Raw genomic sequence first — 43,266 nt, forward strand, 5'->3', positions numbered from 1 at the left:
GAAGAACGCCCACATTCCGACGGCCATTCCGACGCCGTAGAGGCAGCCCCAGAAGACGGCGCCGCCCGCGACCGGCCCGCCCACGGCGAGCGCCAGCGCGCCCAGCAAGATTGTCTCGATCGGATAGACCACCAGCATCACGCGCAGCGCGGCTACCCGTCGAGCGGCTACACCGCCCACAAAATCGCTGACGCCGTACGTAACGGCCGACAGCTGGGCGTAAGCGGCCCCGATCAGTTCATGCCCTTGGCTCGGCGACCCAATTCACGGACCACTTCGCGCTGGGCATCGCGGCGGGCCATGTCCTGACGTTTGTCGTGCGCTCGCTTGCCGCGCGCTAACGCGAGCTCGACCTTGACCTTTCCTTCGGAGAAATACAGAGACATCGGCACGAGGGCGAGGTTACCATCTCGTATCTTTCCGACCAGGCGGTCAATTTGTGCCCTATGTAACAACAACTTTCGATTGCGACGGGGCTCATGGTTGGTCCAGCTACCGTGCTGATACTCCGGAATGTACAAGTTGCGCAACCACACTTCGCCGTCGTCGACGGTTGCGAACGCGTCGGCAAGGGAAGCATGGCCCTGGCGCAGGCTTTTCACCTCTGTACCCTGCAAAGCCACTCCGGCCTCGAACTCCTCGAGGATCGAATAGTTATGCCGCGCTTTGCGATTGGTGGCAATGATCTGTTTGCTGCCGCGCTTGCCGCCCGCCGCCTTGGCCCGGCCGGGATCTTTGGCCACAGCTACCGCCGGATGTAGAGGCGCAGCGTCGCGTAGGCGGTCAGGCCGGCCATCGACACGCCGAGCAGGAACAACCACGGTGAGATGTAGAGGATGTCGGCATAGTCGACCTTCGCGATCAAATGCGCTTGATAGAACTGGCTTAGCGCGTTGTCCAGGAACCACGCCCGCACCAGGACCAAGCCGACGACCGCGATGGCCACACCGATCGCCGCGGCCAGCATCGCCTCCACCAGGAACGGCAGCTGGGTGTACCAGCGGCTGGCGCCGACCAGCCGCATGATCCCGATCTCGGTGCGCCGCGTGTACGCGGCGACTTGGACCATGTTGGCAATCAGCAGGATTGCCCCGACGGCCTGCACCAGGGCGACGGCGAACGCGGCATTACGCAAACCGTCCAAAACGGCGAACAACCGGTCGATCAAATCCTTTTCATTGAGGATGCTGCGCACGCCGGGCTGACCCTGCATCGCCGCATCGAACTCCGAATGTTGTTCAGGGTTGTTCAGTTTGACGATGAACGACGCGGGAAACGATTCCTTGCCCGCCACGTCCTTGAACTCCGGGAACTTCTTGATCGCGTCGTTGTAGGCGTCCGGCCGGTTGACAAAGCGCACCGATTTGACGTCTTGTCGGGCATCGATCTTGTCCCGCAGCGCTTTACACGGTCCAGACGCGCACGTCGCGTCGTTGGCGGAGATGTCGTCGGTGAGAAACACCTGTGTCTCGACCCGGTCGAGATAGATCTCCCGCGAGTTGTCGGCCAACCGGACCACCAGCAGACCGCCCCCGAACAGGCCGATGGAGATCGCCGTCGTGAGGATCATGGCGGCCGTCATCGTGACGTTGCGACGCAGCCCGGTCAGGACCTCGTTGAATAGGAAGCCAAAGCGCACTTAGCGGTCCATCCCATAGATGCCGCGCTGCTCGTCGCGGACCAGGCGTCCCAGCGACAGCTCAACGACGCGCTGACGCATCGAGTCGACGATGTGGTGGTCGTGGGTCGCCATCAGCACCGTCGTCCCCGTGCGGTTGATCCGCTCCAACAAATCCATGATGTCCTTACTGGTATCCGGGTCGAGATTCCCGGTTGGCTCGTCGGCCAGCAGCACCAGGGGCCGGTTGACGTACGCGCGCGCGATTGCGACGCGTTGCTGCTCGCCACCGGACAGCTCGTGTGGCAGTCGGTTGGCTTTGCCGGACAAGCCGACGGTTTCCAGCACCTCGGGCACCACGCGGTTGATCGCGTCGGTCCGTTTGCCGATCACTTCCAGGGCGAAGGCGACGTTCTCGTAGACGGTCTTCTGCTGCAACAGGCGAAAGTCCTGGAAGACGGTTCCGATCACCTGACGCAGCTTCGGCACGTGACGACCGCGCAGCTTGTTGACGTGGAACTTCGACACCCGGATGTCGCCGGTGGTCGGGTTCTCCTCGCCGAGCAGCAGCCGCATGAACGTCGACTTGCCGGAGCCCGACGGGCCGATCAGGAAGACGAATTCACCCTTGTCGATTTTGACGTTGACGTCCTCCAACGCCGGACGCGCCGACGCTTTGTACTTCTTACTGACATGGTCCAGGGTGATCATCACGGCACGCCAGTGTAGCCGTGAATTTCGCTGGCAAGCCAAGTCAACTGGCCGGCAGCGGTGAACTAGGCGCCGGCCCGGGTCCGGGCTGCGGTAGCTGAGGCGGCGGTGTGGTGGCGCTCGTGCTGGGGGGACAGAAGGGCGGCGGCAGCAGGCAGGGCAGCTGCGGCAGCTGCACGGGCGGCGTCGTCGTGGTCGTCGTCACCGGCGGTGGGGGCGGTGGTGGCGGCGGCGTGCTCGTCGGCGTCGGCGTGTAGGTGGCGGTGGGCGGCGGCTGCTGCACGCGGCTGCGCGGCACCCAGGTGTAGTTGGGGTCGGGCACGAAACCCGGAGGTACCACTTGCTGCGCCGGCGGCTTGGGCGCCGGCTCCGGACGGTAGGTGTCGTAGACCCACCACACCACGAAGAAAGCGACGATCAACACCAAGGTCGACGTGCGAACTCGCCCGCCGAACATGTAGTGCGGCCAGCGACGGTCCGCATCCGAGTCCTCGCTGCGCTTCTCGAAGATGCTCAGGGTGAACTTCAACGCTTCTGCACCACACCTTGCACGTCATTGTCGATTCGCTCTTCGGCGGCCTGGGCGGCCGGGACCGACGGGTCTTCCACCAGGCCCACCGTCGCGTCCGCCGAGGTCACGATGCCCACACGGGCCAGCGCCCGAATGACCAGGACACGCAGTTGCCGGCCCGCTTCGAACTGCTTGCCGGGCAGGGTCCGGGCCACCAGCCGCAGGGTGACGGTGTCGACTTCGATGCTCTCCACGCCCATCACGGTGGGGGCGTCCAACAGCAATTCGCCCAACACCGGGTTATCCATGGCGCGATCGCATTCCTGGTGCAAGACCTCATTGACCCGGTTCAGGTCGGCGCTCGTGGACACCGGGATGTCCACCACCGCGCGCGCCCAATCCTTGGACAGGTTGACCACCTTGACGATCTGCCCGTTCGGGATGGTCAACACCTCGCCGTCCGGCGAGCGCAGCCGGGTCACCCGCAGCGTCACGTTCTCGACGGTGCCGCTGGCCTCCGTCGCGGAAACGACGGTAAGCGTGACCAGGTCTCCGAATCCGTACTGCCGTTCGGCCAGGATGAAGAAACCGGAGAGCAAGTCTCGCACCAGCTGCTGCGCGCCGAAACCCAGCGCGGCGCCGACCACGGTGGCCGGCGCGACCAGTCCGCCCACCGAGAACTGCAGCACGTCGGCGATCTGCATCATCACCCAGATGCCGATGAGCACCACCGACACCCAGGAGATCACCGACGCCATAGCCTGGCGGTGCTTCGAGGCTTCCGAGCGCACCAGCGCGTCGCTCTCGGCGAAGCCCAGGTTGAGCTGACGGGTCACCTGCTGCGCGACCCAGTTGACGAACCGGGCCGCCAGCACCGCCACGATCAGCACCATCACGATCCGCAGACCGCGGGTGATAATCCATTGCCCGACGTCACCGCGCCAGAAGTCGTGCCAGCCCAGCGCCTTTATCGAGGCGAGAAGAGTTGTGTTAGTCGTCATCTTTTCGGTTGCGCCACCGGATTCCCGCTTCCAGGAACCCGTCGATGTCTCCGTCCAGGACGGCCGCCGGATTGCCGACCTCGTACTCGGTCCGCAGGTCCTTGACCATCTGATAGGGGTGCAGGACGTAGGAGCGCATCTGGTTGCCCCATGAACTGCCGCCTTCGCCTTTCAACGCGTCCAGCTCCGCGCGTTCTTCGGAACGCTTGCGCTCCAACAACTTTGCCTGAAGCACGCGCATCGCCGAGATCTTGTTCTGCAGTTGCGATTTTTCGTTCTGGCAAGTCACGACGATACCCGTTGGGATGTGGGTTAAACGAACCGCCGAGTCGGTGGTGTTCACGGATTGGCCGCCGGGACCGCTGGAGCGGTAAACATCCACGCGCACATCGCCTTCCGGAATGTCGATGTGGTCGGTGGTATCCACCACCGGAAGAACCTCGACTTCGGCGAACGACGTTTGCCGTCGACTTTGGTTGTCAAACGGGCTGATCCGCACCAATCGGTGGGTGCCCTGCTCGACCGACAACGTGCCATACGCGAACGGGGCGTGCACCGCGAAGGTCGCACTCTTGATGCCCGCCTCCTCGGCATAAGAAGTGTCGAACACTTCGACGGGGTACTTGTGCTGCTCGGCCCACCGGATGTACATCCGCATCAGCATCTCGGCCCAGTCGGCGGCGTCCACCCCGCCGGCCCCCGATCGGATGGTGACCAGCGCCTCGCGCTCGTCGTACTCCCCCGAGAGCAGGGTGCGCACCTCGGTCGCCTCTATATCCGCCCGCAGCGCCTTGAGCTCCGCGTCCGCCTCGGCGAGCGCGTCCGCCGCACCCTCCTCGGTCGCCAGCTCGTAGAGCACCGGCAGGTCGTCGAGGCGTCCCCGCAACTCCTCGATCCGCCGCAGCTCCCCTTGGGCGTGTGACAACTCACTGGTCACCCGCTGCGCGCGGGCCTGGTCATCCCACAATTGAGGATCGGACGCCTCGTGTTCGAGCTTCTCGATGCGACTGCGCAGACCGTCCACATCGAGCACCCGCTCCACCGTGGTCAGGGTGGAGTCAAGGGCGGCGATATCGGCTTGACGGTCGGGTTCCACAGCGGACAACGTTACCGGGACCCGCCAAGCGCATCGGCTCCCGGCGAGTGCTCAGGCCACGACCAGCGGTCATGCGTTTAGCATCGAGTCACGATCATGTGCGCCCCGCGCTGCGCGCCGACAGCCCCCGCGCGCTAACCGGGCACGAATAGAAGGTCGAGTATGCGCCCATACCACGTTGCAATCGTCGGCTCCGGACCGTCGGGATTCTTCGCCGCGTCATCCTTGCTGAAGGCGGCCGATGCGTCCGAGGACATCGATGTGGCCGTCGACATGCTGGAAATGCTGCCCACCCCGTGGGGGCTGGTGCGCTCCGGCGTCGCACCCGACCATCCGAAGATCAAGTCGATCAGCAAGCAGTTCGAAAAGACCGCCGAAGATCCCCGCTTCCGGTTCTTCGGCAACGTGGTGGTCGGTGAGCACGTGCAGTCCAGTGAGCTGGCCGAACGCTACGACGCCGTCGTCTATGCCGTCGGTGCGCAGTCCGACCGCGCGCTCAACATCCCCGGGGAGGAGCTGCCGGGCAGTGTCGCCGCCGTCGACTTCGTCGGCTGGTACAACGCGCATCCCAGCTTCGAGGAGGCGACGCCCGACCTTTCGGGCGCCCGCGCCGTGGTGGTCGGCAACGGCAACGTTGCACTCGACGTGGCACGCATCCTGGTCACCGATCCCGACGTGCTGGGCGCCACCGACATCGCCGATCACGCGCTCGAGTCACTGCGGCCGTGCGGCGTCGAGGAAGTGGTGGTCCTCGGCCGGCGCGGACCCCTGCAAACCGCCTTCACCACCCTCGAACTGCGTGAGCTGGGAGACCTCGAAGGCGTCGACGTGATCGTCGATCCCGCCCAGCTGGAGGGCATCACCGACGAGGACGCCGCCGCGGCCGGCAAGACGGCCAAGCAGAACATCAACGTGCTCCGTGGCTATGCACAGCGCGAGCCGCGCCCCGGTCACCGCCGGATCGTGCTGCGTTTCATGACCTCGCCCATCGAGATCAAGGGCGAGGACAGGGTGGAGCGGATCGTGCTGGGCCGCAACGAACTGGTGACCGACGAGAACGGGCGGGTGTCGGCGAAGGACACGGGCGAGCGCGAGGAGTTGCCGGTTCAGCTGGTGGTGCGGTCGGTCGGCTACCGCGGTGTGCCGACACCGGGGCTGCCGTTCGACGAGAAGACGGCGACGATCCCCAACGCCGCGGGCCGGGTGGAGGGTAGCCGCAACGAATACGTCGTCGGTTGGATCAAGCGCGGGCCGACCGGTGTCATCGGCACCAATAAGAAGGACTCCCAGGACACGGTCGACACCCTGCTCGCCGACCTGGACCGCGCGAAAGAAGGCGGCATGGCCGAGTTCCCCGAGGACCACGCCGACAAGTTGGCCGAGTGGCTCGCCTCACGCCAGCCCAAGCTGGTGACCTCGGCGCACTGGGAGATCATCGACCGCCATGAGCGGGCGGCCGGCGAGCCGCACGGCCGCCCCCGCGTCAAGCTGCCCAACCTGGCCGAGCTGCTGCGGATCAGCCACGGCTGATCAGGGGGCGACGGTGGCGAGCAGTTCGGGCGCATCGAGTCCGGTCAGCCGGCGGTGCATGGCCCAGGCGATCCTGGCGGCCTGAACCTTCGCCCGGTCCGCGGCCGGTCCGCGGTACATGTCGTCGACCGTGTCGTGCCAGATGGTGAGCCACCGCAGGAAGTGACGGTTGGACAGCGGGGTGCGCCGGTGAATGTCCCGGTGCGCCTGCAGCGCGCTACCGCGGTAGCGGCCCGCGCGAAACAACACGGTCTCCCAGAAATCGCACATCGTCGGCACGTGCGCGTCCAACCCGACGGCGCGCAGTCCGGCGAACGGCTCGGCCAAAACCTCGTCATTCAGCGCCCGCCCATAAAAGCGGCGCAGCAACGCCTCCACGTCGGCGCGGTCGGTCAGATCCGCACTCGCTTCAGCCATCGCCACACCCCACCCTCATAAGTTGCTGCACCGGATCACCAGCACGGAATGCGCCGCGTTGCAGGCCTGCTCAGCGGCATGAGAGTCGGTGACCAGCAACTGGCCCGCTTCGGAGTGGGCGCGGATGTATTGCTCCACACTGCCCCGCACGATCGCGGACTCCACCCGGACGTCGGGATACAGCCGCGTCCACCGCCCAAGTCGTCGACTCAATTGCGCTTGCGCCGAACGCGTTCCATCGTGCGCGTCCTCGGGGCATACCCAGAGCGCGTGCAGTGTGGCTCCGCGCAGCCTGGCCTCGTCGAACGCGTGCCGCAGCACCATGCCGTTGTCGACGTCGACCACGACGCTGTCGACCTTCGGGGGTGTCGACCGTCTCGCAGGCTGATGGATCACGGCCAGCGGGCACCGGGCAGAGCGGGCCAAGGAGGTTGCTACGGAGGGTTCGCCATGGCAGGCATGGTTCAGCCCGATGGAACCGATACACATCATGGCCGCCGACCTCGACTCCTCGGTCAGCTTGGTCAGCGGCCTCCCGCAAACGATCTCGGTTTCGACCTGGACGGGAACGCCGGTGGCGTCGACGGACCGATGGGCTTCGGCAAGCGCCGTCCGTGCTGCGGCGAGGCGCGTCTCGCACGCGTGCGCGCTGGAGGCGTCCTGCGGATCGACGACGTAGATCAACCGCATTGGGATGTTCCGGCTGGCCGCCTCATCGAGGGCCCACAGTGCCGCCTGCGTCGCCGCCCTCGATCCGTCCACCCCTACGACGACCGCCGGACCTGGATGGCTATTGCTCATCGCGGTCTCCTCTGCTGAGCTGTACGCGGGGAACTTTCACGTCGCTCAGCCACGACGGTATGGCCGGGAACGTCTCTGCCCCAGGGGCATTGGTCCCGAAATCGAGGCCATTGGCCCCTGGGACCAGCGGCGGCGGGAATTGGCGTTCCCACCGCGATGACAAGCGAACACGCTTGAAGACGGGAGACCCGCAGATGGCCGCTCAACAGACCGCTCGACCGACTTCCTCGCAGCCGCTGGTCGGCAAAGGCTGGATTCAGGGCGTCGCCCTGGTGATGATCTTCGGCTTCCTGGTCATGGGCATCCTGGCCTACCGCACGTACTCGGCGTCGATGCCGATGCCGGACAAGGTCGTCAACGAGTCGGGCCAGCTGCTGTTCACCGGCGACGACATCACCCGGGGGCAGGAGCTCTACCAGACGCGCGGCCTCATGGAATACGGCTCGGTGCTGGGGCATGGCGCCTACCTGGGGCCCGACTACACCGCGGAGTACCTGCGAATGGCGACGCAGGACGTGGGCGATCAGCTACGGGCGCAGGGGGTCGCCGATCCGCGTGACCGGGTGGTCACCGAATTCCGCACCAACCGCTACAACGGCAACACCAAGACGTTGGTGTTCACCGACCGGCAGGCCGCGGCGTTCGAGCACATTCAGCGCCACTACGCCGCTTTCTTCGGCGAGAACTCGACGAAATACGGGCTACTGCCCCAGATGATCACCGACAAGGCGCAGATCCACGACCTGACGGCGTTCTTCGCATGGACGGCCTGGGCGGGGGCGGCCGAACGCCCCGGCCACAAGTACAGCTACACCAACAACTGGCCGGCCGAATCGCGCGTCGACAACGGGCCCACCGCGCCGGTGATCGTGTGGTCGGCGCTGTCGCTGATCGCGCTGCTGGGTGGCATCGGCGTCATGTTCGCGGTCTACGGGCGCTGGAGCCAGAAGGTCGGCTGGCACGGGGCGGAGTCGTCCACGCTGTCCTTCCGCCAGCCCGGCGAAGTGAGCCTGACGCCCGCGCAGCGGGCCACGATCTGGTTCTTCGCGATCGTGTCGGTGTTGTTCCTGGCGCAGACGCTGTTGGGCGCGGCGGCCGAGCATTACCGGGCCGACCTGTCGAACTTTTTCGGGCTGGATCTGGCCCGCGTGCTGCCCTACAACCTCGCCCGCACCTGGCATGTGCAACTGTCGCTGTTCTGGACCGCGGCGGCTTTCCTGGCCGGTGGCATTTTCCTGGTGCCGTTCATCGCCCGCCGCGAACCGCGCCGTCAGGGCTTGCTGGCCTACGTGTTGCTGGGCGCGGTCGCGGTAGTGGTGTTCGGATCGCTGATCTGCGAGGCACTCTCGATCTACGGAGTGATCCCGCACGGGCTGCTGTCCCAGCAGTGGGAGTATCTCGACCTGCCGCGGCTGTTTCAGATCCTGCTGATCATCGGCATGTTCGTGTGGATTGCGATCATCTTCCGGGGCATGCGCGCGCGCCTCAAAGGCGAATCGAAGATGAACATGCCGTGGTTGTTCTTCTTCTCCGGGCTGGCGATCCCGGCGTTCTACACCGTCGGGCTATTGGCCAGCAGCGGCACGCATTACACCGTCGCCGAATTCTGGCGGTTCTGGGTGGTGCACCTGTGGGTCGAGGACTTCCTCGAGCTGTTCACCACGGTGATGGTGGCCTACATGTTCGTGTTGCTCGGCGTGGTGCGCGAACGGATCGCGCTGGGCGTGATCTTTCTCGACGTAATCCTGTATTCCGCGGGCGGGGTCATCGGCACCATGCACCACCTGTACTTCTCCGGCACCCCGGTGGAACACATGGCGCTTGGCGCGTTCTTCTCGGCGGCAGAGGTCATTCCGTTGACCTTCCTCACCGTCGAGGCATGGGCGTTCCTGCAGCTGGGTTCGCGACAGCAGTCGGGTGACGCCAAACCCTTCCCGCATCGCTGGGCGGTCATGTTTCTGGTCGCCGTCGGATTCTGGAACTTCCTGGGCGCAGGCATCTTCGGCTTCCTGATCAACCTGCCGATCGTGTCCTACTACCAGATCGGCACCGCACTGACCGCCAACCATGCCCACGGCGCGATGATGGGGGTCTACGGCATGCTCGCCGTCGGCCTGGCCATGTTCGCGTTCCGCTACGTGATCCCGGCCGACAAGTGGCCGGAGAAGTTGGCGCGAACCTCGTTCTGGTGCATGAACATCGGCCTCGCCTGGATGGTGTTCGTGACCCTGCTGCCGCTCGGCGTCCTGCAGCTCTACCACTCGGTCAACGACGGCTACTTCGAGGCGCGCTCCCTGGGCTACATCACCAGGCCCGGCAACGCCGTCCTGGAATGGCTCCGGCTGCCCGGCGACCTCATCCTGATCGTCGGCGGCGTGCTGCCGTTCGTCTGGATCGCCTGGACCGCGCTGCGGCATTTCCGGACGGGCTCGACGGTTCAGGAGTTGCCCGAACATCCGTTGTACGTCGAAGCCCCGACCGAGCCGGACACCAGTGCCGCGGTGTCGGCGAAGGACTGAGCGGTGACTCAACCGGCCGCCTCCGTTTGGCTGATCGCCGGCTATTCCCTTGCCCTGCTGGCCGTCGGCTGGAGTTTCGACTCGATGGCCCGGCGGGCGTCGGCGCGCGCGGCCCGTTGGCGCACAGGCCAATTCACCTACCGGCCCGATCATGACGCCTGGGTGTGCCCGCAGGACCACTGGTTGTGGCCGACTTCGTTCGATCCGCGGCACCGGGTCATGCGATATCGCGCCCAACCGGTGGTGTGTAACAGCTGTCCCGTCAAGTCCAGCTGTACGACGTCCGATCACGGCCGGGAGATCAGCCGCGAGGTGGACCCTTGGCCGCACTCGGACGCTGGGCGGTTCCACCGCGGGATCGCCTGCTGCGTGGCCGCCTTCGGAATCGTGTTGCCGCTGGCCATGTTGGTCGCCAATCACTCGGGCGCCGACGTGTTGGTATTGACGGGCACCATCGGGGTTGTCGCACTGCTCGGCCTGCCGCTGGTCCGCCACCTGTGGAACACCCCGTCCAATGCGCCGGAGCACCTTCCCCACCGCACCGCGCTCGAAGACCAGGCGGCCGCGGCGATCGACAGGTATTCCACTCGCTGGGGCGGCTGGGAAAGCAAGGAGGGCAAGGCAACATGACCACGGTTGTGATCGTCGTCGTCGCTGGGATTGTCACGCTTGCCGTGCTCGCGAGGTGGTCGCTGGCCGTGCTGCGCGAATACGAACGCGGAATCGTCTTCCGGATGGGGCATGTGCGCCCGCTCTACGGTCCCGGGCTTCGTGTCCTCATCCCCTTCCTGGACAAGATGATCCGCGTCGACCAGCGGTTGGTGACGCTCACCATTCCGCCGCAGGAGGTGATCACCCGCGACAACGTGCCGGCCCGGGTCAACGCCGTCGTCATGTTCCAGGTGATGGAGCCGCTGAAAGCGATTCTGGCGGTGGAGAACTACGCGGTGGCGACCTCCCAGATCGCCCAGACCACGCTGCGTTCGCTGCTCGGCCGGGCGGACTTGGACACCCTGCTGGCACACCGGGAGGACCTCAACAGCGACCTGCGCACGATCATCGAAAAGCAGACCGAACCTTGGGGAGTGCAAGTCCGCGTCGTGGAGATCAAAGACGTCGAGATTCCCGAGTCGATGCAGCGGGCGATGGCCCGCGAAGCGGAGGCCGAACGGGAACGCCGCGCGAAAGTCATCAACGCCCGCGGGGAACTGCAGGCCTCCGAAGAGCTACGTGAAGCGGCGGAGACGCTCTCGAAGAGCCCCGCCTCGCTGCAATTGCGTTACCTGCAAACGCTGTTGGAACTGGGGGCAGACCAGAATTCGACCGTCGTCTTCCCGCTGCCGGTGGACATCATCACGCCGTTCTTGCGACACCCCGAGGCGCTACAGGGCATCGTCGACAACTTCAACAATCGCCGGTGACAGGCGAGCGCCACTTGCGGTGATGGCGCGCCCGCCCGTCGTACGGAGCTATACCGGGGGCGGCTCGGACGGTGCGAACCGCCAGTTGTCCGGATTCTTCGGCGAGTACACCACCGGAAACAACTGGCCCATGGTGGGCCACTGCTCGACGTCGACGGCCATGCGCTGATACACGGCGTGTTCGCTGACGGTGGGCCCGTTGATCACGCCGGATATCGTGACGAACTGTTCACCGGTGGCGTCCGGGCGTGGACTCACACCGGTGACCAGCAACGTACCGTTCAGCACATCGCCGCGGGGGCCGCGCGGCAGGAACCGCTGGGCTAGAGCGACCGCCAAGACGGCCACCAACAGGAACAGCACGCCGAATTCCCACACGCCGCCATGGTAGGGCCGTGATAGGACTGCGTCATGAGCCGGGACGATCTGACGTTGGCGCTGACGCTGGCCGACCGCGCCGACACGCTGACGTCGGCGCGGTTCGGAGCCCTCGACCTGCGCGTTGACACCAAGCCGGACCTGACCCCGGTCACCGACGCCGACCGCGCGGTGGAGACCGAGCTGCGGGAGACGCTGGGCCGCGAGCGGCCGCACGACAGCATCGTCGGCGAGGAGTTCGGCGGAACCACCACTTTCACCGGGCGCCAGTGGATCATCGACCCCATCGACGGCACCAAGAACTTCGTGCGCGGCGTGCCGGTCTGGGCCAGTCTCATCGCACTGCTCGAAGATGGTGTGCCCACGGTCGGCGTCGTCAGCGCCCCCGCCCTGCAGCGCCGGTGGTGGGCGGCGGACGGCGAGGGCGCCTTCGTCGCGGTCAACGGCGCGCCGCCCCGCCGGCTCTCGGTTTCGTCTGTCACACAATTGGATTCGGCCAGCCTGTCGTTCTCCAGCCTGTCCGGTTGGGCGCAACGTGGCCTACGGGAACGCTTCATCTCGCTGACCGACGCCGTGTGGCGGGTGCGCGCCTTCGGCGATTTCCTCTCCTATTGCCTGGTGGCCGAGGGGGCGATCGACATCGCCACCGAACCGGAGGTGTCCGTCTGGGACCTCGCGGCCCTCGACATCCTGGTGCGCGAGGCGGGCGGGACGCTCACCGGCCTGGACGGCGTCGCGGGGCCGCACCGCGGCAGCGCGGTGGCAACCAACGGGCCGCTGCACGAACTCGTACTTCGCGCTCTCGATGCCGGCGGTCTGTGAATTAGTTAACAACTGTTCTCTGTTATCTTACTCCGGAGTAAGATAGGCTTATTCGCACTGCCCCGACTACTACAGGCTGCCGACATGACCGACACTGGTTCCGGTTCAACACAGAGTTCGAAATCCGCCCGCTCGCGTCGCAAACGCAAAGACCAGCAGAGCGGGATCGGGCTGCAACCCCACAAGCGCACCGGCGTCGACATCGCCATCGCGCTGCTCACCCCGCTGATGGGCCAGGAATTCCTGGACAAGTACCGGCTGCGCGATCCGGTCAACCGGGGGCTGCAGTACGGCACGAAGACTGTCTTCTCCACCGCCGCCGCCGCGTCCCGCGAGTTCAAGCGGCTGCAGAACCTGCGCGGCGGACCGACCCGGCTGAAGTCGAGCGGCAAGGACTACTTCGACCTGACCCCCGACGACGACCAGAAGATGATCGTCGAGACGCTCAGCGAATTCGCCGAGGAGGTACTGCGGCCCGCGGCGCACGACGCCGACGAGGCGGCGACCTACCCACCGGACCTGATCGCCAAGGCAGCGGAGTTGGGCATCACCGCGATCAACATCCCCGAGGACTTCGACGGCATCGCCGCGCACCGCTCCAGCGTGACCAACGTGCTGGTGGCCGAGGCGCTCGCCTACGGCGACATGGGTCTCGCGTTGCCGATCCTGGCCCCCGGGGGCGTGGCCGCCGCGCTGACCCACTGGGGCAGCGCGGACCAGCAGGCCACCTATCTGCACGAGTTCGCCGGCGAGAACGTCCCCCAGGCCTGCGTCGCGATCGCCGAGCCGCAACCGCTCTTCGACCCCACCCGCCTGAAGACCACCGCGGTGCGGACGCCGAGCGGCTATCGCCTCGATGGCGTGAAGTCGTTGGTCCCGGCGGCGGCCGACGCTGAGTTGTTCGTCGTCGGAGCGCAGCTGGAGGGGCGGCTCGCGCTGTTCATCGTCGAGTCGTCGACGAAAGGCCTTACCGTCAAGGCGGATCCGAGCATGGGCATCCGAGCGGCGGCCCTGGGCCACGTCGAGCTGTCCGGCGTGACCGTCCCGCTGAGCGCGCGGCTGGGCGAGGACGAGGCAACCGATGACGACTACTCGGAGGCCATCGCGCTGTCCCGGCTGGGCTGGGCGGCGCTGGCGGTGGGCACCTCCCACGCGGTGCTCGACTACGTCGTGCCCTACGTGAAGGAGCGCGAGGCCTTCGGCGAGCCGATCGCGCATCGTCAGGCCGTGGCGTTCATGTGCGCCAACATCGCGATCGAGCTGGACGGGCTGCGACTGATCACCTGGCGCGGCGCGGCGCGGGCCGAACAGGGCCTGCCCTTCATTCGCGAGGCGGCGCTGGCCAAGCGGCTGGGCGCCGACAAGGGCATGCAGATAGGCCTGGACGGCGTGCAGTTGCTCGGCGGCCACGGCTTCACCAAAGAACACCCGGTCGAGCGTTGGTATCGCGACCTGCGGGCCATCGGCGTCGCCGAGGGCGTCGTAGTCATCTAACACGAGCTGAAAGTTCAACCATGGCAATCAATCTGGAACTGCCCCGCAAGCTGCAAGCGGTCGTCGTGAAGACCCATCAGGGCGCGGCGGAGCTGATGCGGCCGATCGCGCGCAAGTACGACCTCAAGGAGCACGCCTACCCGGTCGAACTCGACACGCTGTACAACCTGTTCGCCGGCGCCTCGGAATCGATCGAATTCGCCGGGGCCGACAACCTGGGCGATGAAAACCAAGACAGGGACCAAAACCACAACGGCGCCAACATGGCCGCCCTGCTGCAGACGTTGGAGGCCTGCTGGGGCGACGTCGCGATGATGTTGTCGGTCCCCTATCAGGGCTTGGGCAACGCGGCCATCTCCGCCGTCGCCACCGAAGAACAGCTGGAACGCCTGGGCAAGGTGTGGGCGGCGATGGCCATCACCGAACCGGGCTTCGGCTCTGACTCGGCGGCGGTATCGACCACCGCCAAGCTGGACGGCGACGAGTACGTGATCAACGGCGAAAAGATCTATGTCACCGCCGGTTCGCGCGCCACCCACATCGTGGTGTGGGCCACGCTGGACAAGTCGCAGGGGCGCGCGGCGATCAAGTCGTTCATCGTCCCGCGCGAGCACCCCGGCGTCACGGTCGAACGGCTCGAACGCAAGCTCGGCATCAAAGGCTCCGACACCGCGGCGATCCGGTTCGACAACGTCCGCATCCCCAAGGAGAATCTGCTGGGGAACCCGGAAATCGAAGTCGGCAAAGGCTTTTCCGGCGTGATGGAGACGTTCGACAACACCCGGCCGATTGTGGCCGCCATGGCCATCGGCGTCGGGCGCGCCGCCCTGGAGGAAATCCGCAAGATCCTCACCGAGGCCGGGGTGGAGATCTCCTACGACAAACCGTCACACGCCCAGAGCGCCGCGGCGGCCGAGTTCCTGCGGATGGAGGCCGACTGGGAGGCCGCCTACCTGCTGGCGCTACGTGCGGCGTGGCAGGCCGACAACAAGATCCCCAACTCCAAAGAGGCGTCGATGAGTAAGGCCAAGGCCGGCCGCATGGCCAGCGACGTCACCCTCAAAACGGTTGAATTGGCTGGCACCGCAGGCTATTCCGAGCAATCAATGCTGGAGAAGTGGGCGCGCGACTCCAAGATCCTGGACATCTTCGAGGGCACCCAGCAGATCCAGCAGCTGGTGGTCGCCCGCCGCCTGCTTGGCCTGTCGTCGGCCGAGCTCAAATAGCCCCCGGTCCGCGCCGAACGTGCAACCATGGCGGGAATTCGGCGATTTCTTCGCCCTGAGTGCACGTTCGGCGAAACTTAGGCGCCGACCGCGTTCAGCCGCTCGCGCACGTCGCCGTCGAGTTCGATGGACGCGGCGTCCAGGTTCTCCTCGAGGTGTCGCACCGACGACGTCCCCGGGATCAGCAGCACGTTGGGCGCCAGGCTCAGCGTCCACGCCAACGCCACCTGCGCCGGCGTACGCCCCAGCCGCTCGGCGGCGTCGACGACGAGTTGGTGAGTGAGCACCGGGTTGGGTCGCATGAAGGCGGCCCCGAGGGGGAAGAACGGAACGAACGCGATCCCGCGCGCGGCACACTCGGCCAGCACCGGCGCCGAATCGCGCTGAACCAGGTTGAACGCGTTTTGCACGCAGGCGATTTCGGTGCGCTCGCACGCATGCAGCAGGTGTTCGCGGTTGACATTGCTCAGCCCGATGCCGCCGATCAGCCCCTCGTCACGGGCTTCGATCATGACCGACAGCTGGTCGTCGAACAGCTGATCCGGCCCGTCGCTTTCGAACACGCGCAGGTTGACCACGGCCAGCTGCTCGACACCGAGGGCCCGCAGGTTCGTCTCGATGTCGCGGCGCAAGTCCGCCGGCGCGTCGACCGGCAGCCAGCCGCCGCTGCCGTCGCGACGCCCGCCCACCTTGCTCACCAGCGCCAGGTTCTCCGGATAGGGATGCAGCGCCTCGCGGATGAGTTCATTGGCCACGTCGGGACCGTAGAACTGGGCGGTGTCGATGTGGTCGACGCCGAGTTCGACCGCCCGCCGCAGCACGGCCAGCGCCTCACCGCGGTCGCGGGGCGGACCGAACGCGTTCGGGCCCGGCAACTGCATGGCGCCGAAGCCCACCCGGGAGACCGAAAAGCGACCAAGTGGAAAGGAATCCATACCGTGAGGTTAGCGTCGGGGGATGGACACGTTTCAAGCGCTCGTCGCTCGCGAAGATGGTGACCGGATAACCGCGTCGGTCGAGACCTTGAGCCCCTCCGACCTGCCGCCCGGTGAGGTGACGATCCGGGTGCTCTATTCAAGCGTCAACTACAAGGACGCGCTGGCGCTGACCCCCGGCGGCGGCGTGGTGCGCAGCTACCCCGTGGTGCCGGGCATCGACCTGACCGGTGAGGTAGTCGAGTCGCAATCACCCGACTTCAACGTCGGCGAGAAGGTGCTGGCCCACGGGTACCAGATCGGCACCGGACACCACGGCGGCTACGCCGAATACGCGCGGCTGCCGGGCGACCAGGTCGTCGCACTCGGCTCGTTGAGCCCGCACGAGGGCGCCGCGATCGGCACCGCCGGCTTCACCGCCGCGATGAGCGTGCAGGCGTTGATCGACCGGGGCATCGAACCCGGCGCCGGGTCGGTGGTCGTCACCGGCGCCTCCGGTGGTGTCGGCTCGGTCAGCGTGGACCTGCTGGCCGCCAAGGGCTATCGGGTGGTCGCCTCGACCGGCAAGGAGGAGGCGGCCGGGCTGCTGAAAGAGCTTGGCGCCGCGGAGGTTATCGGGCGGCTGCCGGAAGACCCCGACGCCAAACCGCGGCCGCTGGCCAAGGCGCGCTGGGCGGCCGCGGTCGACTGCGTCGGCGGCGCGACCCTGGCCGACGTGCTCAGCGCCGTCGACTACGGCGGTGCGGTGGCCTGCAGCGGCCTCACCGGTGGCCCGGGATTGAAGACCACGGTGATGCCGTTCATCCTGCGCGGCATCGCGCTGCTCGGGATGGATTCGGTGCAGATGCCGATCGGCCCGCGCCGCAAACTGTGGGCGCTGCTGGGCGATTCGTTGCGCCCGCGTCATGTCGACGCACTCACCAGCGACGTCGACATCAGGGATGTGGTCGATGTGCTGGATCGGGTGCGCGCCGGCAAGTTCACCGGGCGGGCGGTGGTGCGGGTCGCCGGCGGATTCTGAGCCGGCAGTAGGCTGACCGACCATGCGAGCTGCACGGGTGATTCGGCTGGACGGTCCGGACGCGATCGAGGTGGCGGAGATCGACGAACCGTCGGGTGACGGCGTGGTCGTGGATGTGTACGCCGCCGGTGCCGCCTTCCCCGACGCCCTACTGACGCGGGGCCTGTACCAGTACCGCCCCGAGCCGCCGTTCGTGCTGGGAGCCGAGATCGCGGGGGTGGTGCGTTCGGCGCCGGACGGCGCACACGTGCAGGCCGGCGACCGGGTCGTCGGACTGACGATGCTGTCCGGCGGCATGGCCGAGGTCGCGATCCTGCAACCCGACCGGGTGTTCAAGCTCCCCGACAACGTCGGTTTCGAGGCGGGCGCCGGCCTGCTGTTCAACGACCTCACGGTGTACTTCGCCCTGACCGTGCGTGGCCGGCTGGCCCAGGGCGAGACGGTGCTGGTGCACGGCGCGGCCGGCGGCATCGGAACATCGACGCTGCGGCTGGCATCGCTGCTCGGGGCGTCGCGCACCATCGCGGTCGTCAGCACCGAACAGAAGGCGGACGTCGCGACCGCCGCCGGGGCCACCGACGTGGTGCTGGCCGACGGGTTCAAGGACGCGGTCAAGGAGCTCACCGGCGGCCGCGGCGTCGACGTCGTGCTCGACCCGGTCGGCGGCGACCGGTTCACCGACTCGCTCCGCTCGCTCGCCCCGGGCGGGCGGCTGCTGGTCGTCGGCTTCACCGGCGGCGACATTCCCACCGTCAAGGTGAATCGGTTGCTGCTCAACAACATTGACGTGGTAGGCGTGGGCTGGGGCGCCTGGACGGCGACGCATCCGAACGCGCTGGCCGAGCAGTGGGCCGGACTGGAGAAGTTGCTTGCCTCGGGTCGGCTGGCTCCCCCCGACCCGGAGGTCTACCCCCTGGACGACGCCGCCGCCGCGGTCGCGTCCCTGGAGAACCGCACCGCCAAAGGCAAGGTCGTGGTGCGCGTCCGCGACTGACGCGATGGGCCGAACCGGCCGCGCCCGGTCGTGTGACATTCGCAGGATTCGATAGCGCGGGCGATATCAAATCCCGGTACCGGGCATGGTCCGCCCTTGTGCAGGCCCGGAACAAAAAGTAATGTCACTTTCAGTTTTAGCCGCCGCAGCCGGGAGTCAGCCATGGAATCCTTCGTCCACTTGCGAAAAGGGAAAACGCCACGCCGCCTGCACGCCGACCTGGACGGGCTGAAGGACGACGAGCTGGGCCGGGGCGGATTCACCGGCCGCACGGCGAACCTCTACCGCCGCCACGACCCCACCGCCTACCGGTCGGTCGGCCCGCTGCGCCCCGTCGACGTGCTGGCCGGTGAGCTCAAGCCCAGCGACGCCACCGACGCCAACGGCGCTCCCCTGCTGATGTTCAGCAACGCCGACTGCCGAATCCTGTTGAGCCGCCGCCACGAGCCGATGCCGTTCTACGCCCGCCATGTCGACGGGGACCTGCTGTGCTTCGTCCACCAGGGTGCCGGCCTGCTCGAAACGGAGTTCGGGCCGCTGCGCTACCGCGACGGCGACTGGGTCTACATCCCGAAGGCCTGCACCTGGCGCCAGGTGCCGGACAGCGAGACGACGATGCTGATGATCGAGGCGACCGACGAGTTCCGGGTTCCGCCACCCGGGCCGCTGGGTCGCCACTTCCCGTTCGACCCGTCGCAGGCCACCATTCCCGAACCGGCGCCCATCGACGACGACGGCAGGGACGAGTACGAGGTCCGGCTCGTCCATGATGGTGGCCCCACAACGCTGTTCTACCAACACAATCCGCTCGACATCGAAGGCTGGCGCGGCGACAACTTTCCGTTCACGTTCAACATCGCCGACTACAACGTGGTCACCTCCGACAGCGTCCACCTGCCGCCGACGGTCCACCTGTTCATGCAGGCCACCGGCGTCTACGTGATGAACTTTTTGCCGAAGCCCGCGGAAGGCGTCTCCGGCACCGAACGCACACCCTGGTATCACCGCAATGTCGACTACGACGAGATCGCCTTCTTCCACGGCGGCTCGCTCTACGGCATTCCGATGCCGCCCGGCCTGATTTCCCATGCGCCGCAAGGCGTCCACCACGGCGCACCGGAGAAGGCGCGGGAACGGGCGCGCCGCAAGTTCGACGAGTACTCCCGCGTCGATTGGCAAGTGATCGCCGTCGACACCCGCCGGCGTCTGACCCCGTCGGCCGAGGTGCTGGCGCACGACCTAGGACAACACTGAGCATGACGACCCGCCACGAATACGAACGCATCCCCTATCTCGTTGCCTTCCAGAACAGTTCCGGCGTCCGCGACGTGTACGGCGGCCTGGCCGAGATCACCGTGCTGGAGAGCTACCTGCTCAAGCCCATAGACAAGCCGTCGGACACCGTGCTCGTCTTCATGCACCCGATCGGCGGCGGGGCCTATTTGCCGATGATCAACGCGCTGGCCCGGGCCGGCCATCATGTCATCTACTGCAACAGCAGGTTCCGCGGCACCGACTCGGCGCTGCTGATGGAGAAGGTGGTCGAGGATCTCGGCGAGTGCATCAAGGACGCCAAGAAGCGGCTGGGTTACCAGAAGGTGGTGCTGGCCGGGTGGAGCGGCGGCGGCTCGTTGTCGATGTTCTACCAGCAGCAGGCCCAGCACCCCACCATCACCTCGAGCCCGTCCGGCGACGGCCCCGACCTGACCGCCCTGGACCTGCCCGCCGCCGACGGAATCATGCTGTTGGCGGCGCACATCAGCCGGCACGGCACGCTCACCGAATGGCTCGACGCGTCGATCCTCGACGAATCCGACCCCACCAAGCGCGATCCCGAGTTGGACCTGTACAACCCGGACAACCCGAACCAGCCGCCCTACACCCAGGAATTCCTGGCCCGCTACCGCAACGCGCAGATCGAACGCAACCGGCGCATCACCGCGTGGGTCAAGGACAAACTCGCCGAACTGCGGGCCGCCGGACGTCCGGACGAGGAGTTCTGTTTCGTCGTGCACGGCACCATGGCCGACCCGCGTTGGCTGGACCCGACCGTCGATCCCAACGAACGCACCCCGGGAACGTGTTACCTGGGGGATCCTCAGGTAGTGAACATGAGCCCGGTCGGGTTGGCGCGCTTCTCCACGTTGCGCGGCTGGCTCTCGCAATGGAGTTACGACGAGGCCCGCGGCGACGGGGTGGCCTGCGGCGCCGACATCGCAATCCCCGCGCTGGTCATCGGCAACCTTGCCGACGACGCCTGCACGCCCAGCCACACCCGGCGGCTCTACAACGCGATCGGCCATCACGACAAGGAGATGCACGAAATCCCCGGCGCCACCCACTATTACGCGGGCCTCGATCAGCGCGACAAACTGCGCGCTGCCGTCGACATCGTCACCGACTGGCTGGTCCGCCACGACTTCGCGGACAAAGAATGAGCGCGGCGGCGGGGCCGCTGGACGGCATCCGGGTGCTCGAACTGGGCACTCTGATCGCGGGCCCCTTCGCCGGGCGGCTACTCGGCGACATGGGCGCCGACGTCATCAAGGTGGAACCCCCCGGCGCCCCGGACCCGTTGCGCACCTGGGGCCAGGCCGAGCTCGACGGGCAGCACGTCTTCTGGACGGTGCACGCGCGCAACAAGAGAGCGATCACCCTCGACCTGCGCCGGCCACGTGGCCGCGAACTGTTCTGCGGCCTCGTCGAGAAGTCCGACATCATCGTGGAGAACTTCCGCCCGGGGACGCTGGAGAAATGGGACCTGGGTTACGACGTGCTGAGCGCCCGCAACCCGGGAATCATCCTGGTTCGGGTCTCGGGATACGGCCAGACCGGCCCCGACGCGCACAAGGCGGGATATGCCTCGGTGGCCGAGGCGGCCAGCGGGCTGCGCTATCTCAACGGTTTCCCGGGCGGCCCGCCGCCCCGGCTCGCACTCTCGCTGGGTGACACCCTGGCCGGCATGTTCGGCGCGCAAGGAGCGATGGCGGCGTTGTACCGTCGCAGCATCACCGGACGCGGCCAGGTGGTGGACGTCGCGCTGACCGAATCCTGTTTGGCCGTCCAGGAATCCACCATCCCCGACTATGACCTGAGCGGTGTGGTGCGCGGGCCTTCGGGCACCCGGCTGGAGGGCATCGCGCCTTCCAACATCTATCGCAGCGCCGACGGCTCGTGGGTGGTGATCGCCGCCAACCAGGACACCGTCTTCGCCCGGCTGTGCAAGGCGATGGGGCGCCCGGAGCTGGCCGCCGACGACCGGTTCGCCACGCACGGCGCGCGCGGCCGCAATCAGGATGAGCTCGACGAGATCATCGGCGCCTGGGCCGCGGAACGCCAGCCCGGCGACATCATCGAAACCCTCAGCGCCGCAGGGGTGATCGCCGGGCCGATCAACACGGTCGCGGAGGTGGTCAACGACCCGCAGCTGCGCGCCCGCGGCATGCTGGTCGAACATTTCGATGAACGGCTCGGCCGGGACGTCCTGGGGCCGGGCATCGTGCCGGTGCTGTCGGAATCGCCGGGCCGCGTGCGCAACGCCGGGCCCGCCCGCCCGGGCCAGCACAACGACGACGTCTACATCGGGCTGCTCGGCAAGACCGCTGCGGAGCTCGAGGAGTTACGGGCCGAGGAGGTGGTATGACGCACGTGCAAATCCGCGAGGTGGCGCTGCGCGACGGCCTGCAGATGGAAACACCGATTCCGTTGTCTGCCAAGCTCGAACTGCTGGCCGCGGTCGCCGCGACCGGGGTCCGCGAGGTGGAGGCCACGGCGTTCGTCTCGCCGTCGAAGGTGCCGTCGATGGCCGACGCCGCCGAGCTTGCGGCCCACCTGCACGACTACCCCGACATCGAGTTCTCCGCCTTGGTGGCCAGTCCGAACGGAGCCAAGCGGGCCGTTGCGGCGGGGCTGCGCTCGATCGAGTACGTGGTCGCCGCCGACGACACGTTCAGTCAGGCGAACGTCGGGCGGACCAGCGCCGAGGCCACCAAGGCGATCGACGAGATCGTCGCGATCGCGCACGGCGCAGACGTCACCGTCGAAGTGATCATCGCCACCGCGTGGGACTCGCCGTTCGAGGGTCCCACCCCGCCCGAGCGCGTGCTCGACATCGCCGCGGCCGCCCGCGAACGCGGCGCCGACCGCCTGTCCATCGCCGACACGATCGGCACCACCACCCCGGGGCGCGTGAGTTCGCTGATCGCACAACTGCGTCCGGTGATCGGCGACCTGCCGCTGGGCGGGCATTTCCACAACACCCGCGGCTCCGGTCTGGCCAGCGCCTACGCCGCGGTCGGGTCCGGGGTGACCCGGCTGGATTCCTCGGTCGGCGGGCTGGGCGGCTGCCCGTTCGCGCCGGGTGCCACCGGCAACATCGCCACCGAGGACCTGGTCTACCTGCTGCGCGACAGCGGCATCGACGTCGACGTCGACCTGCAGGCCGCCATCGCCGCGGCCGACGTCGCCAAATCCGTTGTCGGCCATGACCTGCCGAGCGCCCTGCTGCGGGCCGGCGACCGGATGCGGGCCTGATGCCCGCGCCGCAGGCGCGCACCGCGAAGGGCCGCCAGACCAGGCAGGCCATCGAGCTGGCCGCCCGGAAGCTGTTCGCCGAGCGCGGCTTTCACGGGACCACGCTGGCCGACATCACGTCGGCGGCCGGCAAGTCGCCCGCGGTGTTCTACCGGTACTTCGCCGACAAGGAAGAACTGCTCGCCGCCCTCGCCGAGTCCTTCCTGCACGATGTCGTGACACCGTCGGGGCTGAGCCTCGAGTTACCGGACTCTGCGGAGGACGACGCCTTCTTCACCTCGGTGGTCACCGGGTACTGGAACATGTTCAAGCAGAACATCGGCATCATGATCGCCGTGGCCCAGCTGGCCGCCACCCAGCGACGCTTCGCGGCCGTGCAGAACGAATTCCGCCGCTTCGGCATGGACATCGTCGCCGCGTCGGTCCGCCGCGCCCAGGAGCAGGGCTACGGAACCGAGCTCGACCCGCAACACACCGCGGCGGCCATCGCCCTGCTGTTCGAGAACTTCACCACCGTCTTCGTCGGCCCCTCCAACCTGGGCATCAAGATCAGCGACTCCGACGCCATCGCCACCCTGTCGACGATCTGGAAGAAAACCCTCTACGGCGCGTAAGCCCTTGCAAAGGAGAAAACTGTGGATTTCACACTCCCCGAACACCTTCCGGGCCTGCTCGCTCAAATGGACGAGTTCATCGAGACGGAGATCAAACCGCTGGAGCGCGACCACATCCAGTACTTCGACAAGCGCCGCGAACACGCCCGCACCGACTGGGACAACGACGGCATCCCGACGCGCGAATGGGAGGATCTGCTCGCCGAGATGCGCAGGCGGGCCGACAAGGCGGGCTGGCTGCGGTACGGGCTGCCGACGTCGCTGGGCGGCCGGGACGGCACCAACGTCGACATGGCCGTCATCCGGGAGCACTTGGCGCACAAGGGCCTCGGCCTGCACAACGACCTGCAGAACGAGTCCTCGATCGTCGGCAACTTCCCGCAGGTGATCATGATGGAGCGGTTCGGCACCGACGAGCAGCGACGGCTCTGGTCCGAAGCGCTGATCACTGGGGAACGTTCGATGGCGTTCGGACTGACCGAGCCCCAGCACGGCTCGGACGCGACGTGGCTGGAGACGCGCGCGCAGGCCGACGGCGACGGGTGGGTGATCAACGGCGCCAAGCGGTTCAACACCGGGGTGCACCGCGCGACCCACGACCTGGTGTTCGCGCGCACCTCCGGTGAGCCGGGCCAGGCGCGGGGCATCACGGCGTTCCTGGTGCCGACCGATGCGCCCGGGTTCACCGTCCCCTACTACTGGTGGACGTTCAACATGCCGACCGACCACGGCGAAGTCCAGTTGACCGACGTCCGGGTGCCCGCCGATGCGGTGCTCGGCGAGGTCGACCGCGGTCTGGAGGTCGCGCAGACGTTCCTGCACGAGAACAGGATTCGGCAGGCGGCCAGCAGCCTGGGCGCGGCCCAGTACTGCATCGACCGCGCCGCCGAATACGCCGGCAACCGGACCGTTTTCGGCAAACCGCTGTCGGTCAACCAGGCCGTGCAATGGCCGCTGGCCGAATTGCAGACCGAAGCGCAGATGGTGCGGCTGCTGGTGGCCTATGCCGCCTGGCATCTGGACCGCGACCACCACATGGAGGTCTCGGACAAGGTGTCGATGGCCAACTACCGCGCCAACCGACTCGTCTGCGACGCCGCCGACCGGGCCATGCAGATCTTCGGTGGCCTCGGCTACAGCCGGCACGAGCCGTTCGAGCACATCTATCGCCATCACCGTCGCTACCGGATCACCGAGGGAGCGGAGGAGATCCAGATTCGCCGGGTGGCGCAGCGGCTGTTTAAGTTTGGCAAGTGACATCGACCGAGCAGTTGGCCCCACAGCTCGCCGCGGTGCTGGCGCCGGTCCTCGGTGCCGATGTCGCGGTTGAGAACCTGCGCGCGTTGACCGGCGGCGCCAGCCGCTCCACGTGGGCCTTCGACGCCGTCGCCGGCGAGCGACGCCACGCGCTGATCCTGCGCACCGGCGCGCCCGACGACGTGCACGCCGGCATGGAGCTGGAGGCACGCGCCCAGGCCGCCGCCGCGGCGGCCGGCGCACCCGTCCCCCACGTCCTCATCGCCGACGATTCGCCTGCCGCCCTGGGCAATCCGTTTCTGATCTGCGACGAGATCGCGGGCGAGACGATCGTCCGGCGAATTCAGCGTCAGCTCGACGCCGCGGGCGGGCAAGCGGCCCGCGGGGAGCTGCTACGGCAATGCGCGCAGGCCCTGGCGGCCATCCACCGCGCCGACCCGGACATTCCCGGTCTAACCCGCGAGGATCCGCTGACGCAGTGGCGCGAGCGGCTCGACGCCATGGGTGACACCACGGCCACCTTCGAATGGGCGTTTCGCTGGCTGGGCGCCAACCGGCCCGAGCCGTCGGCGGACGTTTTGGTGCACGGGGACTACCGGATGGGAAACCTCATCGTCGACGGGTCCTGCCTCGCCGCCGTCCTCGACTGGGAACTGGTACACCGCGGCGACCCGTACGACGACCTCGCCTGGTTCTGCATCCGCGCCTGGCGCTTCGGGGCCCCGGCCAGCCTCGGCGCCGGCGGCCTCGGCAGCATCGAAAGCCTCCTGCGCGACTACGAGCAGGCCGGCGGGACCGGCGTCGACCGGCGGGCCTTTCACTGGTGGCTGGTGCTGGCCACGCTGCGATGGGGCGTCATCTGCCGCTACCAGGCGGAGCGGCACCTGACCGGTCAGTTCCGCTCGGTGGAGCTGGCCACGATCGGCCGGCGCGTGTGCGAGACCGAATGGGACCTGCTGGACCTACTCGAAGGAGCGCCGGGCGACGATGCGCGCCGCGCAGCGGCGCTAGGAGAAGCCAGGCAATCGGGGGACCTCTGATGATCGGCCCGTACGGCCGCCCGCTCGCCGCCGAACTGGTGGCCGCGGTGGCCGAATTCCTGGAGACCGACGTTCGGGCCGCGACCAGCGGGCAGGTCAACTTCCACGCCAGGGTGGCCGCCAACGCGCTGCGCATCGTCGAGCGCGAACTGCTCGACGAGAGCGAGGCCGAATCCGCTGCTGCGCTGGCCGAGCTCGGGTTCGCCGACGAGGAGGAGCTGGCCGCCGCGATCCGGGCCGGCGCGATGGACGGCCGGGCCATGGAGGTCACCGCCTGCCTGCGCACCCTGGTGCGCCGCCGGCTGGCAGCGGCCCACCCCGGATACGACGACGAAGACACCGAAGAATAGGAGCGAGCATGGCCGGTGCGAGCCCGGAAATCGTTGCCGACGCGGCAGACCGCCTATTCGCGGCGATCGAAAAGGGCGACTTCGCGGCGGTTGACCGGATGTGGAGCGACGACATCGCGGTGTGGCGAGTCGGCGCGCGGCGCGATGACGGCAAGGCCCGCGCGCTGCGGGTCATCGACTGGTTCATCACCGCGACCACCGAACGCCGTTACGAGATCCTGGACCGGCGGTTCTTCGAGGGCGGCTTCGTCCAGCAGCACATCCTGCACGCCACCGGTCGTGCCGGCCAATCGATCTCGATGCGGGTCTGCATCGTGATCAGGGTGGGCAGCGACGGCCGGCTCGACCGGATCGACGAGTACTTCGACCCCGCCGAGATCGCGCCGTTGATGGACTAGGCGTTAGATTCGCCACGAGAGATGGGGGTGCAGATGACGACTTTGGAAACGCTTCTGAACGATCCCGACCTGGCCGGCGTATGGACCCTCGTCCCCGACCGCTCGGAGATCACCTTCAAGGTCAGAAATATGTGGGGCCTGCTGAACGTCAAGGGCCGCTTCACCGAATTCAGCGGTGACGGCCAACTGACGGCGAAGGGGGCGGTTTTCGGCCGGCTCGACGTCCGCACCGCCTCCCTGGACACCGGGATCGGCCGTCGTGACAAGCACCTGCGCTCGGCCGACTTCTTCGACGTCGAGCGCTTCGGTGAAATCAGCGTCGTCGTCACCGCGGTCCACCCGACCAAAGGCAAGGCCGCAGACCTCCGCGCCGCCTTCACCATCAAGGGCATCACCGCGCCGCTGCCCCTGCCCGCCACGATCACCGAGCTCGATGACGGCTCGATCCGGATCGCCGGGGAAACCAAGGTGGACCGCACCCAGTTCGACCTGGGCTGGAACCGGCTCGGCATGATCGGCTCGACGGCGAAGGCGGCGGCCGAAGCCGTCTTCGTGCGGGCTGCCCAGTGAAGCCGGTGCGACACCAGTAGCATCTGCACCGTGTCGGACTCCAGCCCCGAATCCAGCGTTGCCCTGCGGATCCTGGTCTACAGCGATAACGCCAAGACCCGCGAACAAGTCATCCGGGCGCTGGGCAAGCATCTGCATCCGGACCTGCCCGAGCTGACCTACCTCGAGGTGGCGACCGCCCCGATGGTGGTACGCCAGATGGACGAGGGCGGCATCGACTTGGCCATTCTCGACGGGGAAGCCACCCCCACCGGCGGCATGGGAATCGCCAAACAGCTCAAAGACGAACTCGCCACGTGCCCACCGATCCTGGTGCTCACCGGCCGCCCGGACGACGCCTGGCTGGCGAACTGGTCGCGCGCCGAAGCCGCGGTGCCGCATCCCCTCGATCCCATCGTGCTGGGCCGCACGGTGCTCGGACTGCTCCGCACTCCCACGCGCTAGCCCTTTCACCTGCGGCAATACCGCGATCACCACCCTAACGACGGGTGCGAAACCGGCGTTGGCACTCCGCCGACCGGCCGTGGCGGCGTGCCATCCGGTTGCGGCGACACAAAAACGAAGCGAATAGCCCCACCCCGACAAAACACAGCCGTCTTCGCGACGCTATGTTGTGAAGGTCACTGTGGTGGCCCGCAGTCCGGGTACATCACAGCAGCCCGGCCCCCGCCCGGCCGCCGCACCGGCGGCCCGTACGAGGAGATCTTGGACGAGTTGAACGTCTACATACCCATCTTGGTGCTCGGAGCGATAGCCGCGGCCTTCGCGGTGGGATCGGTGGTGATCGCGAGCCTGGCCGGCCCGACGCGCTACAACAAGTCGAAGATGGCGCCCTACGAGTGCGGGATCGAGCCCACCGACAGTCCGGTCAGCGGCCCGCACGCGGCGAGCGGCCAGCGGTTCCCGGTGAAGTATTACCTGACCGCAATGCTTTTTATCGTCTTCGACATCGAAATCGTGTTCTTGTATCCATGGGCGGTCAGCTACGACGCGCTGGGAACGTTCGCGTTGGTCGAGATGGTGGTGTTCATGCTCACGGTCTTCGTGGCGTACGCCTATGTGTGGCGCCGCGGCGGCCTGACGTGGGATTGAGGTAGACGTGGGTCTCGAAGAACAGCTCCCCGGCGGGATTCTGCTGTCAACGGTGGAAAAGGTCGCCGGCTACGTGCGCAAGAACTCCTTGTGGCCGGCGACGTTCGGGTTGGCGTGCTGTGCCATCGAGATGATGGCAACCGCCGGGCCAAGATTCGACATCGCGCGGTTCGGCATGGAGCGATTCTCGGCGACGCCGCGGCAGGCCGATCTGATGATCGTCGCCGGCCGCGTAAGCCAGAAGATGGCGCCGGTGCTGCGCCAGATCTACGACCAGATGGGCGAGCCGAAGTGGGTGCTGGCCATGGGCGTGTGTGCGTCGTCCGGCGGGATGTTCAATAACTACTCGATCGTGCAGGGCGTGGACCACGTGGTGCCGGTGGACATCTACCTGCCCGGTTGCCCGCCGCGGCCGGAGATGCTGTTGCACGCAATCCTGAAGCTGCACGAGAAGATTCAACAGATGCCGCTGGGGGTCAACCGCGAAGAAGCCATCGCCGAGGCCGAGCAGGCGGCGCTGTCGGCCCGGCCCACGATCGAGATGCGCGGGCTGCTGCGATGAGCTCGCCCGACCAAAACCCCCAAGAGGCGATCAGCCAGGCCGACGAAGAAGTGATCGACGTGCGCCGCGGCATGTTCGGCGCCAAGGGCTCGGGCGACACGTCCGGCTACGGGCGCCTGGTGCGCGAGGTCATGCTTCCCGGCAGCAGCCCCCGACCCTACGGCCGCTACTTCGACGAGGTGGTCGACACGCTGGCCGAGGCATTGAAAAGCGCGGGCGTCGAATTCTCCGATGCGATAGAGAAAGTCGTGGTGTACCGCGACGAGCTGACCCTGCACGTGCGCCGCGAGGCGCTGCCCCGGGTCGCCCAGCATCTTCGCGATGAGCCGGGGCTGCGTTTCGAGATGTGTCTGGGTGTCAGCGGGGTGCACTACCCCCACGAGACCGATCGCGAACTGCACGCGGTGTACCCGTTGCAGTCGATCACACACAATCGCCGCGTCCGCCTGGAAGTGGCTGCGCCGGACAGCGATCCGCACATCCCTTCGCTGTTCGGGGTCTACCCGACCACCGACTGGCACGAGCGCGAAACCTACGACTTCTTCGGCATCATCTTCGACGGGCACCCGTCGCTGACCCGCATCGAGATGCCCGACGACTGGCATGGCCACCCGCAGCGCAAGGACTACCCCCTCGGCGGCATCCCGGTGGAATACAAGGGAGCCCAGATTCCCCCGCCCGACGAGCGGAGAGCGTACAACTGATGAGCACAATCACCGACTCGACGCACGACGGCGGCGGCCCGGAAGGCCCGGAGACCGTCTTGGTCGCCGGCGGACAGGACTGGGAACAGATCGTCGAGGCCGCCCGCAAGGCGGACCCCGGCGAACGGATCGTCGTCAACATGGGTCCCCAGCACCCGTCCACCCACGGGGTGTTGCGGCTGATCCTGGAGATCGAGGGCGAAACGGTCACAGAGGTTCGCTGCGGAATCGGCTACCTGCACACCGGGATCGAGAAGAACCTCGAATATCGCTACTGGACGCAGGGGGTCACCTTCGTGACCCGAATGGATTACCTGTCACCGTTTTTCAACGAGACCGCGTACTGCCTGGGCGTGGAGAAACTGCTCGGCATCACCGATCAGATACCGGAGCGGGTAAACGTCATCCGGGTGATGATGATGGAGCTCAACCGGATCTCCTCGCATCTGGTCGCACTCGCCACCGGCGGCATGGAATTGGGCGCCATGACCCCGATGTTCGTCGGTTTCCGCGGCCGCGAGATCGTGCTGACCCTGTTCGAGAAGATCTCCGGGTTGCGGATGAACAGCGCCTACATCCGGCCGGGCGGCGTGGCGCAGGATCTGCCGCCGGGCGCGGAGAAAGACATCGCCGAAGCCCTCAAGCCGCTGCGCCAGGTGCTGCGCGAAATGGGCGGTCTGCTCAACGAGAACGCCATCTGGAAGGCCCGCACCCAGGACATCGGCTACCTGGACCTGACCGGTTGCATGGCGCTCGGCATCACCGGGCCGATTCTGCGCGCCACCGGGTTGCCACACGATCTGCGCAAGAGCGAACCGTACTGCGGATATGAAAACTACGAATTCGACGTGATGACCGCCGACACGTGTGATGCTTACGGGCGCTACATGATTCGCGTGAACGAGATGTGGGAGTCGATCAAGATCGTCGAGCAGTGTCTGGACAAGTTGAAGCCGGGCCCGACCATGATCGAGGACCGCAAGATCGCCTGGCCGGCCGACCTGAAGGTGGGCCCGGACGGGATGGGTAACTCACAGGAGCACATCGCCAAGATCATGGGCGGCTCGATGGAGGCCTTGATCCACCACTTCAAGCTGGTCACCGAGGGCATCCGGGTTCCGGCGGGCCAGGTCTACACCGCGGTGGAGTCACCGCGCGGGGAGCTGGGCGTGCACATGGTGAGCGATGGCGGCACCCGCCCCTACCGGGTGCACTACCGGGACCCCTCGTTCACCAATCTGCAGTCGGTCGCCGCGATGTGCGAGGGCGGGATGGTGGCCGACCTGATCACCGCGGTCGCCAGCATCGACCCGGTCATGGGCGGGGTGGATCGGTGACCGGCCCCCAAGGACAGCCGGTGTTCATCCGGCTCGGACCACCGCCGGAGGAACCCAACGCGTTCGTGGTTGAGGGTGCGCCGCAATCGTATTCGGCCGAAGTGCGGGCGCGGCTGGAGGTCGACGCCAAGGAGATCATGGGCCGCTACCCCAATAAGCGCTCGGCGCTGCTGCCGTTGCTGCACCTGGTGCAGGCCGAGGACTCCTACCTGACCCCGGCCGGTTTGGAGTTCTGCGGTGAGCAGCTGGGCCTGACCGGTGCCGAGGTGTCGGCGGTGGCGAGCTTCTACACGATGTATCGCCGCGGACCCACCGGCGATTACCTGGTCGGTGTCTGCACCAACACGCTGTGCGCCATCATGGGCGGCGACGCCGTATTCGACGCCCTGAAGGAACATTTGGGCATCGGCAACGACGAGACAACCGACGATGGCTCCGTCACCCTGCAACACATCGAGTGCAACGCCGCCTGCGACTACGCGCCGGTGGTGATGGTCAACTGGGAGTTCTTCGACAACCAGACACCGGAGTCGGCCCGCGAGCTCGTCGACTCGTTGCGCTCGGGCACGCCCAAGCCGCCCACGCGCGGCGCCCCGCTGTGCGCCTTCCGCGAGACGTCACGCATCCTGGCCGGCCTGCCCGACGAGCGCCCCGACCAGGGTCAGGGCGGTGCGGGTGAGGCCACGCTGGCGGGGCTGAAGGTGGCGAAGGAAAACGGCATGCGGGCGCCCACCCCGCCGGGAGGCCAGTCATGACCAGCTCGCAGGCCACGCCGCTCACCCCGGTCATCAGCCGGTTCTGGGACGATCCCGAGTCGTGGACCCTTGAGACGTACCGCCGTCACGACGGCTACGAGGGGATGAAGAAGGCGCTGGCGATGGCGCCCGACGACGTGATCGCCATGGTCAAGGACTCCGGGTTGCGCGGGCGCGGTGGCGCCGGCTTCTCGACCGGAACGAAGTGGTCGTTCATCCCGCAGGGCGACACCGGCGCGGCCGCCAAACCGCACTACCTGGTGGTCAACGCCGACGAGTCGGAACCCGGTACGTGCAAAGACATTCCATTGATGCTGGCGACGCCGCACGTGCTCGTCGAGGGCGTCATCATCGCCGCCTACGCGATCCGGGCCAGCCACGCGTTCATCTACGTGCGCGGGGAAGTTCTGCCGGTGCTGCGCCGCCTGCAGAACGCGGTGGCCGAGGCTTACGCCGCCGGATACCTGGGCCGCGACATCAACGGGTCCGGCTTCGACCTGGAGCTGGTGGTGCACGCGGGCGCCGGCGCGTACATCTGCGGCGAGGAGACCGCGCTGCTGGATTCGCTGGAAGGCCGGCGGGGCCAGCCGCGGCTCCGGCCGCCCTTCCCCGCGGTGGCGGGACTCTACGGCTGCCCCACGGTGATCAACAACGTCGAGACGATCGCCAGCGTGCCGCCCATCGTCCTCAACGGTGTCGACTGGTTCCGATCGATGGGCAGTGAGAAATCGCCTGGCTTCACGCTGTATTCGCTGTCCGGGCATGTCGCCCGGCCCGGCCAGTACGAGGCGCCGCTGGGTATCACGTTGCGCGAGTTGCTCGCCTACGCCGGCGGGGTGCGGGCCGGGCACCGACTGAAGTTCTGGACGCCCGGCGGGTCGTCCACCCCGCTGCTCACCGACGAGCACCTCGACGTGCCGTTGGACTACGAGGGCGTGGGCGCGGTCGGCTCCATGCTGGGCACCAAGGCGCTGGAGATCTTCGACGAGACCACCTGCGTGGTGCGAGCCGTGCGCCGCTGGACGTACTTCTACAAACACGAATCGTGCGGGAAATGCACTCCCTGCCGGGAGGGCACCTTCTGGCTGGACCAGATCTACGAGCGGCTGGAAACCGGCAAGGGCACCAACGAGGACATCGACAAGCTGTTGGACATCTCCGACACCATCTTGGGAAAGTCCTTCTGCGCGTTGGGCGATGGCGCCGCCAGCCCGGTGATGTCGTCGATCAAGTACTTCCGCGACGAATACGTGGCGCACGTCGAAGACGGTGGCTGCCCATTCGACCCCCGAGATTCCATGCTGAACGGAAAGGCCTGACACTTTGACCAGTGCCGCCAAAACCGAGACCGGAGACGAGGTACGTCCGCCGGAGATGGTCACGCTGACCATCGACGGCAACGAAATCAGCGTGCCCAAAGGCACATTGGTGATCCGTGCGGCCGAGTTGATGGGTATCCAGATCCCGCGGTTCTGCGACCATCCGCTGCTCGAGCCGGTCGGCGCGTGCCGGCAGTGCCTGGTTGAGGTTGAGGGGCAACGCAAGCCGATGGCATCATGCACCACCGTCGCCACCGACGACATGGTCGTGCGCACGCAGCTCACGTCGGAAGCCGCCGACAAGGCCCAGCACGGTGTGATGGAGCTGCTGCTCATCAATCACCCGCTGGACTGCCCGATGTGCGACAAGGGCGGCGAGTGCCCGCTGCAGAACCAGGCGATGTCCAACGGCCGTGCCGATTCCCGCTTCACCGACGTCAAGCGGACCTTCGCCAAGCCGATCAACATCTCCGCGCAGGTGCTGCTGGATCGCGAGCGCTGCATCCTGTGCGCCCGGTGCACGCGGTTCTCCGAGCAGATCGCCGGGGACATCTTCATCGACATGCAGGAGCGCGGCGCCCTGCAGCAGGTCGGCATCTACGCCAATGAGCCGTTCGACTCGTACTTTTCGGGCAACACGGTGCAGATCTGCCCGGTCGGCGCGCTGACCGGAACGGCCTACCGTTTCCGGGCCCGCCCCTTCGACCTGGTGTCCAGCCCCAGCGTCTGCGAACACTGCGCGTCCGGGTGCGCCCAGCGCACCGACCACCGCCGCGGCAAGGTATTGCGCCGGCTGGCCGGCGACGACCCGGAAGTCAACGAGGAGTGGAACTGCGACAAGGGCCGGTGGGCGTTCACCTACGCGACCCAGCCGGACGTGATCAGCACTCCCCTGATTCGCGACGCGGACGGCACGCTGGTGCCCGCGTCGTGGTCGCACGCGATGGCAACGGCGATTCGGGGCCTCGAGGCGGCGCGCGGGCGCACCGGTGTGCTGGTCGGCGGCCGGGCCACCTTGGAAGACGCCTACGCGTACTCCAAGTTCGCCCGAATCGTGCTGGACAGCAACGATATTGACTTCCGCGCTCGCCCGAACTCGGCCGAGGAAGCCGACTTCCTGGCGTCACGCATCGCCGGCCGGCGCGACGTCAGCTACGCCGATCTGGAATCGGCTCCGGTGGTGGTGCTGGTCGGGTTCGAGCCCGAAGACGAGTCGCCCATCGTGTTCCTGCGACTGCGCAAGGCCGCCCGCAAGCACGGGCTACCGGTGTACGCGGTTGCGCCGTTCGCCACCCGGGCGCTGGTGAAGATGTCCGGGCGGCTCATCAAAACCGTTCCGGGTACCGAAGCGGCGGCGCTGGACGGGCTGGCCACGGGAGAGGTGGGCGACCTGCTGTCCACCGCCGGCGCGGTCATCATGGTCGGCGAACGCCTGGCCACGGTGCCCGGCGGATTGTCCGCCGCCGCCCGGCTCGCGGACGCCACCGGTGCCCGGCTGGCGTGGGTGCCACGCCGAGCCGGCGAGCGGGGCGCGCTGGAGGCCGGCGCGCTGCCCGCCCTGCTGCCGGGTGGCCGCCCCCTCGACGACGAGACCGCCCGCGCGCAGATCGCCGCGGCGTGGCACGTCTCCGAATTGCCTTCCACCGCAGGGCGTGACGTCGACGGCATCCTGGCCGCCGCCGCCGACGGGACGCTGGGCGCCCTGTTGGTCGGCGGTGTCGAACCCGACGACTTCGCCGATCCCGAAGCGGTGCTGGCCGCGCTGGACTCCGCCGGATTCGTGGTGAGCCTGGAGCTGCGGCGCAGCGCCGTCACCGACCGCGCCGACGTGGTGTTCCCCGTCGCGCCGACGGCGCAGAAGGCAGGGGCCTTCGTCAACTGGGAGGGGCGCTACCGCCCGTTCGAACCGGCGCTGCGCTGGAGCAGTGAGCAAGCCAGCCAGTCCGATCACCAAGTGCTCGACGCGCTGGCCGACGAGATGGGCGTCTATCTGGGGCTGTCGACCGCTTCGGCGGCCCGCGCCGAACTCTCCGCGCTGGGCACCTGGGACGGCGGTTGGGCGACAGCCCCGGCCGTCGCGGCCCCGTCCGGGAACCGGCCCGAAAAAGGACAAGCGGTGCTGACCGGGTGGCGGATGCTGCTGGACAACGGCCGGATGCAGGACGGCGAGCCGCATCTGGCCGGGACCGCGCGCAAGCCCGCGCTGCGGCTGTCGGCCGACACGGCCGCCGAGATCGGCGCCGCCGACGGTGACGCGGTCACCGTCAGCACGGCGCGCGGATCGATCAGCCTGCCGCTGATCATCACCGACATGCCCGACCGGGTGGTGTGGCTCCCGCTGAACTCCCCGGGTTGCGCCGTCCACCGACAGCTGGGCGTAACCCTGGGCAGCACAGTGAAAATCGGAGTGGGCTCATGACGACGAACTCCTTGACCGTCTTCGGACACGACACCTGGTGGCTGGTGCTGGGCAAGGCGCTGGCCATCTTCGTGTTCCTCATGCTCAACGTGCTGGTCGCGATCCTGCTCGAGCGCAAGATCCTGGGCTGGATGCAACTGCGGCCCGGACCGAACCGCGCGGGGCCGTGGGGCGTCCTGCAGAGCCTGGCCGACGGAATCAAGCTGGCGCTCAAGGAAACCATCACGCCGGGCGGCGTCGACAAGTTCGTCTACTTCGCGGCGCCGGTCATCTCCACCATCCCCGCGTTCACCGCGTTCGCGTTCATCCCGTTCGGGCCGGTGGTGTCGGTGTTCGGGCACCGCACTCCGCTCCAGCTGACCGACCTCCCGGTGGCGGTGCTGTTCATCCTGGGGCTCTCGGCGATCGGCGTGTACGGCATCGTGCTGGGCGGCTGGGCGTCCGGGTCGACCTACCCGCTGCTGGGCGGGGTGCGCTCCACCGCGCAGGTCATCTCCTACGAGGTGGCGATGGGGCTGTCGTTCGCGGCGGTGTTCCTCTACGCCGGCTCGATGTCGACGTCGCAGATCGTCGCGGCGCAGGACCGGGTCTGGTACGTGTTCCTGCTGTTGCCGTCGTTCGTCATCTACCTGATCTCCATGGTCGGTGAAACCAACCGCGCGCCATTCGATTTGCCCGAGGCCGAGGGTGAGCTGGTCGCCGGCTTCCACACCGAGTACTCGTCGCTGAAGTTCGCGATGTTCATGCTGGCCGAGTACGTCAACATGATGACGGTCTCGTCCCTGGCGACGGTCCTGTTCTTCGGCGGCTGGCATGCGCCCTGGCCCATCAACATGTGGGCCGGCGCCAACACCGGGTGGTGGCCGCTGCTCTGGTTCACCGCCAAGATGTGGACGTTCCTCTTCATCTACTTCTGGCTGCGGGCCTCGCTGCCCCGGCTGCGCTACGACCAGTTCATGGGGCTGGGCTGGAAGCTGCTGATCCCGGCGTCACTGGTCTGGGTGTTGATCGCGGCGGTGATTCGCACCCTGCAGAACCAGGGGTACGCGCACTGGACCCCGCTGCTGGTCGCCTGCAGCATCGTGTTCGCGACGGCGCTGGTGCTGTTGTTGCGAAAACCGTTCGCCACGCCCAGTATTCGCGCGCTGGAGCGACAGCTCCGCCGCGAGGCCAAGCAATTGCCTGCCGGGCAGTCCCCCACACCGGTATTCCCGACACCGCCGCTGCCGATGAAGTCCCTGGCGGCCGCGAGCAAGGAGAAAGCACGTGGCTAAGTTCCTGGATGCCGTGGCCGGATTCGGCGTGACGTTCGGCTCGATGTTCAAAAGGCATGTCACCGAGGAGTATCCGGAGAAGCCGGGCCCCGTCGCGCCGCGCTATCACGGCCGTCACCAGCTCAACCGTTACCCCGACGGCCTGGAGAAATGCATCGGGTGCGAGCTGTGCGCCTGGGCCTGCCCGGCCGACGCGATCTACGTCGAGGGCGCGGACAACACCGAGGAGCTCCGGTATTCGCCCGGGGAACGCTACGGCCGGGTCTATCAAATCAACTACCTGCGTTGCATCGGCTGCGGCCTGTGCATCGAGGCGTGCCCGACCCGGGCGCTGACGATGACCAACGACTACGAGATGGCCGACGACAACCGCGCCGACCTGATCTACGAAAAGGACCGGCTGCTCGCGCCGCTGCTGCAAGACATGCTCGCGCCGCCGCACCCCCGGGCGCCGGGCGCCACCGACAAGGACTACTACCAGGGCAACGTCACCGCGCATGGCCTGCGCGAAGCCGAGAAGGCCGGGGAATCCCGGTGACTGGGGTGACCGGCCAGCTCCTGGCTTCGAATCTGGCTTCGGAGACGATCGTCCGCACCTCCACCGGCGAGGCGGTGACGTTCTGGGTGCTGGGAGCCCTGGCGCTGATCGGGGCGATCGGGGTGGTGCTCGCGGTCAACGCCGTGTACTCGGCGATGTTCCTCGCGATGACGATGATCATCCTCGCGGTGTTCTACATGATTCAGGACGCGCTGTTTCTGGGCGTCGTCCAGGTCGTGGTCTACACCGGCGCGGTGATGATGCTGTTCCTGTTCGTGCTGATGCTGATCGGCGTGGACTCCGCGGAATCTCTGAAGGAGACGCTGCACGGCCAGCGCATCGCCGCCGTCCTGGCCGGCGTGGGTTTCGGCGTCCTGCTGATCGCCGCCATCGGCGCCGCCGCGACCGGCGGCTTCGCGGGGCTGACCACCGCCAACGCGAACGGCAACGTGGAAGGGCTTGCCGCGCTGATCTTCTCCCGGTACGTCTGGGCGTTCGAACTCACCAGCGCGCTGCTGATCACCGCGGCCATTGGGGCGATGGTGCTGGCACATCGCGAGCGCTTCGAGCGCCGCAAGACGCAGCGGGAGCTCTCGCAGGAGAGGTTCCAGTCCGGTCGGCACCCCACCCCGATGCCCAGCCCCGGCGTCTACGCGCGCCACAACGCCGTCGACGTGGCCGCGCTGCTGCCGGACGGTTCGTACTCGGAGCTGTCGGTGTCGCCTATCTTGCGCAGCCGCGGCGCTGACGGTAAGCAAACTCCCTCCCGTGAGGCGAGCCCCTCCCTAACCCAAGGCGGCACCTCATGAATCCGGCCAATTACCTTTACCTTTCGGCCCTGCTGTTCACCATCGGGGCCTCGGGTGTGCTGTTGCGACGCAACGCCATCGTGATGTTCATGTGCGTCGAGCTGATGCTGAACGCGGTCAACCTGGCGTTCGTCACGTTCGCGCGGATGCACGGCCACCTGGACGGGCAGATGATCGCGTTCTTCACGATGGTGGTGGCCGCGTGCGAGGTCGTCGTCGGCCTGGCGATCATCATGACGATTTTCCGTGCCCGCAAATCGGCGTCGGTCGACGACGCGAACCTACTCAAAGGCTGACATCGCCAATATGGGGCCAACATGACTCACTACACCTGGCTGCTGGTGGCACTGCCGCTGGCGGGTGCCGCGATCCTGTTGTTCGGCGGGCGACGCACCGACGCGTGGGGCCACTGGCTGGGCTGCGCCACCGCCCTCGCGGCGTTCGGCGTCGGCCTGAGCCTGCTGAACGAGCTGCTCGGCCGCGCCGCGGACGACCGCGTGATCCACCAGACGGTGTTCACCTGGATCCCGGTCGGCCAACTGCAGGTGGACCTCGGCCTGCAGATCGACCAGCTCTCGGTCTGTTTCGTGCTGCTGATATCGGGCGTCGGGTCGCTGATCCACATCTATTCGGTCGCCTACATGGCCGAAGATCCGGACCGCCGAAGGTTTTTCGGCTACCTCAACCTGTTCCTCGCCTCGATGCTGCTGCTGGTGGTCGCCGACAACTACGTGGTCCTCTACGTCGGCTGGGAAGGCGTGGGCCTGGCCTCCTACCTGCTGATCGGGTTCTGGTACCACAAACCCACGGCCGCGACCGCCGCCAAGAAGGCATTCGTGATGAACCGCGTCGGGGACGCCGGGCTGGCCCTGGGAATGTTCTTGATGTTCAGCACCTTCGGCACGCTGTCCTACGCCGGGGTGTTCGCCGGCGCACCGGCCGCCAGCCGCGGCGCGCTGACGGCGATTGGTTTGCTGCTGCTGCTGGGCGCCTGCGCCAAGTCGGCTCAGGTCCCGCTGCAGGCCTGGCTTGGTGACGCCATGGAGGGCCCCACCCCGGTGTCCGCGCTGATCCACGCCGCCACCATGGTGACCGCCGGCGTCTACCTCATCGTGCGGTCCAACCCGCTCTACAACCTGGCGCCGGATGCGCAAACCGCCGTCGTGGTCGTCGGCGCCGTCACGTTGTTGCTCGGTGCGTTCATCGGCTGCGCCAAGGACGACATCAAGCGCGCGCTGGCGGCTTCCACGATGAGCCAGATCGGCTACATGGTGCTGGCCGCGGGATTGGGCCCGGCCGGTTACGCGTTCGCCATCATGCATTTGCTCACCCACGGCTTCTTCAAGGCGGGTTTGTTCCTCGGCTCCGGCGCGGTGATCCACGCGATGCACGAGGAACAGGACATGCGCCGCTACGGTGGCCTGCGCGCGGCGCTGCCGATAACCTTCGCCACCTTCGGCCTCGGGTATCTGGCGATCATCGGCGTGCCGCCGTTCGCGGGCTTCTTCTCCAAGGACGCCATCATCGAGGCGGCACTGGGCGCCGGCGGCGTCCGCGGCTATGTGCTGGGCGGGGCCGCGCTGCTGGGTGCGGGCGTCACCGCGTTCTACATGACCCGCGTGATGCTGATGACCTTCTTCGGCAAAAAGCGTTGGGCGCCAAGTACCCATCCCCACGAGGCACCCGGCCTGATGACCTGGCCGATGATCCTGCTCGCTGTCGGCTCGGTGTTCTCCGGTGGCCTGCTGGCGTGGCGGGGCACCCTGCAACGCTGGCTCGAGCCGGTCGTCGGGAAGCACGAAGAGGTGACCCACGCCTTCCCCGCCTGGGCGAACACCGCCCTGGCGCTGGGCGTGGTCATCATCGGGATCGCGGTGGCCTACCGGTTGTACGCGAAAGCCGAAATCCCCAGGGTGGCGCCGCTTGCGGTGTCACCGCTCACCACGGCCGCCCGCAGGGACTTCTACGGCGACGCCTTCAACGAGGAGGTGTTCATGCGCCCCGGCGCCGAACTGACCCAAGCGCTCGTCGACGTCGACAACGCCGGGGTGGACGGCTCCGTCAACGCGCTCGCCGCGCTGGTAAGCCGAACTTCGAATCGCCTGCGGGGGCTGCAAACCGGCTTCGCCCGCAACTACGCATTGTCGATGCTGACGGGCGCGGTCCTGGTGGTCGCGCTGATCCTGGCGGTGAAACTGTGGTGAAGAACCTTCCGTGGCTCAGCATCCTGTGGCTGGTGCCGCTGGCCGGCTCGGTGCTGGTCATCCTGCTGCCGCCGGGACTGCGCCGGCTCGCCAAGTGGACGGGCCTGGTCTTCGGCGTCCTGACGCTGGCGGTCGCGGTCGTCGTCACCCTCGGCTTCAAGTCCGGTGGCACCACCTACCAGTTCGTCGAAAGTCATTCCTGGATACCGGCGTTCGGCGCCACCTACTCGCTCGGCGTCGACGGCATCGCCGTGGTGCTGGTGCTGCTCACCGCGGTGCTGATCCCGGTGCTGCAGGTGGCCGGCTGGAACGACGGAGATGGTGACGACCCGTCGCACAGCGGCGAACGCAGCCCTCGCGGCGTGCACGCCTACGTCGCGCTGACGCTGGCCATCGAGTCGATGGTGCTGATCTCGGTGGTCGCGCTGGACGTACTGCTCTTCTACGTCTTCTTCGAGGCCATGCTCATCCCGATGTACTTCCTGATCGGTGGCTTCGGCGGTGGGGCAGGCAGGTCACGCGCGGCGGTGAAGTTCTTGCTGTACAACCTGTTCGGTGGGCTGATCATGCTCGCCGCCGTGATCGGGCTGTATGTGGTGACCGCACAGCACGGTTCGGGAACGTTCGACTTCCGGGAGATCGTCGCCGGCGTCGCCTCCGGCCGCTACGGTGCCGACTCCGCGGTGTTCAAGGCGCTGTTCCTGGGCTTCATGTTCGCCTTCGCCATCAAAGCGCCGCTGTGGCCGTTCCACCGCTGGCTGCCCGACGCCGCGGTGGAGGCCACCCCGGCCACCGCGGTGCTGATGATGGCGGTGATGGACAAGGTCGGCACCTTCGGCATGCTGCGCTACTGCCTGCAGCTGTTCCCCGGCGCCTCAACCTATTTCCGGCCGCTGATCGTCGTGCTGGCCGTCATCGGTGTCATTTACGGCGCGGTCGTGGCCATCGGGCAGACCGACATCATGCGCCTGATCGCCTACACCTCGATCTCGCACTTCGGGTTCATCATTCTGGGCATCTTCGTGATGACGAGCCAGGGGCAGAGCGGGTCGACGCTGTACATGCTCAACCACGGGCTGTCCACGGCGGCGGTGTTCCTGATCGCGGGCTTCCTGATATCCCGGCACGGCAGCCGGAAGATCGCCGATTACGGCGGGGTGCAGAAGGTGGCGCCGATATTGGCGGGGACGTTCCTCGTCTCGGCCATGGCCACCCTGTCGCTGCCCGGCCTGGCGCCATTCATCAGCGAGTTCCTGGTCCTGCTGGGCACTTTCAACCGGTACTGGCTGGCCGCCGCCTTCGGCGTCACCGCGCTGGTGCTGTCCGCCATCTACATGCTGTGGCTCTACCAGCGGATGATGACCGGACCGGTGGCGACCGGCAACGAGAAGATCGGCGACCTGCGGGCGCGTGAATTGCTCGTCGTCGCACCGTTGATCGCGCTGCTGTTCGTCCTCGGGGTTTACCCGAAGCCGGTGCTGGACATCATCAACCCCGCCGTCGAGAACACCATGACCACCATCGGTCAGCATGATCCCGCGCCGAGCGTGCCGGCGGTCAACCGCGCACCCCGGACAGCCGAAGGACCGCGATAATGACCCTCCCCACCCCCAGCATCGAGTACTTCCTGCTCTGCCCGACGCTCATCGTGTTCGGCGTCGCCGTGGTCGGCGTCCTCGCGGAAGCTTTCCTGCCCAGGCGGATTCGATATGGCGCCCAGGTGACGCTGGCCCTGGCCGGTTGCGTCGCCGCCTTCGTCGCGGTGATCGCGGTGAGCCGCTCCGTCCCGGCCTCCGGCCGCGCGACGGTGCTCGGCGCGATGGCCGTCGACCGGCCGACCCTCTACCTGCAGGGCACGGTGCTGCTGGTCGCGGTGCTGGCGGTCATCTTCATGGCCGAACGCACGCAAGCCAAGGCGGACAGCAAGATCGTTGCCGGGGTGGGCGCCGCCGGACCGGTCGGCCTGGATTCCTTCACCCCGCAGGCGTCCGCGGTCCCGGGCAGCGACGCCGAGCGTGACGCGGAGCGGGCCGGGGCCGCACAGACAGAGCTGTTCCCGCTGGCCATGCTGTCCGTCGGCGGCATGATGGTCTTCCCCGCATCCAATGACCTGTTGACGATGTTCGTTGCGCTCGAAGTTCTTTCGCTGCCGCTGTACCTGATGTGCGGCCTGGCCCGGCACCGGCGCCTGCTGTCGCAGGAGGCGGCGATGAAGTACTTCCTGTTGGGCGCCTTCTCATCGGCGTTCTTCCTGTACGGCGTGGCGCTGCTGTACGGCGCGACCGGCACGCTGCTGCTGACCGGCATCCGGGACGCGCTGGCGGCGCACGGGGACACCTCGATGGCGTTGGTCGGTGTCGCACTGCTGTCCGTCGGCCTGCTGTTCAAAGTGGGTGCCGTGCCGTTCCATTCGTGGATCCCGGACGTCTACCAGGGCGCGCCCACCCCCATCACCGGGTTCATGGCGGCAGCCACCAAGGTCGCGGCCTTCGGCGCGCTGCTGCGGGTGGTCTACGTCGCGCTGCCACCTCTACACGATCAATGGCGTCCGGTGCTGTGGACCATCTCGATCCTCACCATGGCGGTCGGAACCATCACCGCGGTGAACCAAACCGACGTCAAGCGGATGCTCGCCTACTCCTCGGTCGCCCATGTCGGGTTCATCCTCACCGGCGTGATCGCCGACAACCAGGCGGGCCTCTCGTCCACGCTGTTCTACCTGCTCGCCTACAGCTTCAGCACCGTCGGCGCGTTCGCCATCGTGAGCCTGATCCGCGACGCCGACGGCGTCGAGGACGCCACCCTGTCGCACTGGGCGGGACTCGGGCAGCGCTCACCGATTGTGGGCGTGATGTTTTCGATGTTCCTGCTGGCCTTCGCCGGCATCCCGCTGACGAGCGGGTTTGTCAGCAAGCTCGCCGTGTTCAAGGCCGCGGCGCAGGGCGGCGCGGCGCCGCTGGTGATCATCGGTGTGGTGGCCAGTGGGATCGCGGCCT

44 protein-coding genes and 1 pseudogene (1 of these 45 running past the window's edge) are annotated in these 43,266 nt (G+C 67.3%); 34 read left to right on the forward strand and 11 right to left on the reverse strand.

What is annotated here, in order from left to right; translation table 11 throughout:
* The 7 genes from A5697_RS15130 to prfB all read right to left on the reverse strand — a co-directional run.
* Positions 1 to 141 carry the beginning of an EamA family transporter gene (locus A5697_RS15130; protein ID WP_197501016.1) on the reverse strand. 609 nt of this gene lie to the left of the window's left edge, so the window shows 141 of its 750 coding nt (coding positions 1–141); it begins with the start codon at positions 139 to 141; its stop codon lies off the left edge, out of view.
* Positions 142 to 233: 92 nt separating this feature from the next.
* Positions 234 to 743, reverse strand: coding sequence for an SsrA-binding protein SmpB (gene smpB / locus A5697_RS15135; protein ID WP_067946377.1), 510 nt, complete (start codon positions 741 to 743; stop codon positions 234 to 236).
* A gap of 2 nt (positions 744 to 745) precedes the next feature.
* The gene (gene ftsX / locus A5697_RS15140) at positions 746 to 1,639 is read right to left on the reverse strand and encodes a permease-like cell division protein FtsX (RefSeq protein WP_067946374.1); all 894 of its coding nucleotides are present in this window, start codon (positions 1,637 to 1,639) and stop codon (positions 746 to 748) included.
* Positions 1,640 to 2,329: a cell division ATP-binding protein FtsE gene (gene ftsE / locus A5697_RS15145; RefSeq protein WP_066952188.1), complete on the reverse strand. Its 690-nt coding sequence runs from the start codon at positions 2,327 to 2,329 to the stop codon at positions 1,640 to 1,642.
* 43 nt (positions 2,330 to 2,372) lie between these two features.
* Complete coding sequence (locus A5697_RS15150) at positions 2,373 to 2,858, reverse strand: hypothetical protein (RefSeq protein ID WP_067946372.1); 486 nt, start codon at positions 2,856 to 2,858, stop codon at positions 2,373 to 2,375.
* A complete protein-coding gene (locus A5697_RS15155; RefSeq protein ID WP_068011250.1) occupies positions 2,855 to 3,841 on the reverse strand; it encodes a mechanosensitive ion channel family protein in 987 nt (328 codons plus the stop codon). Before A5697_RS15155 ends, A5697_RS15150 begins: the two co-directional genes overlap by 4 nt.
* Entirely contained in the window at positions 3,831 to 4,937 is a 1,107-nt protein-coding gene (gene prfB, locus A5697_RS15160; protein WP_068011252.1) for a peptide chain release factor 2, read from the reverse strand. The genes A5697_RS15155 and prfB overlap by 11 nt, the downstream gene beginning before the upstream one ends.
* A 162-nt stretch (positions 4,938 to 5,099) precedes the next feature.
* On the opposite strand from prfB, the gene A5697_RS15165 reads away from it, so the two are divergent.
* Complete coding sequence (locus tag A5697_RS15165; RefSeq protein ID WP_068011254.1) at positions 5,100 to 6,467, forward strand: FAD-dependent oxidoreductase; 1,368 nt, start codon at positions 5,100 to 5,102, stop codon at positions 6,465 to 6,467.
* Here the strand turns inward: A5697_RS15165 and A5697_RS15170 are convergent, their stop codons facing one another.
* Together A5697_RS15170 and A5697_RS15175 are read right to left on the reverse strand one after the other, a co-directional pair.
* Positions 6,468 to 6,884, reverse strand: coding sequence for a group III truncated hemoglobin (locus A5697_RS15170; RefSeq protein ID WP_068011308.1), 417 nt, complete (start codon positions 6,882 to 6,884; stop codon positions 6,468 to 6,470).
* Between the two features lie 15 nt (positions 6,885 to 6,899).
* A complete protein-coding gene (locus A5697_RS15175) occupies positions 6,900 to 7,685 on the reverse strand; it encodes a universal stress protein (protein WP_068011256.1) in 786 nt (261 codons plus the stop codon).
* A gap of 194 nt (positions 7,686 to 7,879) precedes the next feature.
* On the opposite strand from A5697_RS15175, the gene A5697_RS15180 reads away from it, so the two are divergent.
* From A5697_RS15180 to A5697_RS15190, 3 genes are read left to right on the forward strand one after another with little or no spacing between them, the layout of a single operon-like run.
* Positions 7,880 to 10,204: a nitric-oxide reductase large subunit gene (locus A5697_RS15180; RefSeq protein WP_068011310.1), complete on the forward strand. Its 2,325-nt coding sequence runs from the start codon at positions 7,880 to 7,882 to the stop codon at positions 10,202 to 10,204.
* 3 nt (positions 10,205 to 10,207) lie between these two features.
* Entirely contained in the window at positions 10,208 to 10,834 is a 627-nt protein-coding gene (locus A5697_RS15185; protein WP_068011265.1) for a hypothetical protein, read from the forward strand.
* Positions 10,831 to 11,625, forward strand: a complete 795-nt coding sequence (locus A5697_RS15190; protein ID WP_067949922.1) for a slipin family protein — start codon at positions 10,831 to 10,833, stop codon at positions 11,623 to 11,625. Before A5697_RS15185 ends, A5697_RS15190 begins: the two co-directional genes overlap by 4 nt.
* Before the next feature lie 48 nt (positions 11,626 to 11,673).
* On the opposite strand, the gene A5697_RS15195 is transcribed toward A5697_RS15190, so the two are convergent.
* Positions 11,674 to 12,003, reverse strand: a complete 330-nt coding sequence (locus A5697_RS15195) for a hypothetical protein (RefSeq protein ID WP_067949921.1) — start codon at positions 12,001 to 12,003, stop codon at positions 11,674 to 11,676.
* Positions 12,004 to 12,036: 33 nt separating this feature from the next.
* Between A5697_RS15195 and hisN the strand changes: the two genes are divergently transcribed.
* The 3 genes from hisN to A5697_RS15210 all read left to right on the forward strand — a co-directional run bounded on the left by hisN (position 12,037) and on the right by A5697_RS15210 (position 15,545).
* Positions 12,037 to 12,825, forward strand: a complete 789-nt coding sequence (gene hisN, locus A5697_RS15200) for a histidinol-phosphatase (RefSeq protein WP_067949919.1) — start codon at positions 12,037 to 12,039, stop codon at positions 12,823 to 12,825.
* A gap of 84 nt (positions 12,826 to 12,909) precedes the next feature.
* Positions 12,910 to 14,319 (forward strand): acyl-CoA dehydrogenase family protein, encoded by a 1,410-nt coding sequence (locus tag A5697_RS15205; protein ID WP_068011267.1) that lies wholly within the window; start codon positions 12,910 to 12,912, stop codon positions 14,317 to 14,319.
* A gap of 20 nt (positions 14,320 to 14,339) precedes the next feature.
* On the forward strand, positions 14,340 to 15,545 hold the full coding sequence (locus A5697_RS15210) for an acyl-CoA dehydrogenase family protein (RefSeq protein ID WP_068011270.1): 1,206 nt from the start codon (positions 14,340 to 14,342) through the stop codon (positions 15,543 to 15,545).
* Positions 15,546 to 15,622: 77 nt separating this feature from the next.
* Here A5697_RS15210 and A5697_RS15215 read toward each other — a convergent pair whose 3' ends face one another.
* On the reverse strand, positions 15,623 to 16,480 hold the full coding sequence (locus A5697_RS15215; protein WP_068011272.1) for an oxidoreductase: 858 nt from the start codon (positions 16,478 to 16,480) through the stop codon (positions 15,623 to 15,625).
* A 22-nt stretch (positions 16,481 to 16,502) separates the two neighbouring features.
* On the opposite strand from A5697_RS15215, the gene A5697_RS15220 reads away from it, so the two are divergent.
* The 27 genes and pseudogenes from A5697_RS15220 to nuoN all read left to right on the forward strand — a co-directional run.
* Positions 16,503 to 17,501, forward strand: a complete 999-nt coding sequence (locus A5697_RS15220) for an acryloyl-CoA reductase (protein WP_068011274.1) — start codon at positions 16,503 to 16,505, stop codon at positions 17,499 to 17,501.
* Between the two features lie 22 nt (positions 17,502 to 17,523).
* Positions 17,524 to 18,495, forward strand: a complete 972-nt coding sequence (locus A5697_RS15225) for an NADPH:quinone oxidoreductase family protein (protein ID WP_068011276.1) — start codon at positions 17,524 to 17,526, stop codon at positions 18,493 to 18,495.
* Between the two features lie 162 nt (positions 18,496 to 18,657).
* Positions 18,658 to 19,749, forward strand: coding sequence for a homogentisate 1,2-dioxygenase (locus A5697_RS15230; protein WP_068011278.1), 1,092 nt, complete (start codon positions 18,658 to 18,660; stop codon positions 19,747 to 19,749).
* Between the two features lie 2 nt (positions 19,750 to 19,751).
* Complete coding sequence (locus A5697_RS15235; RefSeq protein WP_068011280.1) at positions 19,752 to 20,933, forward strand: alpha/beta fold hydrolase; 1,182 nt, start codon at positions 19,752 to 19,754, stop codon at positions 20,931 to 20,933.
* Positions 20,930 to 22,138, forward strand: a complete 1,209-nt coding sequence (locus tag A5697_RS15240) for a CaiB/BaiF CoA-transferase family protein (RefSeq protein ID WP_068011282.1) — start codon at positions 20,930 to 20,932, stop codon at positions 22,136 to 22,138. Before A5697_RS15235 ends, A5697_RS15240 begins: the two co-directional genes overlap by 4 nt.
* Positions 22,135 to 23,028, forward strand: a complete 894-nt coding sequence (locus A5697_RS15245) for a hydroxymethylglutaryl-CoA lyase (protein WP_068011284.1) — start codon at positions 22,135 to 22,137, stop codon at positions 23,026 to 23,028. Before A5697_RS15240 ends, A5697_RS15245 begins: the two co-directional genes overlap by 4 nt.
* Positions 23,028 to 23,642 carry a TetR/AcrR family transcriptional regulator gene (locus tag A5697_RS15250; protein WP_082953407.1) on the forward strand — a complete coding sequence of 205 codons (615 nt, stop codon included), beginning with the start codon at positions 23,028 to 23,030 and terminating at the stop codon, positions 23,640 to 23,642. Before A5697_RS15245 ends, A5697_RS15250 begins: the two co-directional genes overlap by 1 nt.
* A gap of 21 nt (positions 23,643 to 23,663) precedes the next feature.
* A complete protein-coding gene (locus A5697_RS15255; RefSeq protein WP_068011286.1) occupies positions 23,664 to 24,899 on the forward strand; it encodes an acyl-CoA dehydrogenase family protein in 1,236 nt (411 codons plus the stop codon).
* Positions 24,896 to 25,939 carry a phosphotransferase family protein gene (locus A5697_RS15260; RefSeq protein ID WP_068011287.1) on the forward strand — a complete coding sequence of 348 codons (1,044 nt, stop codon included), beginning with the start codon at positions 24,896 to 24,898 and terminating at the stop codon, positions 25,937 to 25,939. Before A5697_RS15255 ends, A5697_RS15260 begins: the two co-directional genes overlap by 4 nt.
* The gene (locus A5697_RS28430; RefSeq protein ID WP_067943471.1) at positions 25,939 to 26,289 is read left to right on the forward strand and encodes a DUF6285 domain-containing protein; all 351 of its coding nucleotides are present in this window, start codon (positions 25,939 to 25,941) and stop codon (positions 26,287 to 26,289) included. Before A5697_RS15260 ends, A5697_RS28430 begins: the two co-directional genes overlap by 1 nt.
* A gap of 8 nt (positions 26,290 to 26,297) precedes the next feature.
* Positions 26,298 to 26,687 (forward strand): nuclear transport factor 2 family protein, encoded by a 390-nt coding sequence (locus tag A5697_RS15270; RefSeq protein WP_067943469.1) that lies wholly within the window; start codon positions 26,298 to 26,300, stop codon positions 26,685 to 26,687.
* Between the two features lie 33 nt (positions 26,688 to 26,720).
* On the forward strand, positions 26,721 to 27,257 hold the full coding sequence (locus A5697_RS15275) for a YceI family protein (RefSeq protein WP_067943491.1): 537 nt from the start codon (positions 26,721 to 26,723) through the stop codon (positions 27,255 to 27,257).
* Between the two features lie 30 nt (positions 27,258 to 27,287).
* Positions 27,288 to 27,701 (forward strand): response regulator transcription factor, encoded by a 414-nt coding sequence (locus tag A5697_RS15280; protein ID WP_046185372.1) that lies wholly within the window; start codon positions 27,288 to 27,290, stop codon positions 27,699 to 27,701.
* 270 nt (positions 27,702 to 27,971) lie between these two features.
* Positions 27,972 to 28,349: an NADH-quinone oxidoreductase subunit A gene (locus A5697_RS15285; RefSeq protein WP_067943488.1), complete on the forward strand. Its 378-nt coding sequence runs from the start codon at positions 27,972 to 27,974 to the stop codon at positions 28,347 to 28,349.
* Positions 28,350 to 28,356: 7 nt separating this feature from the next.
* Positions 28,357 to 28,911 (forward strand): NADH-quinone oxidoreductase subunit B family protein, encoded by a 555-nt coding sequence (locus A5697_RS15290; protein WP_067943467.1) that lies wholly within the window; start codon positions 28,357 to 28,359, stop codon positions 28,909 to 28,911.
* Positions 28,908 to 29,615 (forward strand): NADH-quinone oxidoreductase subunit C, encoded by a 708-nt coding sequence (locus A5697_RS15295; RefSeq protein WP_067943465.1) that lies wholly within the window; start codon positions 28,908 to 28,910, stop codon positions 29,613 to 29,615. The genes A5697_RS15290 and A5697_RS15295 overlap by 4 nt, the downstream gene beginning before the upstream one ends.
* Entirely contained in the window at positions 29,615 to 30,952 is a 1,338-nt protein-coding gene (nuoD, locus tag A5697_RS15300) for an NADH dehydrogenase (quinone) subunit D (protein WP_067943464.1), read from the forward strand. Before A5697_RS15295 ends, nuoD begins: the two co-directional genes overlap by 1 nt.
* Complete coding sequence (gene nuoE / locus A5697_RS15305) at positions 30,949 to 31,707, forward strand: NADH-quinone oxidoreductase subunit NuoE (RefSeq protein ID WP_067943463.1); 759 nt, start codon at positions 30,949 to 30,951, stop codon at positions 31,705 to 31,707. Before nuoD ends, nuoE begins: the two co-directional genes overlap by 4 nt.
* Positions 31,704 to 33,026, forward strand: a complete 1,323-nt coding sequence (nuoF, locus tag A5697_RS15310; protein ID WP_067943462.1) for an NADH-quinone oxidoreductase subunit NuoF — start codon at positions 31,704 to 31,706, stop codon at positions 33,024 to 33,026. The genes nuoE and nuoF overlap by 4 nt, the downstream gene beginning before the upstream one ends.
* A 4-nt stretch (positions 33,027 to 33,030) precedes the next feature.
* Entirely contained in the window at positions 33,031 to 35,445 is a 2,415-nt protein-coding gene (locus A5697_RS15315; RefSeq protein WP_067943461.1) for an NADH-quinone oxidoreductase subunit G, read from the forward strand.
* An 11-nt stretch (positions 35,446 to 35,456) separates the two neighbouring features.
* The gene (gene nuoH, locus A5697_RS15320; RefSeq protein ID WP_067943486.1) at positions 35,457 to 36,719 is read left to right on the forward strand and encodes an NADH-quinone oxidoreductase subunit NuoH; all 1,263 of its coding nucleotides are present in this window, start codon (positions 35,457 to 35,459) and stop codon (positions 36,717 to 36,719) included.
* A pseudogene (gene nuoI / locus A5697_RS15325) lies at positions 36,691 to 37,257 on the forward strand (NADH-quinone oxidoreductase subunit NuoI); the annotation flags it as partial. The gene nuoH and the pseudogene nuoI, both read left to right, overlap by 29 nt.
* Before the next feature lie 20 nt (positions 37,258 to 37,277).
* The gene (locus A5697_RS15330) at positions 37,278 to 38,066 is read left to right on the forward strand and encodes an NADH-quinone oxidoreductase subunit J (RefSeq protein ID WP_067943484.1); all 789 of its coding nucleotides are present in this window, start codon (positions 37,278 to 37,280) and stop codon (positions 38,064 to 38,066) included.
* Positions 38,063 to 38,362: an NADH-quinone oxidoreductase subunit NuoK gene (gene nuoK / locus A5697_RS15335; RefSeq protein WP_007168303.1), complete on the forward strand. Its 300-nt coding sequence runs from the start codon at positions 38,063 to 38,065 to the stop codon at positions 38,360 to 38,362. The genes A5697_RS15330 and nuoK overlap by 4 nt, the downstream gene beginning before the upstream one ends.
* Before the next feature lie 21 nt (positions 38,363 to 38,383).
* Positions 38,384 to 40,270 carry an NADH-quinone oxidoreductase subunit L gene (gene nuoL, locus A5697_RS15340; RefSeq protein ID WP_068011290.1) on the forward strand — a complete coding sequence of 629 codons (1,887 nt, stop codon included), beginning with the start codon at positions 38,384 to 38,386 and terminating at the stop codon, positions 40,268 to 40,270.
* Positions 40,267 to 41,865, forward strand: a complete 1,599-nt coding sequence (locus A5697_RS15345) for an NADH-quinone oxidoreductase subunit M (RefSeq protein ID WP_197501013.1) — start codon at positions 40,267 to 40,269, stop codon at positions 41,863 to 41,865. The genes nuoL and A5697_RS15345 overlap by 4 nt, the downstream gene beginning before the upstream one ends.
* A partial coding sequence (gene nuoN / locus A5697_RS15350; RefSeq protein ID WP_067943454.1) for an NADH-quinone oxidoreductase subunit NuoN occupies positions 41,865 to 43,266 on the forward strand: 1,402 nt, incomplete at its 3' end. The genes A5697_RS15345 and nuoN, both read left to right, overlap by 1 nt.

The sequence above is a fragment of the Mycobacterium sp. E3251 genome, from assembly GCF_001666835.1.
Lineage (GTDB): Bacteria > Actinomycetota > Actinomycetes > Mycobacteriales > Mycobacteriaceae > Mycobacterium.

What these genes read in the sequence shown, in the direction of transcription:
- ftsE (WP_066952188.1), bottom strand. Translation starts at nt 2,329, where the DNA reads ATGATCACCCTGGACCATGTCAGTAAGAAGTACAAAGCGTCGGCGCGT.
- A5697_RS15155 (WP_068011250.1), bottom strand. Translation starts at nt 3,841, where the DNA reads ATGACGACTAACACAACTCTTCTCGCCTCGATAAAGGCGCTGGGCTGG.
- A5697_RS15165 (WP_068011254.1), top strand. Translation starts at nt 5,100, where the DNA reads ATGCGCCCATACCACGTTGCAATCGTCGGCTCCGGACCGTCGGGATTC.
- A5697_RS15170 (WP_068011308.1), bottom strand. Translation starts at nt 6,884, where the DNA reads ATGGCTGAAGCGAGTGCGGATCTGACCGACCGCGCCGACGTGGAGGCG.
- A5697_RS15175 (WP_068011256.1), bottom strand. Translation starts at nt 7,685, where the DNA reads ATGAGCAATAGCCATCCAGGTCCGGCGGTCGTCGTAGGGGTGGACGGA.
- A5697_RS15180 (WP_068011310.1), top strand. Translation starts at nt 7,880, where the DNA reads ATGGCCGCTCAACAGACCGCTCGACCGACTTCCTCGCAGCCGCTGGTC.
- A5697_RS15190 (WP_067949922.1), top strand. Translation starts at nt 10,831, where the DNA reads ATGACCACGGTTGTGATCGTCGTCGTCGCTGGGATTGTCACGCTTGCC.
- hisN (WP_067949919.1), top strand. Translation starts at nt 12,037, where the DNA reads ATGAGCCGGGACGATCTGACGTTGGCGCTGACGCTGGCCGACCGCGCC.
- A5697_RS15205 (WP_068011267.1), top strand. Translation starts at nt 12,910, where the DNA reads ATGACCGACACTGGTTCCGGTTCAACACAGAGTTCGAAATCCGCCCGC.
- A5697_RS15210 (WP_068011270.1), top strand. Translation starts at nt 14,340, where the DNA reads ATGGCAATCAATCTGGAACTGCCCCGCAAGCTGCAAGCGGTCGTCGTG.
- A5697_RS15215 (WP_068011272.1), bottom strand. Translation starts at nt 16,480, where the DNA reads ATGGATTCCTTTCCACTTGGTCGCTTTTCGGTCTCCCGGGTGGGCTTC.
- A5697_RS15220 (WP_068011274.1), top strand. Translation starts at nt 16,503, where the DNA reads ATGGACACGTTTCAAGCGCTCGTCGCTCGCGAAGATGGTGACCGGATA.
- A5697_RS15225 (WP_068011276.1), top strand. Translation starts at nt 17,524, where the DNA reads ATGCGAGCTGCACGGGTGATTCGGCTGGACGGTCCGGACGCGATCGAG.
- A5697_RS15230 (WP_068011278.1), top strand. Translation starts at nt 18,658, where the DNA reads ATGGAATCCTTCGTCCACTTGCGAAAAGGGAAAACGCCACGCCGCCTG.
- A5697_RS15235 (WP_068011280.1), top strand. Translation starts at nt 19,752, where the DNA reads ATGACGACCCGCCACGAATACGAACGCATCCCCTATCTCGTTGCCTTC.
- A5697_RS15240 (WP_068011282.1), top strand. Translation starts at nt 20,930, where the DNA reads ATGAGCGCGGCGGCGGGGCCGCTGGACGGCATCCGGGTGCTCGAACTG.
- A5697_RS15245 (WP_068011284.1), top strand. Translation starts at nt 22,135, where the DNA reads ATGACGCACGTGCAAATCCGCGAGGTGGCGCTGCGCGACGGCCTGCAG.
- A5697_RS15250 (WP_082953407.1), top strand. Translation starts at nt 23,028, where the DNA reads ATGCCCGCGCCGCAGGCGCGCACCGCGAAGGGCCGCCAGACCAGGCAG.
- A5697_RS28430 (WP_067943471.1), top strand. Translation starts at nt 25,939, where the DNA reads ATGATCGGCCCGTACGGCCGCCCGCTCGCCGCCGAACTGGTGGCCGCG.
- A5697_RS15270 (WP_067943469.1), top strand. Translation starts at nt 26,298, where the DNA reads ATGGCCGGTGCGAGCCCGGAAATCGTTGCCGACGCGGCAGACCGCCTA.
- A5697_RS15275 (WP_067943491.1), top strand. Translation starts at nt 26,721, where the DNA reads ATGACGACTTTGGAAACGCTTCTGAACGATCCCGACCTGGCCGGCGTA.
- A5697_RS15295 (WP_067943465.1), top strand. Translation starts at nt 28,908, where the DNA reads ATGAGCTCGCCCGACCAAAACCCCCAAGAGGCGATCAGCCAGGCCGAC.
- nuoD (WP_067943464.1), top strand. Translation starts at nt 29,615, where the DNA reads ATGAGCACAATCACCGACTCGACGCACGACGGCGGCGGCCCGGAAGGC.
- nuoF (WP_067943462.1), top strand. Translation starts at nt 31,704, where the DNA reads ATGACCAGCTCGCAGGCCACGCCGCTCACCCCGGTCATCAGCCGGTTC.
- nuoK (WP_007168303.1), top strand. Translation starts at nt 38,063, where the DNA reads ATGAATCCGGCCAATTACCTTTACCTTTCGGCCCTGCTGTTCACCATC.
- nuoL (WP_068011290.1), top strand. Translation starts at nt 38,384, where the DNA reads ATGACTCACTACACCTGGCTGCTGGTGGCACTGCCGCTGGCGGGTGCC.